This is a genomic window from Candidatus Methylomirabilota bacterium (assembly GCA_035709005.1).
GTDB lineage: Bacteria > Methylomirabilota > Methylomirabilia > Rokubacteriales > CSP1-6 > 40CM-4-69-5.
The window spans coordinates 57,370-105,973 of record DASTFB010000059.1 but is presented as its reverse complement, the minus strand read 5'-3'; the positions used below and the strand labels follow the sequence as shown (position 1 = coordinate 105,973).

Below are 48,604 nucleotides of genomic sequence, written 5' to 3'. Positions count from 1 at the left end.
GGAGGGGGGCGCGGAGGGTCGTCGCACCCCGCGTGAACGGGGGAGGTTTGGAGGGGGGCGCGGAGGGTCGTCGCACCCCGCGTGAACGGGGGAGGTTTGGAGGGGGGCGCGTCGAGTGCCCCCCTCCATCAATAAGTCCCGCCGCCGCGAGCCTGCCGGCGCCGCCGGGCCCGAGGGATGACGACGCTCCCCAGAGCCAGCAGCACCACGAGCGCTCCGCCGATGACCAGCACGGCCGTCACCGGCAGGCCGAGAATCCGTCGCTCGACCCGATCGCGTTCCAGGGAGCCGACGGTCGCCGACGGCGCGTCCCCCTGCGGGTTCCCTGGTCGGACCTCCTGCGGGTTCGGCTGGGCACCGTGCTGCACAGCCTGGGCGGTCGCCAGCGACGGCATGGCGAGCGCCAGGACGAGGGCGAGGATCAACGGCATCATGGCTGGCCTCCTCTCCCCGGTGCAGCAAGGCCGGTGCCACGAAGGCTGTGCTAGCATTCGACGCCACCGACTCCTGATCAGGAGGACCGCCGATGGCTCAGATCGAGAAGTACTGCGCTCCTGGCGTCTACGATCCGCCGGGGTACAGCCAGGGCATCAAGGTGACCGGGGCCCAGACGATCCTGTTCCTGGCCGGCCAGGTCGCGTACGACAAGGATGGCAGCGTGAAGCACCGGGGTGACTTCGCCGCACAGGCCCGCGAGGTGTTCCGCGCCATCAAGGCGCTGGTCGAGGCCGGGGGCGGCTCGCTCGGCAACGTGGTCAAGATCAACACCTACGTCGTGGACGCCCGCTACCGGCCGGAGTACCGCGCGGTCCGGGAAGAGTTCTTCGGCGGCAAGGGGCCGGCCTCGACCATGATCGAGGTGAGCGCGCTGGCGCACCCCGACTACCTGATCGAGGTCGAGGCGATCGCCGTGATCTGAGCTTCAGGCGGTCTGGCTGCGGGCGCCGGGGCGGACGTAGACGAGGCTCACGCTCTTCTTGTTGCGCAGCGTTCCCGATGGCAGCGTGAGCGAGCCCAGCGGGATCTGGGCGAGGAACACCGGGGCCAGCGGGTTCGTGACGTCGAAGGCGCTGACCACCGTCTGGCCGGCGTGGGGAGTGCCGGTGAGCTCGTCCTGCTCGTGGGCCACGTAGAGCGAGGTACGGGCGGGATTGGTCCAGAGGCCGTGGGCCTCCCGTCCCCGCGTGAAGAACGAGCCGACCACGCGGCGGGAGCCGGATGGGCTCGCGCGATCCACGATGGCGACCTGGCTCGACGCCACGCCGTTCGGGCCCCCTTCGTCCACCCGGGCCAGGCTCACGTACACGACCTTGCCGCGCGCGTTCTCGACGAACTCGAGGTGGTTCGGTCGGGCCATCGCTCCCAGCGCGACGCTGTCGAGCAGCCCGTGCGGGCCCCGGGCGCTGCGGGCCGAGACGCGGTCGGCCAGCTTGTGGGTCAGCCACACCTCGCTGCCGTCGGGGGACGTCTTGAGGAACGGCGTGAAGCCGAACGGGTCCTCCGCGCTGAGGTCCAGGGTCGTGATGTGCGATGGCCGCGAGCGTCCCTGCGGGTCGGGGTTGAGGAAGAGGACATCGAGCCGCGCGACCTTGTCGCTGGCCACGAAGGCCAGCCCTCCGTCGCCCGAGAACCACACCTGCGACGGGCCGTTGACCGTGGGCACCAGGAGGCGGACCGGCGGCTGGCCGCGCAGGGCGCCTTCCACATCGATCACGGCGATCCGATCCTCGCCCCCCACGGCCACCCATAGCTCCCGGCCGTTGCGGGTGAAGGTCAGCCCGAGCGGCTCACGTCCGACGAGCATCCCGCTGGTCAAGCGCTCCGGGTTCGACCCCGGTCCGGTCTGCGGGTTCGGGGTGTTGCCGAGCACGCGCTTGCCCGCGGTGTCGATGAGATAGACGTTGCTGGAGCCGCGACCGGCCGTGGCCAGCAGGCGGTTGTCCGGCGACGGGGCCAGACCGTGGAGGCCGATGGCGCCCCGGTAGAGCGGCTTGTGGATCATGGCCGCGTGAGTCGGCGCCCGGCCGTCGGTGACGAAGCGGAACGGCGGACGCGGGTCCTCGTCGAAGCTCGTCAGGTTGATGGCGGTCTCGAGGGTGTTCGTGCGGGGATCGAGCACCGCGATCGTGTTGGAATCCGCGTTCGTCACGAACACGCGATCGTGAGGCTCGACCGCGGCGGCCGGCGGTTGGGCCGCGACGGGATACCGCCCCATGGCGAGCGTCACCGCGCCGAGGCTACCCATCGAAAGCATCTTCCTGCGCGATATTTCCATCCTTGGCGTCTCCTCGTCAGGCCTGTCCGAGCAGTCGGGACTTCAGCACCTTACCCGTCGAGGCCCGGGGCAGGCGGTCGACGATCGTGATGCGCCGGGGGCACTTGAAGCCGGCCAGGCGTTCACGGCACCAGGCGACCAGCACCCGGGGATCCTCCCGCACACCCGGCCGCAGCGCCACGAAGGCCACCACTTCTTCGCCGAGCTCGGCGTGGGGCTCGCCCAGCACGGCCGCCTCGGCGACCGCCGGATGCGCGTGCAGCACGGCCTCGATTTCCGGGGGCGACACGGAGTAGCCGCCCCGCAGGATGCGCTCGCGCTTGCGTCCTTCGATGCGCACGTAGCCGTCGGCGCGCAGGATGGCCAGGTCGCCGGTCTTGAACCAGCCGCCGTCGATCACGGCGTCGGTCTCCTCGGGCGAGCTCAGGTAGCCGTCCATGACGGCGGGGGAGCGGATCCAGAGCTCGCCGACGGCGCCCGCCGGCAGCGCCCGCCCATCGCCGCCTACCACGCGGAGGTCGACGCCGGGCACGGCCCGGCCGACGGCGTCGGGCAGGTCCGTGGGATCGGCGGCCAGGTAGGAGATGGGACGGAACAGCTCGGTCATCCCGTAGCCACGCAGGATGCGCACCCCCGTTCGCTCGCGCCACTCCTGGGCGAGCGTCCACGAGCAGGGCGCCGCGCCGGAGACGCAGAGGCGCAGCGTGCCGAGGTCGCTCGCGGCCAGGCCCGGGGCGTCGAGCACACGGCGAAACATCGTCGCCACGCCGGGGAAGACGGAGACGCGGTGGCGGTGGATCGCCACGACCGCCTCGTCGGGGCTGAAGCGCTCCAGGAGCGCGACCGAAGCGCCGGTGAGCAGGGGTGCCAGCAGGGCCCCGTTGAGCCCGAACGAGTGCGACAGCGGCAGCGCGGCCAGGACGACGTCCTGCGGCCTCAGCCCCATCACCGGCTCGGCCCACGCCTCCACCGCCGCCCGCAGCGCGCCGTGCGACAACATGGCCCCCTTGGGCGCGCCGGTCGAGCCCGACGTGTACAGGATGAGGGCGGGGCCGACGGCGGCCGGCGGACTCTCCCACTCGGCCTCGTCCCCCAGGACCTCGTGCGCCACCACGCGCGGGCGGAGGTCGGCGAGGATCGCCTCCCGCTCCTGTGCGGTGAGCAGGTGATCCAGGGGGGCGACCGTCGCCCCCAGCTTGAGTCCGCCGAGCAGGGCGACGGCGAACGGCCAGCGGTTGGCGATGCAGAGCGCCACCCGGTCGCCGGGCCGCACACCGCGATGACTCAGGAATCGGGCGAACCCGTTGGCCTGGCGATCGAGCCGCCGGTAGGTCAGCAGGCCGGCGTCCCACAGCACGGCGGGAGCGTCGGGAGCGCGGCGCGCCACGGCCTCGAGGAGGCGGACGAAGTTCTCCGCCACGGCGGGTCAGGACAGGAACTGACCGGGGTCGATCCGCTCGTAGACCGACGGCGCTACCCGGTGGCGCGGGGTGAAGCCCGCCAGCGAGGGCTTGGCGGTGGCGTCCACGCCCCACTTCGCGGTGTAGCCGTCCTGCGTTGTGGAGGGATCGAGGTCCGAGCCGCGGGCGTGCGTGATGATCGTGATGTCCCGATCCGGCTGACAGCGGGTGGCGATGGCCCAGTTCACCTGGCGGTCGTCGAACACGTCGACGTCGTGGTCGACGACGACGACCCGCTTCATGTAGAGATCGGCGCCCAGGACGGCCAGGATCGCGTTGCGGGCCTGGCCGGGGATGCGCTGCTCCAGCGAGACGTAGGCGGTGAACGGGGCCGGCACCCGGACGGCCCGCACGGTGGGGACCATCGCGCGGACGGCGCGATAGAGATTGGCCTCGATGGGGATCGTGGAGAGCAGCAGGTGGTCGAGGTGGGCGACGCTGATGTCCTGGAAGATGGCGTCCCGTCGGTGCGTGATGGCCCGGACTTTCACCACCTCCCGCGGCCGCTCGCCCAGGCTGTACCCGGTGAACTCCCCGAAGGGGCCCTCGGCGGTGCGCTGGTGCGGGAGGATCTCGGCCTCGATCACCATCTCGGCGTGCGCGGGCACGAGCACGTCGGACGTCTCGCAGCGGACCAGCTCCAGCGGCTCGCCCAGGAGGCCGCCCATGATGGCCCGCTCGTCCTCGTCCACGGAGCCGATGGCCAGTGCGCCCAGGGCCAGCGCCGGATGCACGCCGATGGCGAAGGCCACCGGCAACGGCTCGTTGCGCGCTTCGGCGGCGCGGTGAAACTCCCAGAGGTGCTTGCCCAGGGTGAGGTGGATCGAGGTCGTGTCGCGGCTCTTGAGCATCAGCCGGTTGTAGGCGCAGTTCCAGACGAGGTCGTCGGGATGTCTGGCGAAGGAGATGGCCGCGGTCAGGAACACGCCGGCGTCCCCCTCGTGATGCACGATCTGCGGCAGCGTCCCCAGGTCGACCTGCCCCCCGGTGAGCACGACCTCTTTCACGGGCCCGCCCGACACGACGCGCGGCGCGACCGGGCGCTCCATCGCCCGCAGATAGGTGCGGAGCGTCTCGGCGGGCGCGGTGCTCATGGCCAGGGCCAGGCGGGAGCGGCTGGCGTGGAGGTTGGTGAGGACGGGGAACCGGGTGCCGCGAACCCGCTCGAAGAGCAGCACCGGGCGCCGGCCCAGCTCCCGGTCGAGCTTGACCACCAGGGCCGTGATCTCGTGCGCGGGATCGATCTCCCGGGAGATCAGCATCAAATCAGCGGGGCGCTCGCGCTTGAGCAGATCGAGGAAGCTTCGCAGATCCTGAGCCATGCTCGACGATGGTACACGGCCGGCCGGAGCGGTGTACAGTGCGCCCTGATGAGCCGGCCGGGGCCGGCCGGCAGCCGCCCGGCGCTCGGCAGACCAGGCTGGAGGAGGCATTGTGAACGAGATCGTCGAGGAAATCCGGCGGGCCTATGCGGCGGTCGGGATCACGCTCGATCAGCCGGCTACGTATGGCACGTATTACCGGCTGCTCTGCGCCGGTTGCGGGCGCATGACCGGCAACGTGGGAGATCGGCTCCTGCCCGGCCAGGCCGGCGAGCTCGTCGACGCGCAGTTCGACCTCTATGCGGCGGGGCTGCTGGGCTGTCCGTGCGGCCACCAGCGCGAGGCGACGCGTCGTCTGGATCCCGAGCGGTGGCGCCGGAGCCAGGCGCGGTATCCGGGCATGATTGGACCGCCGGCGCCGGGGGAAGCCGCCCCCACGGCGGATCAAGGAGGCCGGGGATGAGCGAGATGGACGTCATCGCCGACCGCGAGGCCGGTGGCGGGACCGGCCGGTGGCCGTTCTGGCGCAAGGCCTATGCCGAGGGCGATCCCCTGCCCCGCTTCACCCCGCCGGCCGGCCGGCCGCGGCACCAGTTCGACGAGGGGGACCCACTGCCCGAGGACTACAAGGCGCTGCTGATCAGGATGCTGCGTCACGAGGGTGAGCGGGCCGGCAACAAGTCGTTCCTGGGATTCATGGCCACCTGCCTGGACCTCGCCGAGGCGCTCTTCCCCAACTCGCACATGAAGCTGCTCAAGGCCGAGTACCTGGCCGAGGAGCTCAAGCACGCCATCATGTTTCACCGGCTGGCCGTGGGGCTCGAGCCGGACTTCGCGCTGCGCGATGTCCCCTACGCCCACTACGCCTTTCACCTGCCGCGGGAGACGTGGGTGGACGACGCCTTCTTCCACTTCTTCGTCGACCTCAACGGCGCCTTTCACGCGCGCGACTGGCGAGAGTCGTCCTACGTGCCCCTGCAGAAGATGGCGGCCACGGTGGAGCGAGACGAGCTGGGGCACTCCGAGATGGGCTACTACTTCCTGCAAGAGGCCTGCGCCCGCCCGGGCGGCCGAGCCCTGGCCCGGGCCCTGCTCGACAAGTGGTATCCGGCGGCCCTCGACATGTTCGGCCGGTCGGACTCCCCCAACGTGCCGCGGTTCATCGAGTGGGGCCTGAAGTCCGTCGGCAACGCCGAGATCCGTGACGCCTACAAGGCGTACGTCGACCGCAAGCTGGCCGCGCTGGACCTGGAGCCGCCCGACGAGCGCCAGCGCCGCCGCTTCCTGTGACATGGATCGGGCGGCCCTCGAGGGTATCGAACTCGAGCCTTTGCAGGATGAGGCAGCCGTGCACTCCCTCGCCATCCTGGAACCGGCCCTGTATTCAGTGCCGAGTGCACCTTCCCCAGCCAGGAATTACCGGCCCTGCAACAGTGGTCCTTCACACGGGAGGATGCGCGTGGCATATCCCAGCCGGTCCTTGCTGTCACAGGCGAGAGAAGTCAGGAACTAGATCCCATCTGGGTAGAGCGACAGGAACTGCTGCTCTCTTGGTTGCCCAACGTCGAGCCCTTTGTGCTTCCCGCCGCGACGCATCTGCTGCAGGTGCAGAATCCGCACGGCATGGCTGAGGGGCTGGCCGCCTTCTTCACACGTCATCCGCTCTCGGCACCGTCAGCATCAGTGGTGCCAAGGAGGTATGGGGCCCAGAACCTCCCGCTGACGCAGCCGTTCAGCGAAGACGGGCCAGGAGTCCCTCCTTCACCTCGGGCCACTCCTGGGCGAGGATGGAGTAGGCTGCCGTGTCGCGAATGCCGCCATCGGCAGCCATGCGCGCGGCGCGCAGGACGCCGTCGAAGCGGGCGCCCAGGCGCAGGATCGCGTTACGCGATCGCGTGTTGCGCGCGTGCGTCATGAGGCTCACTCGGTGCACGCGCCAGCGCTCGAAGGCCTGCGTGAGCATGAGGAGCTTGGCCTCGGTATTGATGCCCGTCCGCTGAACCTCCGGGGCGAGCCAGGTCCAGCCGATCTCCACGACGTCGGGAAGGTCCTCCCCGCGCTGGTGAGGGTTACCGGGCGGCCACGGCCAGAACTCGATGTTGCCGAACCGGGTGGAGCCGACGACGCGGTCCGCGCGTCGATCGACGATCGCAAACGGCAGAGCTCGGCCAGCGTCTCGATCGGCCAGAGCGCTTTCCACGTAGCGCCGCATGGCCGGCTCATCGGCAGCGACAGAGGTCAGCGTGAAGGTCACGCGCGGCCCCTTCGCGATCGCTACCAGCGCCGGGACATGCGCGGCGGACAGAGGCTCGAGACGGACGTACCGTCCTTCCAGCGTGACTGGCGAGAGGATGGCGGGTCAGCCGTTGCGCGCCTGATCGGCCTGGCGAAGCCGGCGGGACAGGACCACCAGCAGGTGCCGGGTCAGGTCCGGCACCTTCGACAGCAGCAGCGAGAAGTCGCGGCGGTTGATGACGAGCAGCCGCACACCGGTCTCGGCCACCGCCGTGGCCGAGCGCGGGCCGCCATCGAGCAGGCTCATCTCGCCGAAGAACTCGCCCGGACCCAGCCGGGCACGCTTGCGAGGCGAGACGTCGATGCGCACACGGCCGTCGAGGATCAGGAAGAACTCGTGACCGGGGTCGCCAGTCCGGGCCAGGACGCTGCCCTCGGGAAGCTCGCGGACCTCGGTGATCCGGGCGACTGCACGGAGCTGGCGCTGGCTGCAGCCCTCGAACAAGGGCAGGCGGCTGAGCTGCTCGATCTTGGCGTCCTGGCCGAGGTTGCCCCGGAAGAGGCCGGCCTTCCTCAGCACCCCCTTGACGCTATAGGGAATGGAGCCATCCATCATGCGGCCCACGAGCTCCATCACGTCGCCTCCGGCGCCTTCACGGCTTCTTGCAGATCACGTTGAGCAGCGCCTGCCGACGCTCCTCACGCACGACCGTCAGCGCCCGCGCCAGCGCCTCGGGCAGCGCGGCGGGATCCTCCACGCGCTCGCCCCACCCTCCGCAGGCCCGGCAGATCTGCTCGTAGTCGGGCGCCGGATCCAGCTCGCTCATCGGCATCGAGGCCGTCCGCACCGCCCAGCCCTGGGGGGCATGCGACGACACGGCCCGCTTCACGGCGTTCCAGGCGCGATTGTTGAAGATCACGAAGAGCGCGGGCAGGTTGTAGGCGCGGGACACCCAGTGCGCGGCGGTGGGCGCGGCGAACAGGTAGGCGCCATCGCCGACACAGCAGATGACCGTGTGCTCCGGCGCGGCCAGCTTCGCGCCCAGCGCGGCGCCGAGCGCCCAGCCCAGGCCGGAGGCCGGCGACTGGCTGAAGTACGAGCCCGGCCGGTCCAGCCGGGTCTGGGCCAGATCCAGGTCGTACTCGTTGACGACGAGCGTCCGCTCGTCGACGAGATCGGCGAGGCAGCGGGAGAGCCACGCCATGTCGATGGGCCGATCGTTGCGCACGCTTTCGGCGCGCGCCCGCGCGGCCGCGGTCATCCGGTCGTGCTCGGCCGACCATCGTGCGCGGCGTTCGGCGACGAGCCCCCGGTCGATCCCGGCCCGCTGCACGGCCTGGGTCAATGCCGGCAGCGTCAGCCGGGGCGCTCCGGCCAGCGTCACGTCCGTCGCGAAGCCGCGGATCGGGTACCGGGCGAAGAGTGGGTCCTCGCCCACCTGGATCACCGGCGTCTCCGGGCGGGGCGCCTTGAGGTCCGGGAACCACGGAGCGTCCGCCTCGATGACCACGATGAGATCGGCCTGAGCGAGATGGGGCGACGGGTCGCCGCCGGCGAAGAGCGGATGCGTCTGCGGGAAGCACAGGTGAGTGCAGAACTGCTCGAAGACCGGCAGGCCGGCGGCCTCGGCCAGCGCCACCAGGGGTGCCACCGAGGCGGGATCGCGACCCGACTGCTTCACGATCGCGATCGGATTGCGCGCGGCCGCGAGCAAGCGCGCCGCCTCCTCGACGGCGGCCGGGTCAGCGACCTGGGCCGCGGCCGGGGCCAGACGGGAGGGATCGAAGTATTCGAGGTCGGGCAGGCGCTCGGCCAGCACCTCGCGCGGCAGGGTGAGGTAGACCGGGCCGGCCGGGGCGCTCTGGGCGATGGCCAGCGCGCGGTCCACCACCGTCTCGACCTGACTGCCCGTGCGCAGCTCGTAGTCCCACTTCACGTACTCGCGCACCATGCCCGCCTGATCGAACGACTCCTGGGCCCAGTGGATGTGACGATTGCGGGCGCCGGGCACGCCGCCCTCGGTGATCGGCGTGCGCCCCGCCGTCATGAGGATCGGCACGCGGCTGCGCGCGGCGTTGATGAGCCCGCTGAGCGCGTTGGCCGTGCCCACCGTCACGTGGACCATCACCACCTGGGGCCGTCCCGTCACCATGGCGTAGCCGTGGGCCATGGCCACCGCGGGGATCTCGTGGGGCACGGTGATGGGCCGCGGCACGATCTGCCCCTGGGCCTCGCGCTTGGCGTAGGCCTCGATGAGCGGGGCGAAGTCGGTGCCGGCATTGCCGAAGAAGTAGTCGACGCGCCGGGCGGCCAGGAGCTCCAGATACGCCTCGGCCACGCTCTCCACGGACGCTCGCTTGCGCATCGCTCCCGGGCCTCCTCGGGCGGAGCTCGCGGTCCGCCTGCCCGGTATTGTAGGAGGCCTCGGCGGACGGCGCCAGCCTCCCGCGCAAACTTGACATTGGCGTCGCCGGCCCCCAATACTGCCGCAGACTTGTATCGCGAAGCCTCCCCGTGCTGACGTACGTCCTGCGCCGCGTCTTCTGGCTCGTCCCCACGCTCCTGGCCATGGCGCTGGTGACGTTTCTCGTGATGCACGCGACGCCGGGCAGCCCGCTCGACCCGGTGTCCGAGGGCGCCAACCCGCTGTCCCCCGAGGCCCAGCAGCGGCTGGCCGCCGCGTACGGCCTGCACCGCCCGCTCCACGAGCAGTTCGCGATCTTCGTGGTCAAGGCGGCGCAGGGCGACTTCGGTCAGTCCTTCGTGTACCGCACCCGCAGCGTGCGCGAGATCATCGCCGGCGCCTTTCCCGTCTCGCTGCTGCTGGGCAGCCTGGCCTTCGCCCTGGCCGTGGCCGGCGGTCTGGCGCTGGGGATCCTCGCCGCCGTGCACCAGAACCGGGTGTGGGACTACGTCTCGGTCACGGTGGCGACAGCCGGGCTGGCCATCCCGAACTTCGTGCTGGCCGTCTTCCTGATCGTGCTCTTCGCCTTCGTCGTCCCGCTCTTCCCCACCGGGGGCTGGGACTCGCCGCGGACGTGGGTGCTGCCCACGCTCACCCTCGCCGCGGCTCCGATGGGCGTCGTCGCCCGCTTCACCCGGGCCAGCATGCTGGAGGTCATCCGCGCCGACTACATGCAGACCGCGCGCGCCAAGGGCCTGGCCGAGGGACGCGTGATCTTCAAGCACGCGCTCAAGAACGCGCTGGTCCCCATCGTCACGCTGCTGGGGCCGATGTTCGCCGCCATCGGCACCGGCTCGTTCTTCGTGGAGGCGGTCTTCCGCGTGCCCGGCCTGGGCCGGTTCTTCGTGGAGTCGATGACCGGCCGCGATTACCCGATGATCATGGCAGTGGTGCTGGTCTACGGGGCGTTCCTGGCCGTCATGAACCTCGTCGTGGACCTGCTCTACGGCGTGCTGGACCCGCGAATCCGGCTGGGCAGCGAGCCCGCGGCGGGATGACCGCCGGGCTCACCCGCGACGCGCTCCGGAGGCTCGGGCGCAACAAGCTGGCCGTGGCGGCCGGCGTCGTCGTGGTCGTGATGGGCCTGCTCGCGCTGTTCGCCGACGCGCTCGCGCCGTACCCCTACACCAAGACCAACTTCGACCGGCTGGCCGAGGGGCCGTCCGCCCAGCACTGGCTGGGGACCGATCAGGTCGGGCGCGACCTGCTGTCTCGGCTGATCCACGGCGCGCGCATCTCGATGCTGGTGGGACTGGGCGCCCAGCTCATCGTGGTGCTCATCGGCGTGCCCGTCGGCGCGCTGGCCGGCTACGCGGGCGGGCGCACGGACGCGTTGCTCACCCGGTTCATCGACGTCATGTACGCCTTCCCCCGGCTGCTGTTCGTGATCCTGGTCATGTCCATGCTGGGAGCGGGGCTCGCCAACATCTTCATCGCCATCGGGCTCACCGGCTGGGTGGGCATCGCCCGGCAGACGCGGGCTCAGGTGCTGGCCCTCAAGCAGCGTGAGTTCGTCGAGGCCGCGCGCGCGCTCGGCGTGGGGGGCGGCCGCCGGCTCCTGCGCCACGTCTTGCCCAACGCGCTGACTCCCATCGTCGTGGTGGTCGCCCTGGGCATCCCCGAGGCGATCTTCACCGAAGCCGCGCTCAGCTTCATCGGTGTCGGCATCAACCCTCCGACGCCATCCTGGGGTCAGATGGTCGGCGAGGGTCAGCAGTATCTGCGGTCGGCCTGGCACCTGTGCGTGTTCCCGTCCATCGCCATCGCCGTGACCATGCTGGCCTTCACCTTCCTCGGCGACGGCGTACGGGACGCGCTCGATCCGAGGCTACAATGAAGCCCCGAGCACCTGGAGCAGGCCACCCGCGGTCCGAGGCGGCCTCGCGGACCCCGGTACAATGAGCCCGATGACCCGACGGCGACCGCCTCTCGACGATCGCCAGCTCGATCTGCTCGCCGAGCGCCTGGCCACGATCCGCGTGGGCCGACGCGAGCTCCTGGCCCTGGCCGCCGCCCTCACGGGGGCGGGACCGCTGGTGCGGCCGGCCGAGGGGGCGACGGCGCCCCGGCTGGCGCCTGGCGAGCGGCTAGCCCGCGAGCAGGTCTTCCGGTACGGCGGCGGCGGCTGGTGGTCCAGCGACCCCACCAGCCACGACTTCAACAAGGACATGTTCTGCAACGGCGTGCCCGCGCTCTTCGCCGGCCTGCTGAAGTTCAACGCCGACCATCAGCCCGTGGCCGATCTGGCGACGAAGGTCACGCCCCGGCACGACGGCGCGCAGTGGGTGTTCACGCTCAGGCGGGACTCCCGGTGGTCGGACGGCACGCCGTGCACGGCGCGGGATTTCGAGTGGTCCTGGAAGCGGCAGCTGGACCCGGCCACGGTCTCGCCCTACGCCACGTTCTTCTACGACCTCAAGAACGGGGAAGCGTTCAACAAGAAGCGCGCCGCCGCCGCCGCCGTCGGCGTCCGCGCCCGCGACGCCTGGACCCTGGAGGTGACGCTGGAGGGCCCCCGCGCCTATTTCCCCATCCTCGCCGCCTTCCTGGCCGCCCTGCCGGCTCACCGCCGGGCCGTCGAGCGGCACGGCGACCGGTGGACAGAGGCGTCGACCATCGTCGGCAACGGGCCGTTCGTGCTGGAGCGGTGGGAGCACAACCGGGTCATGGTGCTCGGCCCGAACCCGCACTTCTACGGATCCCGGAGCGTCACGCTGCAGAAGGTCGTCATTCCGATCATCCCCACCGCCGCCGGCGCGTTGCCCTACGAGAACAACGAGATCGACATGACATCGCTCCAACCGAGCGATCTCAAGCGCCTGCAGGCCAACGCCCGGACGGCCGGCGAGGTCTTCCGGTATCCCTTTCCCGGGACCTGGTATCTGATCCCCCAGGTCACCCGGCCGCCCTTCGACAACGTCAAGGTGCGACGAGCCGTCGCTCACGCCGTCGATCGCGACAACCTGGTGAAGGTGGCCCAGGGCTTCGCCATGCCCGCCCACGCCATGATTCCCCCGGGGTTCCCCGGGGCCACCGCCGATCCCCGGATCAAGGCGCTGCAACGCTTCGATCCCAAGCTGGCCCTGGCCCAGCTCGAGGGGACGCCCTTCCAGGGTGGCCGCAACTGGCCCCGGATCACCCTGACCATGCAGGACGAGGCCCGCGGCTCCCGACCGCTGGCCCAGGCGGTCCAGGCCGTGTTGCTCGAGCACCTCAACATGCACACCGAGCTGCAGGTCCTCGACCCGCGCGTGTTCCGCGAGCGCCTGTGGAAGCACGAGTTCCAGCTCGTGTGGATCCGCTGGTTCATGGACTACCCGGATCCCCACAACGAGTACTTCGACACCTTCTACGGCAAGCGCACGACGGGCAAGCGTCAGGCGTGGAGCAACGACGAGTTCGACCGCGAGCTGGAGCTGGGCCGTGACACCCGCGATCCGGACAAGCGGCTACAGCACTATCTCAAGGCCGAGGAGATCCTCCAGCGGGAGGTGGCGTACGTGCCCGTCGCGTGGGTCGTCCGCTACGCTGCGCTCAAGCCCTGGATTCGCGGCCTGCAGAAGACCCGCCAGGGCCAGTACGCGGTGGAGGGCAACATCTACGTGGACATGCTCCCCCACCTCTACGTCGTCGAACGCGCGTGATACGCCGCGCGCGGTGGCACCCGGGTGAATGGGGAGGTTTGGAGGGGGCGCGTCTCGTGCCCCCTCCAACTTCAAGTACGCTTGAGCCGTAGCCGCAGCAGGCGCTGCGCGTTGCCCGCGTAGATCTTCGCCTTGTCCTCGGCGCTGGCGCGCATCCGCTCCATCGCCGCGATGGTGTCCCGGATGAAGCCGGGCCCCTTCTCGGGGTCGAAGGGCATGTCGGTGCCGAAGAGCACGTGATCGGCGCCGAAGAAGGCCAGGCCGGACTCCATGCCGTGCCAGGCCCCGAAGAGGGCCGTGTCGCCGTAGAACATCCGGAAGTAGTCGACGGGACGCTTCTTCAGGCGCTTGAGGGCCGCCCCGTCGTCGGGATCGTCACTGCGCGAGCCGAGCTGGTCGAGCCCGCCGCCGATGCGACCCTCGCAGAACGGCACCATAGCCCCCAGGTGATGGGTGATGATCACCAGATCGGGATGGCGGTCGAAGATCCCCGAGAACACGAGGCGGCCCATGGCGATGGACGTCTCGTAGGGCCACCCGAACGCCCACCACAGGTCGTACTTGGAGCGGGGCTCGTTGGGGTAGTCGGGCACGCGGTCGGCCCGGATCGGATGGATCCAGACGGGAAGCCCTCGCTGGGCCAGCCGCTCGAAGATCTGCAGGTGCTCGGGCAGGTCGAGGGGCCGGCCGTTCACGTTGCTGAAGACCTGCACGCCGGTGGCGCCGAGCTGGTCGATGGCGCGATCGATCTCGGCGAGCGCCGCGTCGGGATTGTTCATGGGCAGGGAGGCCACGAAGCCCGGGAAGCGCTGGGGGTGTCGGGCCACCAACGCGGCCATCTCGTCGTTGGCCAGCCGGGCCAGCTCGGGGCTCCGCTCCGGGCCCGCCACCACCTCGATCGGGGGGGCGGCCAGCGTGAGGACCTGCACGTAGTCGGGGTAGCGGTCCATGATGCGGAAGCGCAGATCGACGTCGACCAGCACGGGAATCCCGGAGATGCGCTTCTGCATGTGCATGCCGCGGGGCGCGACCTCGAGCATGCGGTCGAAGTACTTGCGGGGCAGGATATGGGGGAAGACGTCGATCTTCACGGCACCCTCCGTGGGGCGGGGGCGACGGTCGCGCCCGCACCGGCCAAGCGCTCGGAAATCACGAGGGCCAGGCCCAGGCCCAGCCCGACGACGTCCAGGACGGCCACCGGCACACTGCCACCTGCACGTTTCGTCCGATCCTCATCGCTTCACGTGCTGCAGGCAGGTGTCGACGAGCAGCGCAGATCCAGGGCCTGCACAGATCCTCCCGGGCACCCGGCGGCCATGTAAATAGTGCCCGGGGCCTCCACGTCAAACATGACGTGGAGCGCCATTGTAGGTCAGGAGGAAGACCATGAAAACGCTCTTCGCCTTCGGTTGCGCCGTCGTTGCCGCCCTGCTCCTCGCCGTCTCGCCGGTCTGGGCGGGCGGCTCACCGGGCTTTGCTCACCGGCCCAGCGCTTTCCCCAGGCCGGTCGATCACTGGGCGCACTGGGGCAAGGCCGGGCATGGCCAGTTCCGCCACGGCCTCAAGCATGGCCACCTGCACCGGCCGAAGTTCGTCGTGCCCCGGCCGGTCGTCGTCGTTCCCCGCGTCCCGGTGTTCGTGGCTCCGCGCCGCGCTTGGGTGCCGGGCTTCTACTCCTGGACCGGCTTCTACTGGGTCTGGGTCCCCGGCCACTGGCGCTAGACATCAGCAGGAATGTGTGACGGTCGTGTCACCTCACGTGAAACGGGGAGGTTTGGAGGGGGCAGTCTCTGCCCCCTCCAAGTTCATAGACGCGGTCGCGCCCGCCGCGGCCTCACCGAGGTTTGAGCTCGATCTGGTAGTCGTCGGGGTCCCGGATGTACAGCGAGGGACCGCGACCGTACGCGCCCCGGCGGTCAACTACGTCGCCGACCGCGGCGACCCCGCGGCGGCGTAGCTCCTCGGCCACCTTGCCGAGATCGTCGCAGCGGATCGACAGGCAGAAGTGGTCCAGGCCGCCCCGCGCCGCTCCAACCTCGGCTGGCAGCAAGTCGATCAGCTGTTCCCCGAAGCGGAGCTGGACGAGCGAGATCCGCTCGTTGATGTCGTCGACCGTGCAGCCCAGCGTGTCGCAGTAGAAGCGCTTCGAGACTTCCTGGTCCCGGACCCGCAGCACGATGTGGTCGAGCCCCAGCGGCGTGAATCCCGCGTCCATCGCCACGAAGTCTGGCACAGGCCCGCGCCGCCGACAAGCGGCCCGGGCCCGACGGGTGAGCCTTCGCCTTTCGGAGCCGAGCGTCTGAGCCCCCGCCAGACTACCGGCGGTGACATCAGCGAGGAGGCGGCGACGAAGACCGTGAACGCCTCCCCCACGTGCTCCAGCACCTGCCGCATCGCGCGTCAGTCTTCGGGCGATCCGGATCCGTAGATCCGGCGGTACTCTTCCCACGCGAGCATCACGCGCTTGATGTAGTTGCGGGTCTCGTCGAAGGGAATGAGCTCGACGAACACCTCGATGTCGTTGGAGCGTCGCGTCTGCCACCACTGCCGGGCGCGGCCCGGCCCCGCGTTGTACGCGGCCAGGGCGATGCGGGGGTCGTTCCACTGCTTGAGCAGGCCCGACATGAACGCCGCGCCCAGCTGCAGATTGGTGCGCGGGTCGTCGAGCAGGTCCCCGTCGCCGAAGGCCAGGCCACGGATCTCGGCCATGGGCTGGGCCGTCCGCGGCATGAGCTGCATGAGCCCGCGGGCGCCGGCGGGGGAGAGCGCCCGCGGATTGTACGAAGATTCCTCGCGCACGATCGCCGCGACCAGGAAGGGATCCAGACCCGTGCGCTGCGCCGCCTCGTAGATCTCCTTCCGCCAGCCGAAGGGGTACAGCATTTCCCAGAAGCTTCGCGGCAGAGCAGCGTGGCCGGTCACGGCGGCGCCGGTAAAGTGCCGGCGCAAGATGCGCAGGGCCAGATGATAGCGGGCCTCCTGCGCGAAGGCCCCGGACACACCGTACAGGCGCAACGGATCGCCCACCGAGCGCAGCACCACGTCGTTCAGCTCCTGGACGGCGAACTCGACCAGCCCGATCCGGCGCAGCAGCTCGGCGCGGGCGAAGCCTGGATCGTCGGCCAGCGCGGCCCGGGGGTCGGCGGGCAGCCGGATCGCGGGCTCGGGCGAGGACTCCACCGGCGAGACGCGGCGAGCGGTCAGAATGCCGTAGTAGCTGCGCGGCGCCTCCCGGAGCACCCGGCGGTACAGCGGACGCGCTGCGGCGGCTCCGGCCGCGCCCTCGCGGGCGCGTGCCGCCCAGTAGAGGGCGGCGATCTTCCAGGTGCGGCCGCCGGGGAGGTCGACCAGCTTGAGCCATGTCTCGCCGGCCGCCTTGATTTTCCCCTGGGAATACTGCAGCCAACCGAGGCGCCACAGCGCGGCGCCAGCGCGCTCGCGAGTCGGATAGCGGCTCGCCACCGCCTTGTAGAGGGCCGCCGCCTGAGTGTCGCGCTCCATTTCGTCCAGCGTGTAGGCACGGAGATACGCGGCTTCGGCGGCTTCGGCCTCCGTCCCCCGCGCCCCGGCGTTGGCGAACACGATGAGAGCCTGCTCGCGCTGACCCGCCCGGAGCAGCATCCGCCCCTGGTCGAGCAGCAGTGCGGGACGGCGGTCCGCCGGGGCACGAGCGGCCGCCGCCTGCAGCGTGCGAGCGGCGACGCTGTGGCGGCCCAGCCGTTGCGAGGCGTCGGCCGCGATTCGCAGGGCGCGCACGATGAGGCCGGGGTCGCTCGTCTCCTTGGCGATCCGCTCGGCCTCGTCGGACGCCGTCTTGGCCACGCCGCTGCGCAAGAGCCGCTCGGCGCGCTCCACCCGTTGCACGGCCGACAGCGGCGGCACGATGACGCCCGCGTCAGTGAGCACGGTCAACCGGTCCTCGGCGCCCTCCGCCCACGCGCTTGCCGGCGCCAGCACCCTGACCTCCCGGTAGGCCAGCGCGGCGGCCTCCCGTTTGCCACGGGCCTCGCCCAGCATGCCCGACAGGTACAGGGCCTGGGGCATCTCGGGCGCATCCGGGTACGAGGTGATGAGACGTTCGAGCAAAGCCTGGGCGCCTGGCTCGTCGCCCTGCCGCTCGGCCAGCACCGCCGCTAGCAACAGGGCGGCCGGGGCCAGGCGGCTGTCCCGGTGGCGGTCGGCGACGCCGACGGCGGCGGCTCGCGCGCCGGGCAGGTCGCCCAGCCGCTCCCGCGCGTCGGCCAGCAGGAAGCCGGCGTAGTCCCCGATCCGGCCCCCGAGCGCCGCGGCCGAGCCGAACTCGCGAACGAGGGCCGTAGGGTCTCCTGACTGGTACTCGGCGACCGCCCGGGTCCACGCCGTCGCGGCCTCGGCGCCGACCGCGGCGTCCGCCGGCGGTTCGGCCCGTGCCGCCGCCGGCGCACCGGCGATCATGACAATGGCCAGGCCCAGCAGCGCGGCATCCCGGGCGGCCCGGCGCGTGTAGACGATGCGTTGCAGCGCGGTGAGGTTGGCGAACACGACGAGCAGCCAGAGGGCCGGCTCCAGCAGGTTCAACAAGGCTCCGGCGATGAGACAGATCATCCGCTCCGGCCTCTCCATCATGCCTACGTTACACTCGACACCGATGGATTCGGCCCGGGCTTTCGTGTAGCTCACCATCACCGTGCCCACCAGAGCCGCCATCGCCGCCAGGGCGCCCCGGGAGTGGGGCATCTCCACGAACAGCACGACGATACCAAGCAGCACCACCAGGTCCGAGTAGCGATCGATGACGGAGTCCAGGAAGGCGCCGAACGGCGTGACCTGCCCAGAAGCCCGGGCCAGCGAACCGTCGAAGAAGTCGAACAGGCCCGCCAGGAGCAGCAGGACGCCTGCCACCCGGGTGCGTCCGGCCGCGAAGGCCAGACTGGCCAGGAGACTCACTCCGAGCCCGGCCAGCGTGAGGTGATTGGGGCGCAGCCGCAGCCGGAACAGGAGATGGCCGATCGGTTCGGTCCAGGCCCGCAAAGGCTCGCGGTAGCGGCTCAGCATGGGCGAGGCTCGCCGGCCATCACAGGGGCTGAACCAGGGCGCGCTCCAGCGCGTCTCGCAGTCGCTCCCGGGCCTCGGGGGCCGCGATCTTCCCCCCCCGGCCGTCGTGCACGTAGAAGGTGTCGTAGGCCTGGTCGATCTCCGTGGCGATGCGCGCGCTCACGATGTCGCAGCCCTGAGCGGACAGCGTGCGAGTGATCAGATAGAGAAGTCCCAGCCGGTCCGGGCACTTGACCTCCACCACGGTGAGCTCGTCGCTCAGCGAATTGTCCACGCTGACCCGGGGCGGCGCCGGCGAGTTGCCGGCGCGCCCGGCCGCGCGGCGGCGGGCCAGCAGCGCCTCCACATTCTGCTCGCCGGCGATCACGGCCCGGAGGCCGTCGAGGACCCGGGCCCACTGGCTCGCCGCGGTGATGGCTTCCCCGGTCGGATCGTTGACCTGGAAGGTGTCGATGGCGATGCCGTCGGCCCGGGTAGTGATCTGCGCCGAGATGATGTTGACCCCGTGCGCGGCCAGGGTGCCGGCGATCAGGGAGAACAGGCCGGGCAGATCGCGCGTGACCACGACCAGATCCGACGATCCCAGATCGGGATGGTGGAACAGCTCCGTACCCAGCCGGGTGGCATCCAGGCGATGCAGCATCCGCACGTGCTCGGCCATTCGCTGCACGGTCGTCGTGGCCAGGTAGCGCTCGGGCATCATGGCCAGGTGGGCCATCACCGCCTGCCGTGAGACCTCGTCGCCCAGGGCCGCGTGCAGCCGGTCGGCGAGGTTGGCCCGCGTGGGTCGCTCCACCCGGCCGCCGGTCAACCGGTTCAGCGTGCGCGCGTAGAGCTCGTGCAGCACCACCGCCTGCCACGGCGTGAGCACCCCCGGCCCCACGGCGCGCATGTCGGCGTAGGTGAGCAGATAGAGCATCCTCAGACGCTGGGCGTCGCCCACCGTCGTGGCGAAGTCGGCGATGGTCTTGGGATCGTCGATGTCCCGCCGCTGCGCGATGTGCGACATGGTCAGATGGTGGGCCACCAGGAATTCCACCAACGCGGCGTCCTCGGCGGGCAGGCCCATGCGGCCGGTCAGCTCCCGGATCAGAGGGATCCCCTTGGCGACGTGGCCATGGCCCTTGGCCTTGCCGATATCGTGCAGCAGCATGCCCAGCATCAACAGCTCGGGCCGCTCGACGTCGGCGAAGACCTGCGCGGCGCCCTCCGACTCGGCGGCCTTGCCGGGGGCCAGGGCTTCCAGGTGCTCCACGGCCAGCAAGGAGTGCCGGTCGGCCGAGAACCGGTGATAGACGTCGTACTGGACCAGGCAGGTCAGCGCCCCGAACTCGGGCAGGTAGCGCCCGAGGACGCCGAGCTCGTGCATCTGGGACAGGGTGACGGCGACGCGTCCCCAGCTGCGGCAGATGTCCAGGAAGAGATCCCGCGCCCCCGGTGAGCGGCGCAGGCCGTCGTCGATCAGATCGAGCCCGGCCTCCAGCGCCCGCTCCAGCTCCAGCGACAGCTCGCAGCCCAGCCGGTGGGCGTGCCAGAAGACTTTGACGAGCTGGGTGGGATCGGTGGCGAAGCGGTCCACTTTCTGATCGGCCAGGTGCAGCCGGCCGTCCAGGAAGACCAGGCCGTCGGCCAGGGCCTGCTGGCGCTCGCGCAGGGCCGCGCTCTTGCGGCGGGACAGGGTGTCCTGACAGCGGGCGATGAGGCGGCGCGCCACCCGGTGGATGACCCGGGCGTGCAGATAGTAGTCGCGCATGAAGCGCTCGACGGCGAGGCTCGTGTCGTCGTCCTGGTAGCCGAAGCTCTTGGCCACCTGAGGCTGCCAGTCGCGGGTCAGCACGTCGTTGCGGTGCCCGGCCAGGAAGTGCAGCTCGTTGCGCACCCGCCACAGGAAGGTCAAGGCCGCATCGGTCAGCTCGAGCTCGCGCTCGGTGATCAGGCCCTTTTCGGTCAGCTCGCGCAGGGTGCGGGCCCCGAACTTCGTGGCGCTCAGCCACATGGCCGTGTGCATGTCGCGCAGCCCGCCGGCCGACTCCTTCACGTTCGGCTCCATCACGTAGGGCGAGGCGCCGTGCTTGCGGTAACGCTGGTCCCGCTCGGCCAGCATCGCCTGCAGGAACTGCTCGAAGTCGCGCCGATAGACGTTCTCCCGGAGCACGCGCTGGAACCGCCCGAACAACGCCCGGTCGCCGGCCAGGAAACGGGCCTCCTGCATGGAGGTGCGGCTGGGCAGGTCGGTGCCGGCAATGGCCACGCAGTCTTCGAGCGAGCGCAGGCTGTGTCCGATTTCCAGCCCCAGGTCCCACAGGGTGTAGAGCAACTCCTGGGTGATGCGCTGCACGTACGGCGTCAGCTCGCCGTCGTAGACCACCATGAGATCGATGTCCGAGGAGGGGTGCAGCTCGCTCCTCCCATACCCCCCGAGCGCCACCACCACGAACGGGGCCTGGCCGAGGTCGTCGGCCCGGGCGTCGGCCACGGTCAGCCGGAGGAGGGCTCGGACGATCTCGTCGATCAGACGGGCGTGGGCCTGAACCGATTCCTGGCCCGACGCGCCGCCCGTGTGCCGGAGCTTGAGCGAATCGAGCCCGTCGGCGAGCGCAGCCCGGAAAAACGTGAGGCGGAGGCGGCGCCTGTCCTCGGCGCGCTCACCTCTCGCCTCGGCGCGCCGGGCCCGGCGATACAGCTCGGGCGACATGGCGCACCAGAGGGTAGCAATGCCGGGCAAATACTGTCAAATGGCGCCTCGACTTACTACAATGAATCCGTGCGCAGGCTGTGGCGTCCGATCCTCGACGGCATCGCGCCCTACGAGCCGGGCCCCCCGCTCGAGACGCTCGCCGACGAGCTGGGGCGTACCGACCTGGTGCGGCTGTCGGCCAACGAAAGCCCGCTGGGCCCCTCGCCCCGCGTGGTCGAAGCGCTCCGGCGCGAAGCCCCGCGGGTCCACCTCTATCCGGACGGCGGCGCCACCGCGTTGCGCGAAGCCCTGGCGGCGCACCTGAGCGTCAAGCCGGACCAGATCCTCGTGGGGAACGGGGCCGACGAGCTGCTGGCGATCATCGCGTGGGCGGCGCTGGAGAGCGGCGACGAGGTCGTGATTCCCCAGCCTTCATTCGAGCCATATACGACGGTGGCGGCGCTGGCCGGGGCCACCGTGCGCGTCAGCCCCCTGGCCGGCTACGACACCGATCTCGAGGACGTGCGCGGCCGGGTCACGGCCCGCACCAAGGCCATCATCCTGTGCTCGCCCCACAATCCCACCTCGACGATCATCCGCCGCGGGCCCCTCCTGCAGCTGCTCGACGCGCTGGAAGCGGATCCACCGCTGGTCGTCCTGGACGAGGCTTATCGCGACTTCTGCGACGATCGAGAGTGCCCCGATGGGGTCGCGCTCCTCGGCCGCTTCCCGCGCCTGATCGTCCTGCGCACCTTCTCAAAGATCGCCGGGCTGGCCGGGCTGCGGGTCGGCTACGCCATCGCCACGCGGGAGACGATCGACCGCCTCAACCGGGTGCGCGCCCCCTATAACGTCAACCGCCTGGGCCAGGTGGCCGCGCTGGCGGCGCTCGAGGATCGGGACCATTGGGAGCGATGCCGTGATCTGGTCATCACCGAGCGGGCGTTCCTGGGCCGCGAGCTGGCCCGGCGCGGCTTGGCCTTCCCTCCCTCGCAGGCGAATTTCTTCCTCGTGAAGGTACCGGCCGCCGAGCGCATCCGCCGGGCGCTCCTGCAGGCCGGCATCCTCGTGCGCGACGGCGCCGCCCTCGGCTACCCCGATCACCTGCGCATCTCGGTGGGCACGCGGGACACGAATCAGCGCCTGCTGGCCGTCCTGGATCGGGAGGCTCGGTAACCGGGCGGGCTACTGACGTTCGGCGTCGCGGGGGCGGGCCTCGGCGAGCTCCCGCTCCAACCGCTCGATGCGGCGGACCAGCGCCTCGCGCTCGGCCCGCAGCGAGCGCAGCTGCTGATCCCGCTGGCCCGGATCCGATTGGGCCAACCGCGTCTGCAAGGTCGCTTCCCGAGCGTAGACCTCTTTGAGCTCGTGCTCCAGGCCCATGATCCGCTGCCTGGCGGGCAGATAGTCCACGAACATGACGTAGAGCAGGAGCCCCAGGAGCAGCAGGCTCGAGGCCACCAGCAGCCAGGGCAGCTTGGGCGGTGCGACAGTCGCCACGGTCGGGCATTGTAGCAAATCTGCTATCATCCAAACGTGGAGCTGCGAGCCTTTTTCGCCCGAGCGATTCGGGCCAGCTTCCGGGACCTCGCCCTCGATGACGAGCCCGCCGCGAGGTATCTCGCCGACCTCCTCGCGCGGTTCGCCCGGGTCGAAAATCTCTACCCGCGCGGCGCGGCCCTGCCCCGTCTGGAGACCGTGGTCGATATGTTGCTGGACATCCAGGCCGCGTGGCAGGAAGACGCCCCGGGATTCAAGCCCGAGCACGAGGTGACGGTGCGGCGACACATCGGCGACTACACGATGTTCATGACCGGAGTGTTCCGGGAACGGGTGGACCGCATCGCCTCCACGAGCTTCTACATCTCGCAGGGCAAGCGGGCGTATCGCTTCGTCTCCGAGCACGCGCGGGCCCAGGCCGGCACCGGCAGCCTGCCGTATCGCCGGCTCGCCGAGCACTTCGAGCGGTACGTGGGGGCGCTGGATTACACACGGCGCGTCCACTTCCCTCAGGGGCCCGGGCACCCGCTGTTCCGGCTCGCGCTTGAATGACCTAGAAGCCTGCGGCCGCTCGCTCCTCGAGAGTCTCCTCACCCGTGGAACCCCGCCGACCCCACCCGAGCTGCAGAGCCTGACCCGGTTGCCCGCCGCCGCGCTCGACGAAGCGTTGCGGCAGTTCGCCGCCCGCCACGGCGCGGCCGCGCTCGGCGTGTTGACCGCGCTGGCTGCCGAGCCGTCGCCGCGCGACGTGCGCCGCGCCGCCAAGCGAGCCCTCTACCGCCTCGCCCAGGGGGGCGTCACGCCGCCGCCGGCGCCGGCCACGCCGCCCGCGGCCGCGGGCCGCGGCCCTTTGCAGGCCGTGCGGGCCTGGGCCTCCGGCGTCGATGGCAGCGGCTCGCGCGCGGTCTGGGTCCTCTTCGAAGGCGCGTGGGGCACGCTCCGGCTCTGCTCGGTCATCCTGAACGACACCGCCGGCATCCTGGAATCGGCGGGCGGCGAGATCACCAAGAAGCGGCTGGATCGCGAGCTGGCCGAGCTGAGGGCTGAGCAAAAACTGCCCTGGGTATCGATCGATCCCGACCGGGCCAGGGGGCTCATCGCCGAGGCGCTCGCCCTGCACGAGGCCGCGGGCACGACACCGCCCGTCCCGTTCGCGCGCTGGCAGTCGCTGTTCGCCGCGACCCCCCCGGCCACGCTCCCCGCGCTGGGCGACCCGGATCCCGCGCTGGCCGAGCGGGCCGGTGAGCTGCTCGAGGCTCCCGAGTTCGCCGGCTGGTTCCTGGAGCCGGCGTCGGTGCAGTCCGATGCCCTCGAGCTGCTGCAGGCGCGCGAGAGTCGTCTCGTGCTGTCCGATCAGCAGAAGGCCGAGCGCCAGGAGGCGATCCTGCGCCGGGTGGTGGAGCGCGAGCTCACCCCGGCCGCGCGCCGGCTCTGGGGGCGACGGCTCGGCGAGATGGCGCTCGTCCTGGAGGAGGCCGGCCGGGGTGAGCACGCCGCCATCGCCAGGGCGGCAGCGATACGTCTCCTGGATGAACAGCGCGACGTCGGCCGCGAGGCCTTCGCGCGCGGCCTGGCCGCCCGGGCGCTCGCCGCCGCCGGGGAAGTCGCGCTGGGTCGGCTCAGCCCCGCCGACGTGAGCCGCGCGCCCGAGAGGGCCCCCCGCCCCACGCGCCCGGCGTGATCACCGACGTCCCCGGGGTCCGGGTCGGTCACGTCACCGACGACGTCGGCTTGACCGGTGTCACCGTGCTGCTGTGCGACCGTCCCGCCGTATGCGGCGTGGAGCTACGGGGCACCGCGCACGATGTGGTCGGCCTCGACTACCTCGATCCCCGCCACCTCGTCCCCGGCGTCGACGGGGTGATCCTGGGCGGGGGCAGCCGGTTCGGCGAGGAAGCCGTCTACGGGGTCCTGGCCTACCTCGAGGAGCGTGGCATCGGCTTCCCGGTAGGGCCGAGCGTGGTGCCCCACATCCCTGGCGCTTTTCTGTTCGACCTCAACGTGGGCGATCCCCGGGCGCGGCCCACGCGGGCCATGGGGTATCAGGCAGCGGCGAGTGCCGTGGGCGGGGCGGTCGGCGAGGGCAACGTCGGAGCAGGAACCGGCGCCAGCGTGGGCAAGCTGTTCAGGATCGGCCGCGCCATGCGGGGCGGGCTCGGCACGGCGAGCGTCCGGCTGGGCGAGGTCAGCGTCGGCGCGCTGGTCGCCGTCAACGCCGTCGGAGACGTGCGCGACCCCGATAGCGGGCGCCTGATCGCCGGCGCTCGCGACGCCGACGACGGGCGCCGGCTGGTCGACACGGCCCGGGCGCTCGCCGCCGGCACGCCCCTGCGCGCGTTCCATGGCCTTCAGCACACGACGATCGGCGTGGTGACCACGGATGCTCGGCTCACGAAGACCGAGGCCGCCACGATGGCCGCGGTCGGAATGCTGGGGTTCGCGCGGGCCCTCTCACCGCCGCACACGGTCTGGGATGGCGACGCGCTGTTCGCGCTCTCGGTCGGCGACCGGACCGCCGACCTCACCGCCCTGGGGCTGACGGCCGCCGACGTCGTGGCCCGGGCCATCGTACGGGGCGTGCGAGCGGCGACGTCCTTGCCGGGCCTGCCGGCCGCCCGCGACCTCGGCTGACCGCCTGGCGCGGTTCTACGCTCGAGCCTCGTGCAAGACTCGCCAGACCTTGTGGGCCGTCAGGGGCATATCGAGGTGACGACACCCGAACGGGGCCAGCGCGTCCACGACGGCGTTGACGATGGCCGGAGGGACCGCGATGCACCCGGCCTCGCCCAGCCCCTTGACGCCGAGGGGGTTGCGCGGCGTCGGTGTGACGCTCTTGCCCAGCTCGGGCTCGGGAAAGTCCCCTAGCCGCGGGACCGCATAGTCCATCAGCGTCGCGGTGAGGAGCTGGCCCTCTCCGTCGTACACGATACCCTCCAGTAGAGCCTGCCCCGCGCCCTGCGCGTAGCCGCCGTGCAGCTGCCCCTCGGCCAGCAGGGGATTGACGATGGTGCCGGCATCGTCCACCCAGACCAGCCGCGTGAGGCGCACCTGACCGGTGTCGCGGTCGATGGCGACGCTCACGACCGCGGTGCCGAACGACCACGTCTCGGCGTCCGCCTTGAAAAAGGCGGTGGCGTCCAGCCCGGGCTCGTCACCCGGCGCCAGATGGGCGCCACGGTAGGCGGCGTCGGCCACCCGAGCCCAGGTCACCTTCTTGGCGGGCGCCCCCGTGACCTGAAACCCGCCCGGCACCGTCACCACGTCGGCCGGCGAGGCTTCCAGGACGTTGGCGGCGATGCGCCGGCCCTTCTCGCGCACCTCGGTGGCGGCCCGGAACACCGCGCTGCCCCCCAGCGCGGTGCTCCGGCTGCCGAAGGTGCCGAATCCCACCGGGGCGCCCCGCGTATCGCCATGACGGACGACCACGTCCTCGGGCTCGACGCCCAGCACATCGGCGGCGATCTGAGCCCAGGTCGTCTCGTGACCCTGGCCATGGGGACTGGAACCGGTAACGATCGTGACCGTCCCCGTGCGCTCCACGCGAACGCTGCCGCTCTCCCAGCCCTGCGCCGCCGGCTCGACGTAGGCGGCCAGCCCGACGCCGACGACCTCGCCCCGCTGCCGCGCGGCGCGCTGCTGCTCGCGCAGCCGCTCGTACTCCGCCAGCTTCAGTGCCTGCTCGAAGGCCACCAGGTAGTCGCCCGAGTCGTAGATGCAGCCCGTGGGGGTGCGATAGGGAAACGCATCCGCGGGGATGAAGTTCCGGCGGCGGATCTCGGCCGGATCGAGCGTCAGCGCCCGGGCGGCCTCGTCGAGCAGGCGTTCCATGAGGAAGATGCCCTCGGGCCGGCCGGCGCCGCGGTAGGGCCCGGTGGACATCGTGGTCGTGTAGGCGGCGCCCGTCTCGATGTCCACCGCGGGGACGACGTAGGCCCCCGGCAACGTGCGCCCGTGGTTGGAGGCCGGCACCGCGCCGCTGAAGACGATCTCCGAGCCCAGCGCGAAGACGATCCGCGCCCGCACGCCGAGGATGCGGCCCTGCGCGTCCACGGCGAGCTCGCCCTCGGCATCGGCGCCGCGCCCGTGGTGGGTGACGGCGAGGTCCTCGCCGCGCGTGGCCATCCATTTCACCGGCCGGTGGAGCCGCCGGGCCAGCCAGGCGACCAGCACGTCTTCGGCGTACGGCGAACCCTTGACGCCGAAGCCCCCGCCCACGTCGGGCGCGATGACGCGGATCCGGCTCTCGTTGAATGCCAGGCAGGTCGCGATCTCCGAGCGGACCCGGAAGGGCGCCTGCGAGGACGACCACACGGTCAGCTCGTCGAGGTGCGGGTCGTACACGGCCAGCACCGCCCGAGGCTCCATGGCCACGGCGCTGAGCCGCGGCTGGCGCACGGTCAGCGTCGCCGTCTGCGCGGCGCGGGCGAACTCGCCGGCGACGTCACCCACCCGCCAGGCGTGGGTGAAGGCGCGGTTGCCCCCCAACGCGGGATGCAGCACGGGGGCGTCGGCACGCGCGGCGTCCGGAGGATCCACGACGGCTGGACGTGGCTCCCACTCGACCGCGACGAGCTCGGCCGCATCGCGCGCCTGCGCGGCCGTCTCGGCGACGACCGCGGCCACCGGTTCGCCGACGGCGCGGACGACGTCGCTCACCAGCAGCGGCCGGCGCGCGATCTTCATGTTGGGGAACAGCGGGTTGACGGAGAGCGGCCGCAGGTCACGCACCTGGTCGCCCGTGGCAACCTCCACCACCCCCGGGGCGCTACGGGCGGCCGCGACGTCCAGGCGGGCGATCGTCGCGTGGGCGTGCGGGCTCCGGAGAAAGTGGACGTGCAGGATGCCGGGGAGCCGAACGTCGTCGGTATAGCGGCCGGCGCCGGTGAGCAGGGGCCGGTCTTCGACGCGGCGGCGCGGCGTGCCGATCCAGGTCATGGGCCCAGGATTATCGCATGGCTCGTGCGGTACACTTGGGCCCCATGCGACGACGCGGCAAGATCATCCCCTTCCCGGGCCTCCGATCGGGGTCGCCGCCGCCGCGAGTCCCGGCGCGACGGCTGTCCGACGACGTCCCGGGCCTGGTCGACGTCCACCGCTGCGATCAGGCCGAAGCGCTCGTGGTCAAGGGTCTGCTCGAGAGCGAGGGCATCCCCACGGTGCTGCGGGCGCGTTTGGCGCACTCGGTGTACCCGTTCTCGGTGGGCCAGCAGGGCGAGGTCGTGGTGCTGGTCCCCGAGTGGGCGGTTACCCGGAGCCGCCTGCTGCTCGCCCGGGTCTCGGGCGGGCCGTCGTTGTTCTGACGCCGCCCGGCAACACCGGCAGCAGTTCCTCCAGCGAGGTCAGCACCCGGTCCGCTTCGCCGAAGTCCTGATGCCGCGTCGCCGCGCACGGCACGGCGACGCAGGCCATGCCTGCCCGTTTGGCGGCGAGCACGCCGTTGCGCGAATCCTCGACGACCAGGCAGCGCGCGGGCGGCCGGCCCAGCCGTGAAGCGGCGGCCAGGAAGACGTCGGGCGCCGGCTTACCGCGCCCCACCTCCACGCTGGAGACGACGATGGGAAAGTAGCCCTCCAGCCGCAGCACGCGAAGCGTGGCGGCGATGACCTCCGGGGTCGAGGACGAGGCCAGAGCCAGCCGGTAGCCGGCTCGCGTCAACGCCGCCAGCACCCTCGGGACTCCGGGCAAGGGCACGGCCTCACGTTCCAGCAGCGCGATCAGATTCTGGGTGAACTGCCGGGCGAGGGTGTCGGTGTCGGCGGCGAGGCCGTGGCGCGCGCGCAGGATGGTGAAGATCTCCAGGTCGGTGAAGCCGATGAACTGCTCGTTGGCCTCTTGAGAATAGCCCACGCCGTAGGTGGCCAGGAGGCGCCGGGCAGCTTCCAGGTGCAGCGGCTCGGAATCCACGAGGACGCCGTCCATGTCGAAGATGACGGCCGCGATGCCGTCGAAAGGGGCGCTGGTCACCCCAGCGCGTCCACGAGGACCTCCAGCGCGAGCCCTACCCGCTGGAGCGCCGGCGCCTGCAGCGTCCGGAGGCCGTCACGGCTCGTGTGGTAGGTGTCGAAAGGGGGCGGCCGGCGCACGAGGTTCCGGAATGCGCTGCGCGCCGGGCTCAACACGAAGCGCCGGAGGGCTTCGGCTTCGCGCGCGGGCACCATGGTCAGGCCATAAGCGGGAATGCCCGCCGCCGCGAAGGCCCGATGATCGCTGCCGAACACCGGGATCCGGCCCACGACGTGATAGCTCTCGTCGCGGCGAAGGCCCAGGCCATCGAGGGCGCCGGTGATCGACCTGAGAAAGCCGGACTCCCCGGTGACGTCCCAGACGGCCAGGCTATCGCCGATGCCGCACAGCTCCAGGCTGAGCACGCCGACGATGTCGGCGAGCTCGGTGTCGCGGACGTAGGCCCGGGCGCCCAGGTACCCCAGCTCCTCCGCTGCCGTGAACAGCACGCGCACACGCAGCCCGGGTGGCACGCGGGAGCCGAGCCGGTCCAGCAGGTGCAGGAGGATGCCGACGGCCGCCCCGTTGTCGTTGGCGCCGGGGCTGCCCGGGACCGCGTCGTGGTGGGCGATCAGCACGAGCACGCGCTCGCCGCTGCCCAGGTCGACGCTGAAGTTTTCGCCGCGACCTTCGAAGGTGGCGAAGCGGTGCCGGGCGAACTCGACGCCGTGGGCCACCAGATAGGCGGCCACCGCCGCCTCGCGCTCGGCGTTGGATCGTCCGGCCACCAGCCCGGCCAGCGCCAGGGGCCCGCCGGCCCCGTGCAGGACCTCGTGGAGCGGGGCGGGCGGCGGCGCGGAGGGCTGGCGCAGGTTCAGGACCCGCGTCACCCCTTGATTGAGTCGGCCTCTCAAGAAAAAGCCGAGGTCTCGCAGCGTCACGGCAGGCCCAGCACGCGGCAGGCGTTGGCGGTGAGCTCGCGAGCCAGCGCCTCGACCGGCACGCCTCGCAACTCGGCCACCCGCGCCGCGGTGATGGCGAGGTGCGCCGGCTCGTTACGCTGTCCGCGATGCCCCTGCGGCGGCAGGAACGGACAGTCGGTCTCGATCACCAGACGATCGCCTGGCACGAACCGGGCCACCGTGGGCAGCGCCCGCGCGTTGGGGTACGTGACAGGTCCGGCCAGCGAGATGACCAGCCCCAGGTCCAGACACTGGCGGGCCACGGCGACATCGCCCGAGAAGCAGTGCATGATCCCGCCGATCTCCTGGACTTTCTCCTCGGTCAGGATCTGCACGACCTCGGCGTGCGCGTCGCGGCAGTGGATCACCACCGGCTTGCCGGCGCTGCGGGCCAGGCCCAGCAGCCGCCGAAAGACCCGCGCCTGGTCGTCGCGCGAGGCCAGGTTGCGGAAGAAGTCCAGGCCGATCTCGCCGATCGCCACCACGCGGGGCTCGGCGGCCAGGCGGGCGATCTCGGCGAACGTGGGCTCGTCGCCAGTGGCGGCGTCGTGGGGGTGAATGCCCACGGTGGCCCACACGTCGGGCTCGGCCTGGGCCAGGGCGACGGCGGCCGCCGAGCCCGCGATGTCGGTGCCCACGGTCACCAGGCGCCGGACGCCGGCCGCGCGCGCCCGGGCCAGCGTCTCGGGCAGGTCGACGGCGAACTGCGGGAAGTGCAGATGGGCGTGGGTATCGACGAGGTCGAGCATCAGGGCACGACGGTGAAGCGCAGGCGACCGACGAGCTGATCGGAACCGGTCAGGACGTCCACCACCCACCGTCCGGACGGGTCGGCCGGGAACGAGGTCTTCCGCGAGTACGTGCGAAAGCCCTCCCGGCGTCCGCCGTGCACGGGGGACAGGCGCACGTCGTCGACGACGCGACCTTCCTGGCGCCAGACGTGCCGCACACTCTGCTTGAGCCCGGCGGGCGCGTAGACCGCGGTGTAGGCGATGAGACCGCGCCGGCGAAGGTCGGCGGCGGCGATGGGCCCGTCCACCGGCTCCAGGGAGTCGCCCTCGACGGCCCAGGCCATCGTCTTGGCGGCGATGAACAGGGGCACCGGCGGAAGCACCGCGCGCCCCCACCAGGTGAGCACCGCCACGAAGACGCCGGCCAGGGCCATGGTGCGCAGCCCGAACCACCACCGCCAGCCACGGGCCCGGCACACCGACGGGGTGAGGGCCCCGACCGAGGCCCAGGCCGCGCCGGCCAGCGCCAGGTGAGGCGGCACGCCGACCAGCGGCAGCGCCAGGTTGAGCCCGCAAAAGATCGAAACGAGGAAGAAGACGTAGCGGGTCCACGGCCGCGGGTGCACCACGACGTGGTACCAGGGATCGAACGTCGCCAGGATCGCCAGTACCACGATGAGCACCAGGAACGGCGCGTTGAGCGAGGTGAGCGTGGTGCTCGCCCAGTAGACGGGCAGCAGGAACAGCAGCACCCCGTGGTACAGGCTCTGGATCAAGTAGTCGGCCGCGGTGATGACCAGGCGGTGGCCGCGCGCCTCCAGGGCTTGCCGGACCTGGGTCAGCACCGCGAACAGGATCCAGATGAGCAGGATGGAGCCGACGAACCATCGGATGTGCGTCAGCTCGCGCCGAAAGACGAACAGAGTGAGCAGGCCGCCGACCAGGGACACCATGGAAATGCCCCAGCGGCGGAGCCACGGGCCCCACGCGCGCAGGGCTCGCTCCACCCTCGGACCGGCGACCGGCGAGGCGTGGGCCTCCATCACGGGGCCTCGCCCGTCGGTGACCGCACTAGGCGACGTGGGGGGCCCCGACATGGCCCCCCACACCCCCCAACATTCGGCACGCCCCGGCGCAGCCGGGCCGTGCCTCTGGGACCGCTACCCGGACAAGCACCTAGGTCACCCTGGCGCCGGGCGGCAGATCGCGGTCGAGGACGAGGATCGAGAGTTGTCCCTGGGCGGACCCCGCCAGGAGCATGCCCTGCGACTCGATCCCCATCAGCCGGGCCGGCTCGAGATTGACGACGATCACCACCTTCTTGCCGACGAGCTCGTCCGGCCGGTAGTGCTCGGCGATGCCCGCCACGACGGTGCGGGACTCGTCGCCGCCCAGCGAGACGGTGAGCTTGAGCAGCTTCCTCGATTTGGCCACGGGCTCGGCGGCCAGCACCTGGGCCACCCGGAGGTCGAGCCGCGCGAACTGATCCTTGGTGATCGGCCCCGCCGACTCGCCGTGTTTGGCGCTGGCCCGGTCGAGCGTCTCCACCGGCCGGTCCGCCGCCACTCCGGCCGTCGCCGTGGCGCGCTGATCGACGCGCGGGAACAGACCCGAGAGCTTGCGGACCGGAGCGCCCGGCTGAAGCCCGCCCCACGCGGCGTGGGCCAGCTGCGGCTCTGCCGTCTGCCCCAGGGCCTGGCGGATCCTGACGGCGGCATCGGGGAGGAACGGCGCCAGCACGATACCCAGGATGCGGAGCGACTCGCCGAGCACGTAGAGCACGCGCTCCAAATGCGGCCGGGCCGCCGGGTCCCGGGCCAGCCCCCACGGCTTGCTCACATCCACGTAGCCGTTCAGCAGGGCGATGACGTTCCACACCCGCCCCAGCGCCCGGTGGAAAGCGAACGCGTCCATCGCCTCGTGGAGGCTGTGCGGGCCGTCGCGCTGCACCAGCTCCTCGACACTCTGCCGGATCGCCAGTTCCTGGCGATCGAGCTCGGTGGCGGCCGGCACCCGGGTGATGCCGCCGTGGCTGGCGATCAGGGTGGTGGCCCGCGCCACCAGGTTCCCCAGGTCGTTGGCGAGATCGGCGTTGAGCCGGCCCACGAACGCCTCCTCGGAGAAGTCGGCGTCCAGGCCGAAGACCATCTCGCGCAGGACGAAGTACCGGAACGCGTCGTTGCCGTACTTCTCGCTCAAGGCGAGCGCCTCCACCACGTTACCGACGGACTTGGACATCTTGCCGCCGCCGATGTTCCAGTACCCGTGCACGTTGAGGTGGCGGAACAGCAGCGCGTCGGAGCGGTCCTCGGGCAACCCCTGGGCGCGGGCCAGGGCCTTCAGCATGCAGGGCCAGTAGACAGCGTGCGGCTTGAGGATGTCCTTGCCGATGAGGTGCTGGGCATGCGGCCAGAAGGTGCGGAAGCGCTCGCCGTCCGGGTAGTCCAGCGCCGAGACGTAGTTGATGAGGGCGTCGAACCACACGTAGGTGACGAAGCGGTCGTCGAAGGGCAGCGGGATGCCCCACTGTAGCCGGCTCTTGGGACGGCTGATCGACAGATCGTGGAGCCGCTCGCCGAGGAAGCCCAGGATCTCGTTGCGATAGCGCTCGGGCCGGATCAGGTCGGGATGCGCCTTGAGATACCCCACCAGCCAGTCCTGGTAGGCCGACATCCGGAAGAAGTAGTTCTCCTCCTCGATATAGGTCAGCGGGGTGCGGTGGTCGGGGCAGAGCCCGTCGGCAACCTCCTTGTCGGTGTAGAAGCGCTCGCAGCCGAAGCAATACTGGCCGCCGTACTTGCCCAGGTAGAACTCGCCGGCGTCATGCAGCCGCTGCAGGATGTGCTGGACCACCGCGGTGTGGCGGGGCTCGGTCGTGCGGATGTAGTCGTCGTACACGATCCCCAGCCGCTTCCAGGCCTGTCGGAACGCCGCCGAGTTCCGGTCGGCCAGCGCCTGGGGGGAGATGCCGGCCGCGGCCGCGGCCTGGGCGATCTTGTCGCCGTGCTCGTCGGTGCCGGTGAGGAAGAAGACGCGGTCGCCGACCAGGCGGTGCCAGCGGGCCATCGCGTCGCCGATGATGGTCGTGTACGCGTGCCCCAGGTGGGGTGGCGCGTTGACGTAGTAGATCGGCGTGGTGAGATAGAAGACGCTCGGAGCCACACGCACCTAGCTCAGGCCACCCTCGGCCTTATCCGGACTCTCGGGCTCCGCTACAACACTCTGATCCGGGCTCGCGGACCCCGCTACAACAATGTGCGCTCGCCCCTCCCAGGTGATCTGGTCCAAGGGCACCTCGGCCTCGGTGCCGTCGGGAAAGCCCACTACCACGGACTGCTTGAGCACCCGGATCGATCTGACCTTTCCGCTCATGCAGCCGCCGCCCCCGCAGGAGGCCTGGCAGGGCGTGTTGACCTTGGGCAGCCGCGAGCGGAGCTCCTGATAGAGCGAGAACTCGTAGAGCAGGCAGCACTTGAGCCGCCCGCAATTGCCCAGCAGCCGGCTGTCGGTGAGCGGCATGTCCTGGGCTTTGGCCATCTTCACCGAGATCGGCTCGAACTTGCGAAGATACGACGAGCAGCAGAGCTGGCGTCCGCAAGGGCCGATGCCGTCCATGACCTTGGTCGTGTCGCGGGCACCGATCTGGCGCATCTCGATGCGGGCCCGGAACTCGCGGGCCAGGTCGCGCACGAGCTCGCGGAAGTCCACACGGTCCCCGGCGTTGAAGTACACCGTGATCCGGCGGGCCGTCGGGTGGATCTCGACGTCCACCACTTTGACCGGCAGCCCGCGCTGGCGGGCCAGACGCTGCGAGGTCGCGACGTGCGCCTTCTCGCGCTCGCGACGCGCGTGCCATTCCCGGACCTCCGTCTCGGTGGCCAGGCGCACCACCTGCGGAAACGCCCTGTCTCGCTTGAACTCGGGGAGCGGCCGCCGCGGCCGGCGGACCTCGCCGACGAGCTCGCCCCCGGCCGCCTCGACCACCGCGAAGTCGCCGACGGCCACGGTCAGCTCGTCGCCGACCAGCTTGTAGTCCTCGGCCGGGGCGACCTCGCGCAGCCGGATGCCGACCAGATAGGCGGTCTCGACCTCGCTCATGCCATGGTCCTCAGGCCGCCCGCAGCGCCAGCCGGGTCAGTACGACCTCCAGCGTCAGCCGGGGTGTCACGTTCACGGCCAGCGCCTGCCGGGCCTCGCGGCAGATGGCGATGGCCCGGAGCAACGCCTCCACGCTCCACCCCGCGGCCTCTCGGGTGAGCACCTCGGCCGCGGCCGGGTCGGTGAGCAGCCGTCCGGGGGCGCCACAGCGGGCCAGCAGCAGGTCGCGGCAGTGGAGCCAGCAGGCGTCGACGAAGCGCTCGGCGCGCTCACGGTCACGGTCGAACCCCTGGGCCCGGCGGAAGAGCGCCTCCATGCCCTTGGCCCGCACCTCGGCCAGCGCCTCCACGACCTCGGCCTGCTCCTGCGAGGGCGGCGCCGGGGTTGGAAATCGGACGAGCTGACAGCGCGACAGCACGGTGGCGGGGACCGCGCGCGTCCGCGGCAGCACCAGCACGATGACGGTGCGCGCCGGCGGCTCCTCCAGTGTCTTGAGGAACGCCTGTGGCGCCTCCCCCGTCATCCGCTCCGCCTCGTCCAGAACGAACACCTTGCGGACCGCCGTGACGGGGGCCAGGGCCGCCTGCCGCTCCAGCGCGCGGATCGCGCCGATACGAATGGCGCGCGGGCCCCTGGGGTTGGTCTCGGGCGGCGTCGGCATGATCACGTGCAGATCCGGGTGCCGGCTGGCCGCCGCCAGACTGCAGGCCCGGCAGGCGCCACAACCCCCGACCGGACAGAGCAAGGCTTGAGCGAAGGACAGGGCCGCGGTGATGGCTCTGCTCTCCGGGGGGCCCACGAACGCGTAGGCGTGGGCCACCCGGCCTCCGGCCAGCGTGCGCCGCAGAAGCTCGATCGCGGGAGGCTGATCCGCCAGCGCCTCAAAGGCCACGCAGGAAATCTCCCACGAGCGCCTGGGCCTCGTCCGCGATGACGCCGGCGGGCCGGGCCGCCCGGATCAGCCGCACCCGCTTGGGCTCGGCCCGGTGAAGCTCGATGTAGCCGCGGCGTACCCGCCGGTGAAACGCCAGGGCCTCGCGCTCGAAGCGATCCAGGCGGCGCTTGCCGATGCGCCGGAGCCCCACGGCCGGCTCGAGATCGAAGACCAGCGTCAGGTCGGGCAGGATGCCGCCGGTGGCGCGGACGTTCAGCTCGCGGATCAGCTCGACGTCCAGCCCGCGCCCGTAGCCCTGGTAGGCGGTGGTGGCGTCGACGTAGCGGTCGCAGAGGACGACCCGGCCCTGGGCGAGCCAGGGGCGGATGCGCTCGCTCACGTGCTGCTGGCGCGCGGCCAGGAAGAGGAAGAGCTCGGCGAGCGGGGTCGGCCGCGAGCCGGGACGCTCGAACAGCCGCCGGATGGCGACACCGAGGGCGGTGCCATCCGGCTCCGCTGTTCGCTCGACACGGAAGCCATTTCGTTCCAGCCATCGCCCGAGGCGCGTCAACTGGGTCGTCTTGCCCGACCCCTCGACGCCCTCGAACGTGATCAGCACGCCGCGCACGCTCGGGACCTCCACCCGGCGTCAGACGACACCGTCGTCTGGTCACTGTAGCACGACAAACTCAGAGCCCATGAAGCGGGAAGATGAGCCGCTGCACGCTGTCGACCTGGCGGGCGAGGTAGTCCTGGACGACTCGCCGGCGGTCCTCGTCCAGGTGCGCCGGCGGGTCCCAGAGCGATCGGGTGCGCACACGCGATCCCACCCGCTCGAGAAAGGGCTGGGGCAGCTCGGCCGGCAGCTCGACGCCGTTGATCACCGCCCAGGCCGCCGTCCAGGCCCGCGCGACGTTCCCCACGTCGTATCCGCCGCCTCCCAGGGCCACCAGCCTGGGCGCCAGCTCGGTGATCCGTGCCACCACCCGGGCGAAGCCCTGCACGTCCAGGGCGAGGTGGGTGAGCGGGTCCGTCCGGTGGGAGTCGATCCCGAGCTGGGCCACCACCACGTCCGGGCTGAAGGCCCGCACGAGCGGCGGCACTACGGCCTCGAAGGCGGGCAGATAGGCGGAGGAGTCGGTGAGGACGTCGAGCGGCAGGTTCACCGAATAGCCTCGCGCCTCGCCCTCGCCAGCCTCCTCCACGAATCCCGTGCCCGGAAAGAGCCGGTCGCCCCGCTCGTGGATGGAGATGGTCAGCACGTTGCGGTCGGCGTAGAAGGCCTGCTGAACCCCGTCACCGTGATGGGCGTCGATGTCGATGTAGGCGACCCGCAAGCCGCGGGCGCGCAGGTGGAGAATCGCCAGCACGGCGTCGTTGACGTAGCAGAAGCCCGAGGCCCGATCGGGCATGGCGTGGTGCAGCCCTCCGGCGAAGTGGAACGCGCGCTCCACCTGGCCGCTGCCGACCAGCCGCGCCGCCAGCACGGAGCCGCCGGCGGCCAGTCGCGCCACGTCCCACAAGCCGGGGAACACCGGGTTGTCGCCCGGGCCCAGGCCATAACGACAGACCACCGCCATGGGGGCCCGACCGGTGTTGGCGGCCTTGAGCACGGTCAGGTACTCCTCGGTGTGGAAACGCAGCAGCTCCGACTCCTCGGCCGGGTCCGGGGCCGTCACGGTGACGCCGGGGAGCGCGGTGAGGCCGTAGGCCTGCATCAGGCGCCAGGTGAGGTCGAGGCGCTCCATACGCAGGGGATGCTCCGGTCCGTAGTCGAACTGGGCGTACTGGTCGGAATGCACGAGCGCGGTCTTCATTGTTGGAGCGGGGACCGGGAGCCCGGCTTGAGCCGTGGGTGGCCTGTTCCAGGAGGGACCCGGCTGCGTTCGCGTCGCCGCCAGTGGCCGGACTTTCCCCCGGTCTTCTCGAGCAGCTCCACGCGGGCGATGGTGACCCCTTTCTCCACCGCCTTGACCATGTCGTACACCGCGAGGGCGGCCACGCTGACCGCCGTCAGGGCCTCCATCTCCACGCCCGTCTTGTCGACGGTCCGCACGCGAGCCTGCACCGAGAGCTCGCCGCGGCGCACGTCATCGGTGAACTCGATGTCGATCCCGGTGATGCGCAGGGGGTGACAGAGCGGGATCAGCTCATGGGTGCGCTTGGCCGCCATGATGCCGGCCGTTCGCGCCACCCCCAGCACATCGCCCTTGGGCGCGTTGCCGGCCCGGATGAGACGCACCGTACGGGGCGCCATCCTCAGGACCGCCCGGGCCACCGCCTGGCGCGCCGTCTCCGGCTTGGCAGAGACGTCGACCATGCGGGCCTCGCCCCTGGGCCCCAGGTGGGTGAATCCGCGGAGCGCTCTGGCCGCGGTCCGCGGCATGAGAAAGCCTCGACCGGCTCGGCGTCAGGCCGTGACGCGCGCGTGCCGGATGATTTCTTCCATTCGATCCTTCGCCATCAGCTTCAGCTTCTTGAGCTCCGTCATGCGCCACTGTTGCTCAGCCGAGAGCGGGGACGCGCCTTTCAACGCCTCCAGGTTACGGTCGTGATCCTGATGCTCGAGCCGGAGGCGGCGGAACTCCTCGTTCTCGGCCATGAGTCGCTCGATGAGGCTCTCCTCGGTCATGCATGGCCTCCTTGAGGGCGGCAGGGAGGGGATACAGAGAACAACGCCAGCGACCGGGCGGCCGCTGGCCTGGCGTTTATCTCAGTCAATCGCTACCCCCGTCCGATACATCTGGTTGCGGGTGCTTCACATTTAGCCCCAAGGGGCTGGCGCTGTCAAGGATCGCCTGGTCTATGACGTGCACGGCGCTCGCCTTGAAGACGGCCGTGACCGGCACCCCGGCGGTAAGCCTGAGCTCCTGCACCGAGCGGGGAGTGATGGCGGCTACGAGCGGAAACCCCACGTCCACCAGCACGCGCACCGGGCTGCCCGGGGTGATGCGGATCACCGTGCCCCGCAAGTGATTACGGGCGCTGGTCAGCATCGGCCCCTCCGGTGACTGGGCCAGCGTGACGTCCTCAGGCCGGATACCCAGGCGCACCCGCTCTCCCGGCCTGGCCGCCGCCGCCACCTCCAGCCGGCAACCGGCCACATCGATCGTCGCGACGCCCCAGCCGGTGGCGACGACCTCGCCACTGACGATTGTCTCCACGCCGACGAAGCGGGCCACCTCCTCGGAGGCGGGAGCCTGGAACGTGCGCGCCGTCTCGTCCACCTGGCACAGGCGGCCCTTCATCAGGACGGCGACGCGATCAGCCAGCCCCTGAGCCTCGGTTCGGTCGTGCGAGACCAGGACGGTCGTCACCCGCTCGGCTCTCAGCACCGCGCCGAGCTCGGGCACGAGCGCGGCACGCGTGGGCTCGTCCAGCCCGGAGAACGGCTCGTCCAGGAAGAGGACCTCGGGCTCGAGCACCAGCGCGCGGGCCAGGGCCACCCGCTGCGCTTCGCCACCGGAGAGGGCGCGGGCCGACCGCGCCGCGAGGGGGGCGACGCCGAAGCGCTCGAGCCAGCGGCGCACGCGCAGTGCCCGTTCGGCCGGCGGCACCCCGCGAAAGCGGAGCCCCAGCGCGACGTTGGCCTCGACCGTCATATCGGCCAGCATCGGCGACTGGAACACGGTGGCCATCCGGCGGCGCACGCCGAGCCCCTCGGCCGCCGTCACCACGCTGCCGCGATAGCGCACCTCGCCCCGGTCGGGCACCTGGAGCAGGGCCAGCACGCGCAAGAGCGTGGACTTGCCGCTCCCGTTGGGACCGATCACGGCCAGGACTTCACCGGCCCGGACGTCCAGGGCGGGGATGTCCAGCGTGAAGGTGTCGGAGCGCCGGACGGCGACGTCCTGAGCCTCGAGCACCGGGCGGGCGGTCACCGGGGCAGCACCTGGATCGAGCCCCGGTGGATCGACAGCTGCCAGCGGCGGTCGCGGGCAACCTCCAGAATTTCGTAGACCAGGCGGGGCACCTCCACCTCGAGGTCGTACTGGCCCTGCGCGGGCGCGCCGGGCTCGTCCAGACGGATCCGCAGGGCCCACGTGGTGCCGAAATCGGTCTCGTCGACGATCCGCCCGCTCATGAGGTTCATGTGGTGCTGGGGATCCGGAGCGCCCCGGTCCTTGCGGATGAGCCGCACGTACTCGGGCCGGATGAAGAACGCGATCGGGGCCTCCGGCGGCGGCAGATAGGCCCGGGTGGGGGAGTTCACCGCCTCCAGCGTCAGACCGCGCCACCGCAGCTGGATCCGGTCGGGCGTGGCCTTGATGACGATCCCGTGCAGGATGTTGCGGATGCCCATGATGCGGGCGACGGCCTCGGAAGCCGGTTGCCAGAGCAGCTCGGAGCGCAGCGCCGACTGGATGACCCGACCGGCATCGTACACCACGATGCGATCGCCCAGCCGATAGGCCTCGGTGAAATCGTGGGTGACGATCACGGCCGGGATCCCCCAGTCCAGCAGCAGTGCGCGCAGCTCGTCGCGCAGCCCCGCCCGCATCGGCGCATCGAGCGCGGAGAGCGGCTCGTCGAGCAGCAGCAGCGCCGGGTCGATGGCCAGCGCCCGGCCCAGCGCCACGCGCTGCCGCTGGCCGCCGCTCAGCTCACCCGGACGTCGGTCGCCCAGCCCCGTCAAGCCGAGACGCTCCAGCACGGCGGCGGTGCGCTCCTGACGGTGCTGCCGCGGCCTGTCGCGCAAGCCGAAGCCGACGTTCTCGGCCACCGTGAGGTGCGGAAAGAGCGCGTAGCTCTGGAACACGTACCCCACGCGCCGGGCCTGGGGGGGCAGCTCGATCCCGGGGGTGTCGAAGAACACCCGCCCGTCCACGACGACGCGACCGTGATCGGGCCGGATCAGCCCGGCCAGGCAGTGCAGCGTCAGGCTCTTGCCCGCCCCGGAGGGCCCGAACAGCGCGACCACGCCGTCATCCCCGCTCCAGTCGATGTCCAGCGCGAAGCCGGGCAACCGCTTGACGATCCGCACCTCGAGACGGCTCACGTTCAGGCCGCTCGAGCGCCCAGCCGGCCAGCCGCGAGCAGCACCGCGCAGGACAGCGCGGTCAGCGCCGCCACCAGGACGAGCGCCTCGGCGGCTTCGCCGGTCTGCACGGCGGTGTAGATGGCCAGCGGCACGGTCTGCGTACGGCCCGGGATGTTCCCCGCCAGCATCAGCGTCGCCCCGAACTCCCCGAGCGCGCGCGCGAAGGCGAGCACCAGGCCGGCCAGGATGCCGCGCCCGGCCAGGGGCAGGGTGACCTCGAGGGCCGTCCGCCACTCGGGCCGCCCCAGCGTGTAGGCCGCTTTCTCCAGGTCGCGGTCGACCGACTCGATGGCCGCCCGCGCCGTGCGCACCAGCAAAGGCAGCGCCATCACCGTCGCCGCCACCACCGCCGCGTACCAGGTGAAGGCCACAGTCCAGCCGGTGAGGTCGTAGAGCGGACCTCCCAGCCAGCCGCGCCGACCGAGCAGCACGATGAGGTAATAGCCGGTGACGGTAGGAGGCAGGACGAGCGGCAGGGTGATGAGCAGGTCGATCACCGTCTTGCCGCGGAAGACGCGGCGAGCGAGCACGTAGGCCAAAGGGATCCCGAGCACGGCGTTCAGGAACGTGGCCACCACGGCCACCTGCACCGACAGCGCAAGGGCATCCCAATGCTCGCGGCTCATCGACGATCGGGGCCGGGCAGCTCGAAGCCCAGACGGCGCAGCACCGCCTGGCCCTCCGATCCGGCCAGTATCTCGACGAAGGCCCGGGCCAGCTCGCGGTGGCGGCTGCTCTTCACCACGGCGGCCGGGTACACGATCGGGCTGTGCGTATCCTCGGGAAAGGCAAAGGCCAGACGCACCTGGCCCGCGCGGGTCAGGGCGTCGGTGGCGTACACGATGCCCACGTGGACCTCGTCCCGGCTGACGTAGTCGAGCACCTGGCGGACGTTCTCCCCGAACACCAGCCGGCTCTTGAGCCGGTCCCACAGCCTCAGCGTGCGCAGGCTCTCCTCGGCGTACTGCCCGGCCGGTACCGTCCTGGGATTGCCAATGGCAATTCGCTGGACGCGTCGATCGAGAAGGTCCGACGGTCCCGGCAGATCCAGAGGCTCGGCCGCCGACTTGACCGTGACCAGGACGTTGCGGGCGAACACCCGGCGGCTCTCCGGAACGATGAACCCGCCGAGCTCCAGCTCGTCCATCTGGCGCTGAGCGGCCGAGACGAACACGTCCACCGGGGCGCCCGCCTCGATCTGCTTCTGCAGATCGCCAGTGGCGCCGAAGTTGTACCGCAACGTCACACCGGGATGGTGCTCGACGAACCGGCGGCCCACGTCCTCTGCGGCTTCCTTCATGCTGATGGCGACGGAGAGCAGGAGCTCGGCGGCCACCGCGGGCCCGCCGCTCGCGTGCAGGAGCGCCAGCAGCATCAGCACCGTCAACACCTTCATGCGCCCTCCTCTCGGTCAGGCCTCACTATGCCACGTGCGCGGGGGCCCCGAGCCTCGTCCTCGGGCTGGCGTGCGCGTCCGTTGCCCGGGTGCATGTACCAGAGGGCGAGGCCCGCCAGGAAGCCTGCGCCCATGTTCCACATCGCGACGGCGGCCGTGAGCAGGGTCACCGCACGATCGCTGCCCGTGGCGACACTGGGCAGCAGGCCCCTGGCCAGCTCCAGGCCGCCGAACATCAGAATTACGCCGAGCACCGCGGCCGGGAACAGCCGCAGCAGGATGCTCACCGAGTCGGCGAGGCCGAGGCCCACGAGCACCATGAGCAGGCCCAGCATGACCAGGGCCCCGAGGACGAAGGGGATCAGCGTGCCCAGGTCGCCGAACGCGCCGTTCAGCTCTCGCACGTCGTAGCGGTTGCCGGCGATCCACATCGAGTCGCCTGGGCCCGCGGAGACGTCTAGCCGGTTCTGGCGGGCGGCCCGGCGAGCAGCGCCAGCGCGATGCGCTCGGGCGTGAGCGGGGCCGTGGTGATCCGGACTCCCGTCGCGTCCTCGACCGCGTTGGCGATGGCGGCGGGCGCCGGGACGATGGGCGGCTCGCCGACGCCCCGGGCCCCGAAGGGGCCGGACGGCGACGGCTTCTCCACGATGATCGTCTCGATGTCCGGAAGATCCGCCGCGGTGAGCTTGCGGTAGTCGAGCAGGCTGGGGTTGGTCAGGCGGCCCTCGTCGTCGTACGTCAGGGCCTCGGTGAGCGCCATCCCCAGGCTCTGCACCGCGCCGCCCTGCATCTGTCCCTCGACGCCCAGCGGGTTGATCGCCTTGCCCACGTCCTGGACGACCACGAAGTCGTACACCGTGACCTCTCCGGTGTCGGGGTCGACCTCGATCCGCGCTAGCTGAGCGGCGAAGCCCGGGGCCTGCTGGGAGAACGCCGGGCGGCTCACCCCGAGGACGGGCGGCACCTTGGACATGTAGAGATTGCCCTTCTTGCCGATCTGGGCGAGCGTGATGCCACGATCGGGCATGCCCCGAACGGTCACGCGGCCATCCACGAGCTCGAGATCGTGGACGGAAGCTTCCAGCTCCGAGGCCGCGATCTCCAGCGTCTGCCGGCGCGCGTCCTCCGCCGCCTGGAGCACGGCCGTGCCGACCGTGTAGACCGTCTTGCTGCCGGCGCTGAGCCCGGTCATCGGCGCGGTATCGGTGTCCCCGGTGGTGATGCGGACCTTCTCGATATCGACGCCGTACGCGGAGGCGGCGATCTGGGCCAGCGCGATGTTGGTGCCGGCGATGTCCACCTGGCCGGTGAGGACGCTGACCGTCCCGTCGGGGTTGAGGCGCACCGTGGCGCCGGTCGGCTGAAGGCCGCCGAGCCACCCGCCCAGGGCCAGCCCCGTCCCCCGCAGGCCATGGCCTTTGCCGCCGCTGGCCTTCCACTCGGCCCGGCTCTTCCAGAGCGGGTGCCCAGCGATGCGGTCCAGGACTTCCCGCGCGCCGTTGCTCTGCCAGGGCTGGCCATTGGCCATCGGATCGCCCTCGGCGATGAGGTGGCGCCGGCGGAACTCGACCGGGTCGAGCCCCAGCGCGCGGGCGATCTGCTCCATGTGCGAGTCGATGGCGAAGATCGTCTGGGGGGCGACCGGGGCCCGATAGGCGGCAATGCTCGGCTTGTGGGTGAGCACCTCGGCCCCGCGCACCTCGAACGCCGGCCACTTGTAGAGGCTGGCCAGGAAGACCGCGCTCACGGCCAGGACCGCTCCCGAGAAGGCGCCCGCCTCTAACACGGTCTCCGCCTCGAGCGCCATCAGCGTGCCGTCTCGCTTCACGCCGGTCTTGAGCCGGATGATGACCTGGGGCGCGGGGTTGCCGGCCTCCAGCTCCTCGCGCCGGGTCATCACGTAGCGCACCGGCCGCCCGGTGGCCCGGGCCAGCAGCGCGGTGATCGGCTCGCACAGGGCGCGGATCTTCCCGCCGAAGCCGCCCCCGCACTCCATCGGGATCACGCGGATCTGGTTCTCTGACATCTGCAGGACGTCCGCGACCTCGGAGCGGGTGTTGAACGAGCCTTGCGTGCTGGCCCACAGGGTGAGGAACCCCGTGCGGTCCCATTCGGCCAGCACGGCGTGCGGCTCGAGGTAGCCCTGGTGCACCATCGGCACACGATAGGTCTTCTCGAGCACCAGGTCGGATTCCGCGAAGCCCCTGGCGACGTCGCCGCGGTGGAGCCGCGACTGCTGGGCCACGTTGGCGGCCTTGGGCGGGGGCGCATCGGTCTTGGCCACCGTGACGGCTCCGTGGGCCATGGCCTCGCTGGTGTCCGCTTCGGTGCCGGCGTCAGCGACGCCGGGCGCGCCGACCTGCATCGACTTCAGCGGGTCCACGGAGGCCGGGAGCACCTCGTACTCGACAGTGATGAGATCGATCGCCTCTTCGGCGATGGCCAGCTCGTCGGCCGCGACGGCGGCCACCGGCTGTCCAACGAACACCACGCGATCGATCGCCAGCACCGCGTGGGCGCGCGTCGGCGCCTTGCGCTTGAGCTCGGGGACATCGGCCGCGGTGAGGACCGCGCGCACGCCCGGCAGCGCCCGGGCCCGGGTGGTGTCGATCCGTACGATGCGGGCGTGGGCGTGCGGACTCCGGAGCAGCTTGGCGTGCAGGAGCCCGCGTGGCTGCAGATCGGCCACGTACTGGACCCGGCCGGTGACTTTCTCGGGGCCGTCGGGCCGGGGGATGGCCAGCCCCACTCCCCGGACATCGCGCGTCGTCTTCTGGGCCATGGTGGTCTACCTCGCCGCCGCGGCAGCGGCTTCACTGATGGCGGTGATCATGGTCGTGTAGCCCGTACACCGGCAGAGGTTGCCGGCGATGCCGTAGCGGATCTCCTCGGGGGTCGGACGCGGGTTCTCGGCCAGCAAGGCTGCTGCGGCCATCAGGACTCCGGGAATGCAGAATCCGCACTGGGGCACGCCGTGCCGCACGAAGGCGTCCTGCAGCGGATGAAGCGCCCCCGGCCGGCCCAGCCCCTCGATCGTGCGCACCGAGCGGCCGCGCGCTTGCACCGCCAGCATCAGGCAGCTCGCCACCGGCTTGTCATCGACGTGCACCGTGCAGGCCCCACAGTCGCCAGTGCCGCAACCCTCCTTCGGCCCCGTGAGGCCCAGCCGCTCCCGCAGCGCGTCCAGCAGGGTGTCCCAGGGCTGGACCAGCACCTCCACCGCCTCGTCGTTCACCGTAAAGCTCAGGGCCTGCTTGGCCACTTCGAAGCTCCTCTCGCTCAGCTCCGCGCTCGCGCGAGCGCGGAGGTCAGTGTCCGTCGCGTCAGGACGCGGACGAGATGGCGGCGGAACTCGGCCGATCCCCGTTGATCGCTGATGGGTCGGGCGGCCTCCGCCGCCAGCCCCGCCGCCTCCTCGATGAGCTCGGCCGTGAGCGGTCGCCCTTCCAGCGCCTGCTCGGCAGCCGTCGCCCGGAGGGGAATCGGCGCTACGGCAGCGAGCGCGATGCGCGCCCGCGCGCAGATGCCGTCCGACAGGCTGAGCTGGGAGGCGACGCCCACCACGGCGATGTCCAGCTCACGCCGCGGCGTGTGGCGCAGGTAACGTCCTCCGCTCCGCGGCGCCGGAGCCGGGATCACGAGCTCGAGCAGCAGCTCGTCGGGCGCCAGCACCGTGCGCCTCACGTCCGCGAAGAACGCGCTCAGGGGCACCCGCCGCTCGCCGCGGGGCCCGGCGATCACCGCCTCGGCCTCCAGGGCCAGGAGCGGCGGGGCCATGTCGGCCGAGGGCGCGGCATTGCAGAGGTTGCCGCCCACGGTGGCCAGGTTGCGCACCTGGACCGAGCCGACGAGGGCGCCGCTCTCGGCCAGCGCCGGATAGCGCGTCTGGACGGCTTGATTCAGCTCGAGCTCTCGGGCCGTCACCGCGGCGCCCACCCGGAGCCCGTCATGGACGTCCAGGGTCCGCAACCGGGTGACCCTGGACAGGTCGACCATGTAGCGGGGGGCCAGCATCCCGTTCTTGAGCTGGGGCAGCAGATCCGTGCCTCCTGCCAGGAGCTTCGCCTCGCGCCCGTGCGCGGCGAGCGCCCGCAGGCAGTCTTCCACGCTGTCGGCCTGGACGACCTCGAACCGTTTCATGAGCAGATCCTAACGTCTGCGGTACGTCCGCCGCCAGCCCCCGTAATCGGGCGACGCGAGGGGCCTGGCCGTGGCGATCACAACGCGCGACGCTGCTGGATGGAGGTCAGCGCCCAGCTGGCCAGGAAGACCAGCGTCAGCAGCAGGATCGACAGCGCGATGGCGATATCGAAGTTGCCCTTACCGGTCTCCAGCACCATCGCCGTGGTCAGCGTTCGCGTGTGGCCCTTGATGTTGCCGCCCACCATCATGGAGGCGCCGATCTCCGAGATGATCCCCCCGAAGCCCGCCATGACGGCGGCCAGCATGGGCAGGCGCGCCTCGCGCAGCACCACCCACACCATCTGGCGCCGAGAGGCGCCCAGCCCGAGGAGCTGGAGTCGGAACATCTCGGGGATGTTCTGGACCGCGGCCAGCGTGATGCCGGTGACGATGGGCGAGGCGATCGCCGCCTGGGCGATGACGATGGCCGCGGGCGTGTAGAGCACCTCCAGCTCGCCCAGAGGCCCGGCGCGCCAGAGCAGGATCGTGACGAAGAGTCCCACCACCACCGGGGGCAGCCCCATCCCCGCATTGACCCCGCTGACCAGGAGCATCCGCCCCGGGAACCGCGCGAGGGCCAGCACCACACCCACGGGAATGCCGATGACCAGGGCCAGGCCGGTGGCGGTGGCCGAGACCTGGAGCGACAGCCACAGGATCGCCCAGATCTCGGGATCGGCGCCGAGCAGGAGCGCGATGGCGCGCCGGGTCCCCTCGACGAGAAGGTCCACCGCCTAGAGGTCCTCGTCCTTCTTGCCGGCGATGGGAACGAAGAGCGGCTGGCCGTACTTGTCGACGCCGAAGGTCTCGATGACGGCCTGGGTCTCCGGCGCCAGCATGAAGTCGGCGAACGCCTTGCCCCCCTGTTCGTTGACGCGGGGGCCGTTGGCCGGGTTGACCTCCATGACCGAGTAGATGTTGAGAAGCGGACGATCGCCGTCCAGCAGCGTGATGAGCTTCACGCGCTTGCTGAAGGCCAGCAGCGTGGCCCGGTCCGTGAGCGTGTAGGCCTGACGATCGTCGGCGATGCCCAGGGTGGCGCCCATGCCCTGGCCGGACTCGACGTACCAGGGCGCGCCCGGCTTCACCCCCGCCTGCTTCCAGAGGTTGAGCTCCAGGTTGTGGGTGCCCGACTTGTCGCCTCGTGAGACGAAGCGAGCGCCGGCGGCGGCGATCTTCTTCAAGGCGGCCAGCGCCCTCTGCTCCCCCTTGACCTTGGCCGGATCGGCCGCGGGCCCGATCAGGACGAAGTCGTTGTACATGACGAGGCGGCGGTTGCGCATCTTGCCCTCGGCCACGTACTTCTTCTCGAGCGAGGGCGCGTGGGCCAGGGTCACGTCGGCCTCTCCCCGCGCGGCCAGCGCCAGAGCCTGGCCCGTCCCCACGGAGATCGCCTTGACGCTCAGGCCCGTCTTCTTCTCGAACATCGGCACCAGCACGTCGAGCAACCCCGAGTCCTGCGTGCTGGTGGTGGTGGAGAGAATGACGGTGTTCGACTGCGCCGCGCCGTAGCTCGAGATGGCCAACCCCACCCACGCCGCCAGGATGAGTATGCCCACTCGTCTCATTCAGCACCTCTTCGTCAACGGTTGTCGGTCCTGAGACGCGTCCGATACGAGTGCCCTCTCTATATATGCTTCCGCAAGCATAATCAAGGGCGCGGGGGACGGTCAGGGCGGCCTTGCCAGTCGGTTGGCGTCGAGCTATCTCCGTGCCGACCTCCCGCCCGGGCGCCACGGGGCGGTCGAAGCCCTGTCCACGACTGTCAAACTTCGCGACGAGCGGCAGGGTCGGTCCCTGCTTCCCAGCCACCGCGGTCAACACGGAGGGTCCGAGATGCTGCGAGGGATCCGGCTTGCCAAGGGCTTGAGCTGGGGAAGACCCTGCGTGTTCTTCTATTGAGCCCGGGCGGTCCTGAGCCCTGGCTCCGGCGTCCGGCAGCCGCTCAGCGGTCGCTGAAGATCCGCGCGAAGCCGCGGCGGGCGCTGGTATCGATGCCGGCCTGAAAACGGCGGAAGCGCGCGACGAGAGCGCGCCCCTCGGCCGTGAGGCGGGTCCCGGCGCGGGGGCCGGCGCCGGGAATCTGCTCGAGCACCTTCACACCGGAGGCGCGCTCCAGCTCGCGAAAATACCCCCAGGCGGCGCGGTAGGACATGCCGACCCGGCCCACCGCCCGCCGCAGCGAGCCCAGCTCATCGACCAGCTCGAGCAGCCGCGCCCGCCCATCGCCGAACTTCACTCGAGAGCCGAACACCACCCAGACCTTGAGCTTCGGCTGGATGCGCTGGGGACGCGCGCGAGTCCCCCTCGGGCCATGCGTCAGGACAGATCGACCCACACGCTCTTGACCTCGGTGTAGTGCTCGAGGCCGGCCGAGCCCATCTCGCGGCCGAAGCCCGACTCCTTGAAGCCGCCGAACGGCAGCGCGGCGTCGAAGAGGTTGTAGGCGTTGACCCAGACGGTGCCGGCCCGGATGGCCCGGGCCGCCTTCAAGGCCTTGGCGACGTCTCGCGTCCACACCGCCGCGGCCAGCCCGTAGCTGGTGTTGTTCCCCTCGGCCAGCCCTTCCTCCACGGACTTGAAGGGGATCACCGACAGCACGGGGCCGAAGATCTCCTCGCGCGCGATCTTCATCCGGTTGGTCACGCCGTCGAAGATGGTCGGCTCCACGAAGTAGCCCCGGGTGCCGATCCGGGAGCCTCCGGCAACCAGCCGGGCGCCGTCGCGCTTGCCCGCCTCGATGTAGGAGAGCACGGTCTCCATCT

Annotated in this window: 48 protein-coding genes (1 of these 48 cut by a window edge); 12 read left to right on the top strand and 36 right to left on the bottom strand. The window is 71.1% G+C overall.

Going from position 1 to position 48,604, the window contains the following annotated elements:
- Positions 1 to 128 precede the first annotated feature (128 nt).
- Positions 129 to 434 (bottom strand): hypothetical protein, encoded by a 306-nt coding sequence (locus tag VFR64_09520; GenBank protein ID HET9489976.1) that lies wholly within the window; start codon positions 432 to 434, stop codon positions 129 to 131.
- 92 nt (positions 435 to 526) lie between these two features.
- Here VFR64_09520 and VFR64_09515 point away from each other — a divergent pair, with 92 nt between their 5' ends.
- Positions 527 to 919 (top strand): RidA family protein, encoded by a 393-nt coding sequence (locus VFR64_09515; protein HET9489975.1) that lies wholly within the window; start codon positions 527 to 529, stop codon positions 917 to 919.
- 3 nt (positions 920 to 922) lie between these two features.
- On the opposite strand, the gene VFR64_09510 is transcribed toward VFR64_09515, so the two are convergent.
- From VFR64_09510 to VFR64_09500, 3 genes are read right to left on the bottom strand one after another with little or no spacing between them, the layout of a single operon-like run.
- On the bottom strand, positions 923 to 2,245 hold the full coding sequence (locus VFR64_09510) for a YncE family protein (GenBank protein ID HET9489974.1): 1,323 nt from the start codon (positions 2,243 to 2,245) through the stop codon (positions 923 to 925).
- Positions 2,246 to 2,291: 46 nt separating this feature from the next.
- Positions 2,292 to 3,695, bottom strand: coding sequence for an AMP-binding protein (locus VFR64_09505; GenBank protein ID HET9489973.1), 1,404 nt, complete (start codon positions 3,693 to 3,695; stop codon positions 2,292 to 2,294).
- A 6-nt stretch (positions 3,696 to 3,701) separates the two neighbouring features.
- Positions 3,702 to 5,057 carry a UbiD family decarboxylase gene (locus tag VFR64_09500; protein ID HET9489972.1) on the bottom strand — a complete coding sequence of 452 codons (1,356 nt, stop codon included), beginning with the start codon at positions 5,055 to 5,057 and terminating at the stop codon, positions 3,702 to 3,704.
- A gap of 112 nt (positions 5,058 to 5,169) precedes the next feature.
- Between VFR64_09500 and VFR64_09495 the strand changes: the two genes are divergently transcribed.
- Positions 5,170 to 5,520, top strand: a complete 351-nt coding sequence (locus tag VFR64_09495; protein HET9489971.1) for a hypothetical protein — start codon at positions 5,170 to 5,172, stop codon at positions 5,518 to 5,520.
- Complete coding sequence (locus VFR64_09490) at positions 5,517 to 6,347, top strand: Phenylacetic acid catabolic protein (protein HET9489970.1); 831 nt, start codon at positions 5,517 to 5,519, stop codon at positions 6,345 to 6,347. Before VFR64_09495 ends, VFR64_09490 begins: the two co-directional genes overlap by 4 nt.
- Positions 6,348 to 6,789: 442 nt before the next feature.
- Here the strand turns inward: VFR64_09490 and VFR64_09485 are convergent, their stop codons facing one another.
- From VFR64_09485 to VFR64_09475, 3 genes are read right to left on the bottom strand one after another with little or no spacing between them, the layout of a single operon-like run.
- Positions 6,790 to 7,362 carry a GNAT family protein gene (locus VFR64_09485; protein ID HET9489969.1) on the bottom strand — a complete coding sequence of 191 codons (573 nt, stop codon included), beginning with the start codon at positions 7,360 to 7,362 and terminating at the stop codon, positions 6,790 to 6,792.
- Positions 7,363 to 7,416: 54 nt separating this feature from the next.
- Positions 7,417 to 7,926 carry a cyclic nucleotide-binding domain-containing protein gene (locus VFR64_09480; GenBank protein ID HET9489968.1) on the bottom strand — a complete coding sequence of 170 codons (510 nt, stop codon included), beginning with the start codon at positions 7,924 to 7,926 and terminating at the stop codon, positions 7,417 to 7,419.
- A gap of 19 nt (positions 7,927 to 7,945) precedes the next feature.
- A complete protein-coding gene (locus tag VFR64_09475; protein ID HET9489967.1) occupies positions 7,946 to 9,658 on the bottom strand; it encodes a thiamine pyrophosphate-requiring protein in 1,713 nt (570 codons plus the stop codon).
- Between the two features lie 149 nt (positions 9,659 to 9,807).
- Between VFR64_09475 and VFR64_09470 the strand changes: the two genes are divergently transcribed.
- From VFR64_09470 to VFR64_09460, 3 genes are all read left to right on the top strand, one after another.
- Entirely contained in the window at positions 9,808 to 10,755 is a 948-nt protein-coding gene (locus VFR64_09470; GenBank protein ID HET9489966.1) for an ABC transporter permease, read from the top strand.
- Positions 10,752 to 11,594 carry an ABC transporter permease gene (locus tag VFR64_09465; protein ID HET9489965.1) on the top strand — a complete coding sequence of 281 codons (843 nt, stop codon included), beginning with the start codon at positions 10,752 to 10,754 and terminating at the stop codon, positions 11,592 to 11,594. Before VFR64_09470 ends, VFR64_09465 begins: the two co-directional genes overlap by 4 nt.
- 70 nt (positions 11,595 to 11,664) lie before the next feature.
- The gene (locus VFR64_09460) at positions 11,665 to 13,401 is read left to right on the top strand and encodes a peptide ABC transporter substrate-binding protein (protein ID HET9489964.1); all 1,737 of its coding nucleotides are present in this window, start codon (positions 11,665 to 11,667) and stop codon (positions 13,399 to 13,401) included.
- Positions 13,402 to 13,472: 71 nt separating this feature from the next.
- Here VFR64_09460 and VFR64_09455 read toward each other — a convergent pair whose 3' ends face one another.
- Positions 13,473 to 14,492 carry an amidohydrolase family protein gene (locus VFR64_09455; GenBank protein HET9489963.1) on the bottom strand — a complete coding sequence of 340 codons (1,020 nt, stop codon included), beginning with the start codon at positions 14,490 to 14,492 and terminating at the stop codon, positions 13,473 to 13,475.
- A gap of 295 nt (positions 14,493 to 14,787) precedes the next feature.
- On the opposite strand from VFR64_09455, the gene VFR64_09450 reads away from it, so the two are divergent.
- Positions 14,788 to 15,123: a hypothetical protein gene (locus VFR64_09450; protein ID HET9489962.1), complete on the top strand. Its 336-nt coding sequence runs from the start codon at positions 14,788 to 14,790 to the stop codon at positions 15,121 to 15,123.
- Between the two features lie 112 nt (positions 15,124 to 15,235).
- Here VFR64_09450 and VFR64_09445 read toward each other — a convergent pair whose 3' ends face one another.
- From VFR64_09445 to glnD, 3 genes are all read right to left on the bottom strand, one after another.
- Positions 15,236 to 15,616, bottom strand: coding sequence for a VOC family protein (locus VFR64_09445; protein ID HET9489961.1), 381 nt, complete (start codon positions 15,614 to 15,616; stop codon positions 15,236 to 15,238).
- A gap of 185 nt (positions 15,617 to 15,801) precedes the next feature.
- A complete protein-coding gene (locus VFR64_09440) occupies positions 15,802 to 18,435 on the bottom strand; it encodes a transglycosylase SLT domain-containing protein (protein ID HET9489960.1) in 2,634 nt (877 codons plus the stop codon).
- A 19-nt stretch (positions 18,436 to 18,454) separates the two neighbouring features.
- Positions 18,455 to 21,130, bottom strand: coding sequence for a [protein-PII] uridylyltransferase (glnD, locus tag VFR64_09435; GenBank protein HET9489959.1), 2,676 nt, complete (start codon positions 21,128 to 21,130; stop codon positions 18,455 to 18,457).
- A gap of 69 nt (positions 21,131 to 21,199) precedes the next feature.
- Here glnD and hisC point away from each other — a divergent pair, with 69 nt between their 5' ends.
- On the top strand, positions 21,200 to 22,288 hold the full coding sequence (hisC, locus tag VFR64_09430) for a histidinol-phosphate transaminase (protein HET9489958.1): 1,089 nt from the start codon (positions 21,200 to 21,202) through the stop codon (positions 22,286 to 22,288).
- 9 nt (positions 22,289 to 22,297) lie between these two features.
- Here hisC and VFR64_09425 read toward each other — a convergent pair whose 3' ends face one another.
- Positions 22,298 to 22,612 carry a hypothetical protein gene (locus tag VFR64_09425; protein HET9489957.1) on the bottom strand — a complete coding sequence of 105 codons (315 nt, stop codon included), beginning with the start codon at positions 22,610 to 22,612 and terminating at the stop codon, positions 22,298 to 22,300.
- A gap of 36 nt (positions 22,613 to 22,648) precedes the next feature.
- On the opposite strand from VFR64_09425, the gene VFR64_09420 reads away from it, so the two are divergent.
- The 3 genes from VFR64_09420 to VFR64_09410 are packed head-to-tail and all read left to right on the top strand — an operon-like array spanning position 22,649 to position 25,243.
- Positions 22,649 to 23,164, top strand: a complete 516-nt coding sequence (locus VFR64_09420; protein HET9489956.1) for a hypothetical protein — start codon at positions 22,649 to 22,651, stop codon at positions 23,162 to 23,164.
- Entirely contained in the window at positions 23,157 to 24,293 is a 1,137-nt protein-coding gene (locus VFR64_09415) for a hypothetical protein (GenBank protein ID HET9489955.1), read from the top strand. The genes VFR64_09420 and VFR64_09415 overlap by 8 nt, the downstream gene beginning before the upstream one ends.
- A complete protein-coding gene (locus tag VFR64_09410; protein HET9489954.1) occupies positions 24,290 to 25,243 on the top strand; it encodes a P1 family peptidase in 954 nt (317 codons plus the stop codon). The genes VFR64_09415 and VFR64_09410 overlap by 4 nt, the downstream gene beginning before the upstream one ends.
- A gap of 15 nt (positions 25,244 to 25,258) precedes the next feature.
- Here the strand turns inward: VFR64_09410 and VFR64_09405 are convergent, their stop codons facing one another.
- Positions 25,259 to 27,547 (bottom strand): xanthine dehydrogenase family protein molybdopterin-binding subunit, encoded by a 2,289-nt coding sequence (locus tag VFR64_09405; protein ID HET9489953.1) that lies wholly within the window; start codon positions 27,545 to 27,547, stop codon positions 25,259 to 25,261.
- 17 nt (positions 27,548 to 27,564) lie between these two features.
- Here VFR64_09405 and VFR64_09400 point away from each other — a divergent pair, with 17 nt between their 5' ends.
- Positions 27,565 to 27,912, top strand: a complete 348-nt coding sequence (locus tag VFR64_09400) for a hypothetical protein (GenBank protein ID HET9489952.1) — start codon at positions 27,565 to 27,567, stop codon at positions 27,910 to 27,912.
- Here the strand turns inward: VFR64_09400 and VFR64_09395 are convergent.
- The 23 genes from VFR64_09395 to VFR64_09285 form a co-directional block, all read right to left on the bottom strand.
- Positions 27,857 to 28,576: an HAD family phosphatase gene (locus VFR64_09395; protein ID HET9489951.1), complete on the bottom strand. Its 720-nt coding sequence runs from the start codon at positions 28,574 to 28,576 to the stop codon at positions 27,857 to 27,859. The two genes, VFR64_09400 and VFR64_09395, sit on opposite strands and share 56 nt — an antisense overlap.
- On the bottom strand, positions 28,573 to 29,445 hold the full coding sequence (locus VFR64_09390; GenBank protein HET9489950.1) for a M28 family metallopeptidase: 873 nt from the start codon (positions 29,443 to 29,445) through the stop codon (positions 28,573 to 28,575). The genes VFR64_09395 and VFR64_09390 overlap by 4 nt, the downstream gene beginning before the upstream one ends.
- A gap of 47 nt (positions 29,446 to 29,492) precedes the next feature.
- Positions 29,493 to 30,266: a TatD family hydrolase gene (locus tag VFR64_09385; GenBank protein ID HET9489949.1), complete on the bottom strand. Its 774-nt coding sequence runs from the start codon at positions 30,264 to 30,266 to the stop codon at positions 29,493 to 29,495.
- Entirely contained in the window at positions 30,266 to 31,291 is a 1,026-nt protein-coding gene (locus tag VFR64_09380) for a DUF5924 family protein (GenBank protein ID HET9489948.1), read from the bottom strand. The genes VFR64_09385 and VFR64_09380 overlap by 1 nt, the downstream gene beginning before the upstream one ends.
- Positions 31,292 to 31,424: 133 nt before the next feature.
- Entirely contained in the window at positions 31,425 to 33,410 is a 1,986-nt protein-coding gene (metG, locus tag VFR64_09375) for a methionine--tRNA ligase (protein ID HET9489947.1), read from the bottom strand.
- Between the two features lie 6 nt (positions 33,411 to 33,416).
- Positions 33,417 to 34,346: a regulatory iron-sulfur-containing complex subunit RicT gene (gene ricT, locus VFR64_09370; GenBank protein ID HET9489946.1), complete on the bottom strand. Its 930-nt coding sequence runs from the start codon at positions 34,344 to 34,346 to the stop codon at positions 33,417 to 33,419.
- Between the two features lie 10 nt (positions 34,347 to 34,356).
- Positions 34,357 to 35,238, bottom strand: coding sequence for a hypothetical protein (locus VFR64_09365; GenBank protein HET9489945.1), 882 nt, complete (start codon positions 35,236 to 35,238; stop codon positions 34,357 to 34,359).
- The gene (gene tmk / locus VFR64_09360; GenBank protein HET9489944.1) at positions 35,228 to 35,848 is read right to left on the bottom strand and encodes a dTMP kinase; all 621 of its coding nucleotides are present in this window, start codon (positions 35,846 to 35,848) and stop codon (positions 35,228 to 35,230) included. The genes VFR64_09365 and tmk overlap by 11 nt, the downstream gene beginning before the upstream one ends.
- 61 nt (positions 35,849 to 35,909) lie before the next feature.
- Positions 35,910 to 37,037 carry an acetoin utilization protein AcuC gene (locus VFR64_09355; protein HET9489943.1) on the bottom strand — a complete coding sequence of 376 codons (1,128 nt, stop codon included), beginning with the start codon at positions 37,035 to 37,037 and terminating at the stop codon, positions 35,910 to 35,912.
- Entirely contained in the window at positions 37,034 to 37,606 is a 573-nt protein-coding gene (moaC, locus tag VFR64_09350; protein HET9489942.1) for a cyclic pyranopterin monophosphate synthase MoaC, read from the bottom strand. The genes VFR64_09355 and moaC overlap by 4 nt, the downstream gene beginning before the upstream one ends.
- Positions 37,607 to 37,630: 24 nt before the next feature.
- Positions 37,631 to 37,852, bottom strand: coding sequence for a DUF465 domain-containing protein (locus VFR64_09345; GenBank protein HET9489941.1), 222 nt, complete (start codon positions 37,850 to 37,852; stop codon positions 37,631 to 37,633).
- Positions 37,853 to 37,937: 85 nt separating this feature from the next.
- Positions 37,938 to 39,101 (bottom strand): ABC transporter ATP-binding protein, encoded by a 1,164-nt coding sequence (locus VFR64_09340; GenBank protein HET9489940.1) that lies wholly within the window; start codon positions 39,099 to 39,101, stop codon positions 37,938 to 37,940.
- Positions 39,098 to 40,219, bottom strand: coding sequence for an ABC transporter ATP-binding protein (locus VFR64_09335; protein HET9489939.1), 1,122 nt, complete (start codon positions 40,217 to 40,219; stop codon positions 39,098 to 39,100). The genes VFR64_09340 and VFR64_09335 overlap by 4 nt, the downstream gene beginning before the upstream one ends.
- A gap of 2 nt (positions 40,220 to 40,221) precedes the next feature.
- Complete coding sequence (modB, locus tag VFR64_09330; GenBank protein HET9489938.1) at positions 40,222 to 40,887, bottom strand: molybdate ABC transporter permease subunit; 666 nt, start codon at positions 40,885 to 40,887, stop codon at positions 40,222 to 40,224.
- Positions 40,884 to 41,657, bottom strand: a complete 774-nt coding sequence (gene modA / locus VFR64_09325) for a molybdate ABC transporter substrate-binding protein (protein HET9489937.1) — start codon at positions 41,655 to 41,657, stop codon at positions 40,884 to 40,886. Before modA ends, modB begins: the two co-directional genes overlap by 4 nt.
- Positions 41,654 to 42,088, bottom strand: coding sequence for a hypothetical protein (locus tag VFR64_09320; GenBank protein ID HET9489936.1), 435 nt, complete (start codon positions 42,086 to 42,088; stop codon positions 41,654 to 41,656). Before VFR64_09320 ends, modA begins: the two co-directional genes overlap by 4 nt.
- Positions 42,089 to 42,114: 26 nt before the next feature.
- Positions 42,115 to 44,439 (bottom strand): xanthine dehydrogenase family protein molybdopterin-binding subunit, encoded by a 2,325-nt coding sequence (locus tag VFR64_09315; protein HET9489935.1) that lies wholly within the window; start codon positions 44,437 to 44,439, stop codon positions 42,115 to 42,117.
- Positions 44,440 to 44,445: 6 nt separating this feature from the next.
- Positions 44,446 to 44,919, bottom strand: coding sequence for a (2Fe-2S)-binding protein (locus VFR64_09310; GenBank protein ID HET9489934.1), 474 nt, complete (start codon positions 44,917 to 44,919; stop codon positions 44,446 to 44,448).
- A 17-nt stretch (positions 44,920 to 44,936) separates the two neighbouring features.
- The gene (locus VFR64_09305; protein HET9489933.1) at positions 44,937 to 45,797 is read right to left on the bottom strand and encodes a xanthine dehydrogenase family protein subunit M; all 861 of its coding nucleotides are present in this window, start codon (positions 45,795 to 45,797) and stop codon (positions 44,937 to 44,939) included.
- Between the two features lie 77 nt (positions 45,798 to 45,874).
- The gene (locus VFR64_09300; GenBank protein HET9489932.1) at positions 45,875 to 46,570 is read right to left on the bottom strand and encodes an ABC transporter permease; all 696 of its coding nucleotides are present in this window, start codon (positions 46,568 to 46,570) and stop codon (positions 45,875 to 45,877) included.
- A gap of 3 nt (positions 46,571 to 46,573) precedes the next feature.
- Positions 46,574 to 47,407, bottom strand: a complete 834-nt coding sequence (locus tag VFR64_09295) for a substrate-binding domain-containing protein (protein HET9489931.1) — start codon at positions 47,405 to 47,407, stop codon at positions 46,574 to 46,576.
- 377 nt (positions 47,408 to 47,784) lie between these two features.
- Positions 47,785 to 48,093: a LysR family transcriptional regulator gene (locus tag VFR64_09290; GenBank protein ID HET9489930.1), complete on the bottom strand. Its 309-nt coding sequence runs from the start codon at positions 48,091 to 48,093 to the stop codon at positions 47,785 to 47,787.
- A 65-nt stretch (positions 48,094 to 48,158) separates the two neighbouring features.
- Positions 48,159 to 48,604: the end of an aldehyde dehydrogenase family protein gene (locus VFR64_09285; GenBank protein HET9489929.1), read on the bottom strand. 991 nt of this gene lie beyond the right edge of the window; only the last 446 of its 1,437 coding nucleotides appear in the window; the start codon falls outside the window, past its right edge — the gene reads right to left on this strand; its stop codon occupies positions 48,159 to 48,161.

Coding starts and splice junctions, on each gene's coding strand:
- VFR64_09385 (HET9489949.1), bottom strand. CDS start 30,266: ATGCTCGACCTCGTCGATACCCACGCCCATCTGCACTTCCCGCAGTTC.
- VFR64_09520 (HET9489976.1), bottom strand. CDS start 434: ATGATGCCGTTGATCCTCGCCCTCGTCCTGGCGCTCGCCATGCCGTCG.
- VFR64_09440 (HET9489960.1), bottom strand. CDS start 18,435: ATGCTGAGCCGCTACCGCGAGCCTTTGCGGGCCTGGACCGAACCGATC.
- VFR64_09295 (HET9489931.1), bottom strand. CDS start 47,407: ATGAGACGAGTGGGCATACTCATCCTGGCGGCGTGGGTGGGGTTGGCC.
- VFR64_09460 (HET9489964.1), top strand. CDS start 11,665: ATGACCCGACGGCGACCGCCTCTCGACGATCGCCAGCTCGATCTGCTC.
- VFR64_09355 (HET9489943.1), bottom strand. CDS start 37,037: ATGAAGACCGCGCTCGTGCATTCCGACCAGTACGCCCAGTTCGACTAC.
- VFR64_09445 (HET9489961.1), bottom strand. CDS start 15,616: ATGGACGCGGGATTCACGCCGCTGGGGCTCGACCACATCGTGCTGCGG.
- VFR64_09465 (HET9489965.1), top strand. CDS start 10,752: ATGACCGCCGGGCTCACCCGCGACGCGCTCCGGAGGCTCGGGCGCAAC.
- VFR64_09490 (HET9489970.1), top strand. CDS start 5,517: ATGAGCGAGATGGACGTCATCGCCGACCGCGAGGCCGGTGGCGGGACC.
- VFR64_09380 (HET9489948.1), bottom strand. CDS start 31,291: ATGGAGGCCCACGCCTCGCCGGTCGCCGGTCCGAGGGTGGAGCGAGCC.
- VFR64_09515 (HET9489975.1), top strand. CDS start 527: ATGGCTCAGATCGAGAAGTACTGCGCTCCTGGCGTCTACGATCCGCCG.
- VFR64_09345 (HET9489941.1), bottom strand. CDS start 37,852: ATGACCGAGGAGAGCCTCATCGAGCGACTCATGGCCGAGAACGAGGAG.
- VFR64_09480 (HET9489968.1), bottom strand. CDS start 7,926: ATGGAGCTCGTGGGCCGCATGATGGATGGCTCCATTCCCTATAGCGTC.
- VFR64_09400 (HET9489952.1), top strand. CDS start 27,565: ATGGCTCGTGCGGTACACTTGGGCCCCATGCGACGACGCGGCAAGATC.
- modB (HET9489938.1), bottom strand. CDS start 40,887: ATGAGCCGCGAGCATTGGGATGCCCTTGCGCTGTCGGTGCAGGTGGCC.
- VFR64_09315 (HET9489935.1), bottom strand. CDS start 44,439: ATGGCCCAGAAGACGACGCGCGATGTCCGGGGAGTGGGGCTGGCCATC.
- VFR64_09320 (HET9489936.1), bottom strand. CDS start 42,088: ATGTGGATCGCCGGCAACCGCTACGACGTGCGAGAGCTGAACGGCGCG.
- VFR64_09405 (HET9489953.1), bottom strand. CDS start 27,547: ATGACCTGGATCGGCACGCCGCGCCGCCGCGTCGAAGACCGGCCCCTG.
- VFR64_09500 (HET9489972.1), bottom strand. CDS start 5,057: ATGGCTCAGGATCTGCGAAGCTTCCTCGATCTGCTCAAGCGCGAGCGC.
- glnD (HET9489959.1), bottom strand. CDS start 21,130: ATGTCGCCCGAGCTGTATCGCCGGGCCCGGCGCGCCGAGGCGAGAGGT.
- modA (HET9489937.1), bottom strand. CDS start 41,657: ATGAAGGTGTTGACGGTGCTGATGCTGCTGGCGCTCCTGCACGCGAGC.
- VFR64_09305 (HET9489933.1), bottom strand. CDS start 45,797: ATGAAACGGTTCGAGGTCGTCCAGGCCGACAGCGTGGAAGACTGCCTG.
- ricT (HET9489946.1), bottom strand. CDS start 34,346: ATGAGCGAGGTCGAGACCGCCTATCTGGTCGGCATCCGGCTGCGCGAG.
- VFR64_09475 (HET9489967.1), bottom strand. CDS start 9,658: ATGCGCAAGCGAGCGTCCGTGGAGAGCGTGGCCGAGGCGTATCTGGAG.
- VFR64_09450 (HET9489962.1), top strand. CDS start 14,788: ATGAAAACGCTCTTCGCCTTCGGTTGCGCCGTCGTTGCCGCCCTGCTC.
- VFR64_09510 (HET9489974.1), bottom strand. CDS start 2,245: ATGGGTAGCCTCGGCGCGGTGACGCTCGCCATGGGGCGGTATCCCGTC.
- moaC (HET9489942.1), bottom strand. CDS start 37,606: ATGCCGCGGACCGCGGCCAGAGCGCTCCGCGGATTCACCCACCTGGGG.